The sequence below is a fragment of the Bradyrhizobium sp. Ai1a-2 genome (assembly GCF_000426245.1).
Classification (GTDB): Bacteria; Pseudomonadota; Alphaproteobacteria; order Rhizobiales; family Xanthobacteraceae; genus Bradyrhizobium.
This window is the reverse complement of record NZ_AUEZ01000052.1, coordinates 1-57,671: the sequence shown is the minus strand read 5'-3', so window position 1 is coordinate 57,671 and position 57,671 is coordinate 1. Positions and strand designations below refer to the sequence as shown.

Here is a 57,671-nt window from a genome sequence, read left to right as displayed (position 1 = left end):
ACCGCGATCAGGAGCACGCGGTTCATCTTCGGCAGCTGGATTGCGCGGAACACCGCCCAGCGTGAGGCGCCGTCGATCTGCGCCGCCTGATAGTACGCATCAGGGATCGACTTCAGGCCGGCATAGCACAGCAGCGCCACCAGGCTGGTCCAGTGCCAGACATCCATCACGATCACGGTCGCCCAGGCGTCGAATTCATTGGAGACGTAGTTGTAGGGGATACCCAGGCTGTTCAGCGTGTAGCCGAGCAAACCGATATCGGGACGGCCGAAGATCTGCCAGATGGTGCCGACCACGTTGAACGGGATCAGCAGCGGCAGCGCCAGGATCACGAGGCAGACCGCGACCGTCCAGCCCTCGCGCGGCATCGCCAGCGCGACGACAATGCCGAGTGGCACCTCGATGGCGAGGATGATGGCCGAGAACAGGAGATTGCGCCAGAGCGAGGCGAAGAAGCGCTCGCCTAGGTCGGTCGTGGGATCGAGCAATTCCTTGAACCAGCCGACGCCGTTCCAGAAGAACTGGTTGTTGCCGAACGTATCCTGCAGCGAATAGTTCACCACCGTCATCAGCGGCAGCACCGCCGAGAACGCCACCACCAGGAACACCGGCAGCACCAGGAACCAGGCTTTCTGGTTGACCGTCTTGTCCATCAGGCGACCCCCTCGACCAGGCGGCTGTCGGCATAGACGTGCACATGCGCGGGATCGAACACGAGCCCCGCCATGTTGTTGGGCACCGAAAATCCCGGCGGCACGCGCGCGGCGAACTTGGAATCGCCGACGCGGACGCGCGCAAACCGGATGCGGCCGAGATCGTCGATCCGCTCGATCGTCGCCGACAGCAGGCCGGACGCAGGCGGCGCGACGTCGACGAATTCCGGCCGCACCCCGATCTCGATCTTCGCGCCCGCGGGCAGCACGCCGTAATTGCGGTGCAGGCCGATGGTGTGGCCATCGATCCGCGCCTCGCGTCCATCGACATGCGCGGGCACGATGTTCATGCCGGGCGAGCCGATGAAATAGCCGACGAAGGTGTGCGCGGGCTTGTCGAACAGTTCGGCCGGCGTGCCACTCTGCACCACGCGTCCGTCATGCATGACGACGACGGTGTCGGCGAAGGTCAGCGCCTCCGTCTGGTCGTGGGTGACATAGATCATCGTCAGATCAAGCTCGCGGTGCAGCGCCTTCAGTTTCGAACGGAGCTGCCATTTCAATTCGGGATCGATGACGGTCAGCGGCTCGTCGAACAGGACCGCGGCGACATCGGATCGCACCAATCCGCGGCCGAGCGAGATCTTCTGCTTGGCATCGGCGGTAAGCCGCGTCGCCTTGCGATTGAGATACGGCGCAAGATCGAGCAGGTTGGCGATCCGCCTCACGCGGGCTGCTATCTCCGCCTTCGGCACGCCGCGGTTCTTCAGCGGGAAAGCCAGATTCTCGCCGACGGTCATGGTGTCGTAGATGACCGGAAACTGGAACACCTGCGCGATGTTGCGCTTCTGCGTCGACAGCGGCGTGATGTCCTTGCCGTCGAACAGGATCTTTCCGCGTGACGGCGTCACGATGCCCGAGATGAGATTGAGCAGCGTGGTCTTGCCGCAGCCGGAGGGGCCGAGCAGCGCATAGGCGCCGCCCTGCCGCCAGGTCATCGTCACCGGCTTCAATGCGAAGGATTCCGGCGGCGCGTCATTGCCGCTGTAGGAGTGGGCGAGATCGACGAGGTCAATGCGGGACATCAGGCATCTCCCTCAAGTGCGGCCAGGAGCTGCGACCAGGCGGTCGGCCAGATCGAACACGAAGACATTGTCGGGATCGAGCGCGACGTTAAGCGCCTGCCCGGGTTCATACTCATGCACGCCGTGCAGCACCGCGACCCAATTGGCGGAGTCGCGCTGCAAATGGATAAAACTCTCGGAGCCCGTGATCTCGGTGACGCTGACGGTGGCCGGAAACAGGTGACGGCCGGCGGCGCGTTTGGCGACTTCGAGCTGATGCGCGCGGAAGCCGACGCGATACGCGCCATCGGCAAGGTTTTCATAGAGACCGGTAGCGGGCGCGCGCGCGCCGCCGGCATAGTGCACGGTGCCGTGCCTCTTCTCGACATTGACGATGTTGAGCGGCGGATCGGAATAGACCTGGGCGACGCGCAGCGTTTCGGGCTGCCGATACACCCGCGAGCTGGCGCCAGCCTGCAGTACGCGGCCCTGCCACATGCAGATGGTGTCGCCGCCGAGCAGCAGCGCTTCCGAGGGCTCCGTGGTGGCGTAGACGAAGATCGCGCCTGACGCCTCGAAGATGCGCGGCAGTTCGGTGCGCAATTCTTCGCGCAGCTTGTAGTCGAGATTGGCGAGCGGCTCGTCGAGCAGCACGAGGTCGGCGCCCTTGACCAGCGCGCGCGCAATCGCGGTGCGCTGCTGCTGGCCGCCGGACAACTGCAGCGGCGTACGCTTCAGGAAGGGCTCAAGCCGCAACAGCTTTGCAGCATCGGCCACGCGCTTGTCGATCTCCTCGCGCGGCCGTCCCTGCACGCGCAACGGCGATGCAATGTTCTCATAGACCGAGAGCGAGGGATAGTTGATGAACTGCTGATAGACCATCGCGACCGAGCGCCGGCGCACGTCGATGCCGGTGACGTCCTTGCCGTCGACCAGCACGCGGCCGCTGGTCGGCTTGTCGAGCCCGGCGAGCAGGCGCATGATCGAGGTCTTGCCTGAAAGCGTCGGGCCGAGCAGCACGCTGAGCGTGCCGCGCTCGAGCGTCAGCGAGACATCGTGGATGGCCGGGATGCCGTCCACGGTGCGCGTGACGTGGTCGAGCGTGACGCTCATGGCCGTCCTCCCGCTTCGCGTAGCGGACGTTCGCCGGACAGGCGATGAGCGGCGATCCATTCGTCGAGCGCCGATATCTCGGCGGCCGACATCCTCAAACCCAATTTGGAGCGGCGCCAGACGACGTCTTCGGCGGTCAACGCCCATTCGTGTGCCATCAGGTACCTGACTTCGCTTTCCGTCAAGGTGGCGCCGAAGGACTTTCCGAGATCGCCGATCGATTTCGCGCTGCCGAGTACTTTTGTCGCACGCGTGCCGTAGGCGTGTGCGAGCCGGCTCGCATGCGTCTCCGTCAGGAACGGATAGTCGCGCACGAGTTCCGCAGTGAGCGCCTCGACCGCGGAGACATCCATGTCGCCACCTGGCAGCGGCGACTTGCCGGTCCAGCCCTCGCGGGCTTTTGCGCTGCGCAAATAGGGCGAGAGCCGCTCCAGCGCTTCCTCCGCCAATCGCCGGTAGGTCGTGATCTTGCCGCCATAGATCGAGAGCAGCGGCACGCCGCCGGCCGTATCGAGCTCGAACACGTAGTCGCGCGTGGCGGCCTTGGCTTCGCTCGCACCGTCATCATAGAGCGGACGCACGCCCGAATAAGTCCAGACCACATCCTCCGGCTTCACTCGATTCGCCAGATACTCGCTGACGGAGGCGCAGAGATAGCTGATCTCCTCCTCCGTCGCTTTCACCTTGGCGGGGTCGCCGTCATAGTCGCGATCGGTGGTGCCGATCAGCGAAAAGTCGTTCTGATACGGAATCACAAAGACGATGCGGCCATCCGCATTCTGGAAGATGTAAGCGCGGTCGTGATCGTAGAGCTTCTTCACCACGATATGCGAGCCCTGCACGAGCCGCACTTTTGCGCGCGCGTTGACGCCGGCGCCCGAGGTCAGCACCTCTTCGACCCATGGACCACCGGCATTGACCAACGCACGCGCATTCACCGTACGCCGCGCGCCGCTGCCGCCGTCCTCGACCGTGACGTTCCAGAGGCCGTCGGTCTGCCTGATCTCGACGGCGCGGGTGCGCGTGCATATCTCGGCGCCGCGATCGGCGGCATCGCGCGCGGTCAGCACGACCAGCCGCGCGTCGTCGACGAAGCAGTCGGAATATTCAAACCCTTTGACGTAGCGATTCTTGATCAGGGGCTTGCCGACCTCGTCGCGGGTCAGGTCCACCGAGCGGGTCGGCGGCAGCAGGTGCCGGCCGCCGATATGGTCGTAGAGAAACAGGCCGAGCCGCAGCAGCCAGGCCGGGCGCAGGCCGGCATGGTGCGGCAAGACGAAACGCAGGGGGCGGATGATGTGGGGCGCGATCTGCCAAAGGATTTCGCGCTCGATCAGGGCCTCCCTGACCAGGCGGAACTCGTAGTACTCGAGATAGCGCAGCCCGCCATGCACGAGCTTGGTTGACCAGGACGACGTCCCGCTAGCCAAATCGTTCATTTCGCAGAGAAAAACGGAATTACCCCGGCCCACCGCATCGCGCGCGATGCCACAGCCGTTGATGCCGCCCCCAATGATTGCGAGGTCGAAAATCCGATCCAACAGACGCTTCCCCGGCCGCTTGCGTTCGCTTTCGGCGATTTCGCTTTCGGATTGGATTAGATCACAACGTAAAACGAAAGCAAACCGAAAATGGGGAACCGGGGTCTACGAGTTGGTGATGGGGTGGTGATTGGCTAGTTCGACAGCGAGACCTCGCGCTCTTTGCGAGGAACGATAGCCACGAAGCAATCCATGGCTCCGCAAGCGGTGAAATGGATTGCTTCCGCCTACGCTTGTTGAGCTACGGCGGACAAGTCGCTTCGCTCGCAATGACGGGGAAAGAGCAACGCGCTCAGATCTATCCCCTCACCCTGAGGAGCCTGCGCGTCTCGAAGGGCGAGGCCGCCGGCGGTGCTAGACGCTCCGCAGCGTCACAGGTGCGGGCTCGGGTGTGGTGTCGTCGATATCGGCGGCCGGTTTGTCCATGGCTACGACGACCTCGATGCCGCGCGTGTGGCAGATGTTCGCCAGTCCTGCGGGGAGCGCAGTGTCGGTGATGAAGGTCTGGATCTGGCTGATATGGGCGATGCGGACCGGGGCGCTGCGGCGGAGTTTCGTTGAGTCCGCCACCAGAATCACGTTGCGGGCGTTGGCGATGATCGCCTGGGCGACCTGGACTTCGCGATAATCGAAGTCAAGCAGAGCGCCCTCCTCGTCGATCGCGGACGCACCGATGATCGCGTAGTCGACCTTGAACTGGCCGATCAGTTGCGTCGCGGTCGAGCCGACCACCGCGCCGTCGGCGCGCCGCACGGTGCCGCCTGCCACCACCACCTCGATGCGGGGATGACGGTAGAGCAGCATCGCGACATTGAGGTTGTTGGTGATGACGAGCAGACCCTCATGCGAGGTCAGCGCGCTCGCAACTTCTTCTGTCGTGGTGCCGATATTGATGAAGAGCGAGCAGCCGTTCGGAATGCGCGCCGCGGCTGCGGCCCCGATCGCCTTCTTCTCCTCGGCAGCGACGAAGCGCCGTGCCTCGTAGGCAAGATTTTCCACGCCGGAGGCAATGATCGCCCCGCCGTGGATGCGCGTTAACGAACGGCGGTCACAGAGATCGTTGAGGTCCTTGCGGATGGTCTGCGCGGAGACCTCGAAACGTTTGGCAAGGTCCTCCACCATCACGCGGCCAAAGGCACGCGCGAGGTTGAGGATTTCGGTCTGGCGATGAGTTAAGACGGGCACGGCGGCACCTTGGGCATGGAACGCCCTATCGTGCGGCGGTTTGGCGCCGTGGTCAACGCCGCCGCCTCACGTCCCCGCCTTGCGCGCCGCTGTGCTCCTTCCCCCTGAAAGGGGGAAGACGGGCCGCCGCTTTCGCAGGGGCGACGGAGAGGCCTTCCTGGAATCTACGATGCCAGCTTCAGCTCGCCGTCGGCGAGGCGGCGGGCGGCGCGTTCGGCTTCGCGTGCGTTGCGGAAGACGTGGCCTTCGAGCCGGTTGAACTGATGACTGGCTGCGAAGAAGCGATAGCCGCGCTCATCGCGTACGACGATCCCGGCCGGATTGGAGCCGACTTCGATTATGTAGGTATCAGACATTCCCAGTCCCGATTGAAGTGCGGGCCAATAACGGGAAGAGAGCCTGATTGTTCCTCAGGCCTCGCCGCCGAGTCATGCGAAAACCGATGCCCGGCGCCACGAAACGACCGCACTTTGCGCCGTTCTCCAGAGTGCCGAATCACCTGCTCCCGTGAGACGTGGGATACGAGCGGCTGATAACAATCATGTGTACGCGATGAGACGTCCTGGTTACGTCGCAAGCGTGGCGCCAGCGTGCTGGATCGGCTGCGGATTACCGTGGTCGTCGATCGAGACGTAGGTGAAATTGCCGTCGGTGACCAGGATCGATTGTCGTTCCTTGCGGCGCAGCACCCAGGCTTCAAGATGGACGGTGATCGAGGTGCGACCGATTCGCACAAGGTTGGCATGCACGGAGACGAGATCGCCGACATAGACAGCTTTACGAAAATTCATCGCCTCGATCGCGACAGTTACGGTGCGCGATCGCGCGACCTTGGAGGCGAACACGCCGCCGCCGAGATCCATCTGGCTCAGCAGCCAGCCGCCGAAGATATCGCCATTGGCGTTGGTATCCGCCGGCATCGCCAGCGTGCGGATGCAGAGATCGCCTTGCGGCTCGTTTTGCGCCATCGGAACGGTAGTGTCATTCACGTGAAATTCTCCCAGCCGGCATCGGGCGCGAAGCGGCCGCCGAACTTTTGCTCGAGTGCATGTAATGTCGACACCACGTTTTCGACGCCGCGCGTGCGCGCGTAATTCAGCGGACCGCCGCGGAACGGCGCATAGCCGGTTCCAAAGATCATCGCGCCGTCGACCACGTCGGCATTGCCAACGATGCCTTCGCGCAGGCAGGCGACGCAGACGTTCGACATCGGCAGCACCAGGCGATCGATCATTTCTTGAGTCGGTTCGATGGCCAACGCAGGAGCTGTTTTTTCCCGCTTGCCATCCTTCCAGAGATAGAACCCTTTGCCGGTCTTGCGGCCGAGCTCGCCCTTGGCGACCTTCTCGCGCAGCCAGGCCGGCGTCGGTGGCAACAGGTCGCCGAACTTCAAGCGCAGCATGTCGCCGACGTCGAGACAGATGTCGAGACCGACCTGATCGGCAAGCTCGATCGGCCCCATCGGCATGCCGAACTTCTTCGCCGCCGCATCGATCACCGATTTGTCGATCTTCTCGTCCAGCAGCAGCATCGCTTCCAGCATGTAGGGCGTCAGCGCGCGGTTGACCAGGAAGCCCGGCGAGCTCTTCACCGGCAGCGGCAGGCGGTCGATGGCGCCGACAAAGGCAAGCGCCTGTTTCAACAGTTCGGCGGCAGTGCCGTCGTGGCTGACGACCTCGACGAGCTGCAATCGCGAGACCGGATTGAAGAAGTGCAGGCCGAGCAAGCGCTCGGGCTTTTCGAGCGTCGCGCGCAGATCCTGCAGCGGGATGCTGGAGGTGTTGGTCGCAAGGATTGCGCCCGGTTTCATCTTCGGCTCGATGCCGGCGTAAATTTTCTGCTTCAGCTCGAGTTTTTCCGGCACCGCCTCGATGATGAGATCGGCGTTGCGCACGCCCTCGCCGTCCATGTCCGGGATCAGCCGATCGAGCGAGTCGCGCACATCCGTGCGCTTGCGGATGATCTTGCCGTAGAGATCGTCGGCGCGCCTGATCGCGCCCGCGATCGGCTCCGGCTTCATGTCCGATAGCGTGACGCGGAGATCCTGCCCGGCGCACCAGGCGGCGATATCGCCGCCCATCGCTCCGGCGCCGATGACGTGGACATGCGCGATCCTGTTGCCGCTGCCTGCGAGCTTCTTCATCTGCTCACGCAGGAAGAAGACGCGGATCAGGTTCTGCGCGGTCGGTGTCACCATCAATTCGGCGAAGGAACGCTTCTCGGCCGCGAGCATCGCGTGCTTCTCGCTGCCGTATTTCTCCCAGAGATCGATCAGCGCGTAAGGCGCGGGATAATGCGCCTGCGGCGCGGCCTTGGCGGCCTCGCTCCGCATGCGGGAGGCGAGAAAGCCACGTACCGGGCCGAAGTTCAGGAGCGTGTTGAGCGACCCGGGCCTGGCGCGCTTCAGGCGGCCGAATACCGCGTCCCTCACCGCGTTCTTGACATGTCGCTCCTGCGTCACCGCATCGACCAAGCCGAGCGCTTTGGCGCGCCGCGCATCGATGGTCTTGCCCGTCAGCATCAGGCTCATCGCCTGCATCGGATTCACGAGCCGCGTGAAGCGCACGGTGCCGCCGAGGCCGGGATGCAGGCCCAGCATCACCTCCGGAAAGCCGAAGCGCGCGCCATCAATGCCAATCCGCGACTGGCAGGCCAACGCGACTTCGAGACCGCCGCCGAGGCAGAAACCGTGGATCACGGCGACCGTCGGCACACGCAGCGCTTCGAGCCGGTCGATCACCGCATGCGCCCGGCCGATCTCGGCTTCGACCAGACGTGCATCGCTGGCGCCGCGGAATTCATTGACATCGGCGCCGGCGATGAAGCCGCTTGTCTTCGCCGAGCGGATGACGAGGCCGGTCGGACGCTGGCTTTCGAGCGAGGCCAGCACCGCATCGAATTCCTCGAGCACTTCGGCGTTCAGCGTGTTGGCGCTGGCGCCTTCGCGATCGAACAGCAGCCATGCGATGCCGTCACCGTCGCGCGTCAGCTTGAAATGCTTGTAGGGACCGGCTTCCGGCGCGGGCCCGAGTTCGAGCACGCGGTCGGCGAGGACGTTCATGATCGCAGAATCCATGATCACACCGTCTCTATCAGCATGGCGCCGCCTTGCCCGCCGCCGATGCATTCGGTGGCGATGCCGCGCCGCGTGCCGAGCCGCTTCATGGCGTTGACGAGGTGCAGCACGATGCGGTTGCCGCTGGTGCCGACGGGATGGCCGAGGCTGATCGCGCCGCCATCGACGTTGAGCTTCGCCCGATCGATTTCACCCGCCGCGCCGTCGAGACCGAGAATCTCGCGACAGAATTTTTCATCGTTCCAGGCGGCAAGGCAGCCGAGCACCTGCGTCGCAAAGGCCTCGTTCAACTCCCAGGTCTCGACGTCCTGCAAGCTCAATTCATTGCGCTTCAAGAGCGCGGTCGCCGACAGCACGGGGCCGAGCCCCATGATAGCAGGATCGAGCGCGGACCACTGGCTGTCGAGGATGACGGCCTTCGGCTTGAGCCCGTGCTTGGCCACCGCCTCTTCGGAAGCGAGGATCACCCAGGAGGCGCCATCGGTGATCTGCGAGGAATTGCCAGCGGTGACCTGGCCCCAGGGACGCTCGAACACCGGCTTCAGTTTCGCCAGGGTCTCTGGCGTCGAGTCCGGGCGGACGCCGTCATCGTGATCGTAGAACTTGCCGTCGCGCGAGAACGACGTCTCGACTTCGCCCTTCAGCCAGCCTTCGGCCTGCGCTTTCGCCAGACGCCGGTGGCTCTCGGCGGCGTAGACATCCGATTGCGCGCGGGTGATGCCGAAGAGATGGCCGACGACCTCGGCGGTCTGGCCCATGTTGAGCTCGGTGATGGGATCGGTGAGCCCGCGCTCCAGGCCGATGATCGGCTTGAAATAATTGGGCCGCAGCTTGAAGAACGCGGCGATCTTCGCACCCATGCTCTTGGCGCCGGCGAGGCCAGCGAACCAGCGCACGCCGGCATTGGGCCAGACCAATGGCGCGTGGCTCAGCGCCTCGGCGCCGCCGGCGAGGATAAGGTCGGCCTTGCCTTCGCGGATGTAGCGATAGCCGGTGTCGATCGACTGCATGCCGGAGCCGCAATTGATCTGCACGGTAAAGGCGACCATCTTCTCGCCCATGCCGAGCCGGAGCGCCGCGACCCGCGCCGGGTTCATCTCGTCGGCAATGACATTGACGCAGCCGAGGATCACCTGGTCGAAGCTATCGGGCGCAAACGGCTGCCGCGCCAGCAGCGGCCGGCCGCATTGCACGGCAAGGTCGACCGGCGTGAACGGCCCTGGGCCGGAGCGCGCCTTCAGGAACGGCGTACGGCTGCCGTCGACGATAAAGACCGGTCGCGCCATCAGCTCGCAGCCCTCTGCTCTCCCAACTCCTGGAAGAACTGATGCACATCGGCCGCCTTCCTGTAAATCGGCGACAGCGCCTCGGGCGCGAAATCATCGACCTCGATCACCGCAGCGACCGCCGCGCGGGCGGCTATGAGCTTGTCCGCATCGGATTGCGTGATGATGCCCTTCTTCACCGCCTCATCCGGATCGCGCAGGCGCACGGCGCGCATCTGCTTGGCGGTATCCTCGGTAGCGGTCACCAGGCGGAAGGCCTTTTCCAGCCGCGCCACGCCGCCGTCATCCTCGACGAAGGCGAGATCGGGCGTGACGCGATCGCGCGCGGCCGATGGCTCCAGCACCAGCGCGGCGCATTGATGCACGACGCGGTCGGACGGACCGAGCACGCGGGCGCCGAAGGGCTGAATCAGCAGCCCCAGGAATCCGGCCACGAAGCGGTTCGGCAGGTTGGCGAGAATCTCCGCAAAGCGGTTCTCGATGGTCTTGAAGCCGTTCGCCATGCACCATTCGAGCGCGGCAAAATCCTCCTTCTGCCGGCCCTCATCCTGCCAGCGCTTCAGCGCGGCCGAGAGCAGGTAGAGTTCGGAGAGGATGTCGCCGAAGCGAGCCGAGAGCATCTCCTTGCGCTTGAGCGCACCGCCGAGCGTGAGCAGCGCCATGTCGGCGCAAATCGCGAAGGCCGAGGAGTAGCGCGAGAGCTGGCGATAGAATTTGGTGGCGTCGCCCGCATCGGGCGCCGGCGCGAACAGGCCGAAGGTCCAGCTTCGGCCCACGGCGCGGAACATGGTCTTGAAGGTGTGGCCGACATGCTTCCACAACGCCTTGTCGAAGGCGTCCAGGCCCTTGGCGCTGTCGGCTTCCCCGAGCGCAGTCATCTCCTCCAGCAGATAGGGATGCGCGCGGATTGCGCCCTGGCCGAACACGATCAGATTGCGGGTAAGGATGTTGGCGCCTTCCACGGTGATGGCGACCGGTACCGCGCGATGCAGATTGGCGAGATAGTTCTGCGGGCCGTCGATCACGGCCTTGCCGCCGTGGATGTCCATGGCATCGTCGATCGCGGTCCGCATCCGCTCGGTGGCGTGCAGTTTCATGATGCCGGAGATGACAGCGGGATGTTGGCCCTCGTTCAGCGCGGCGCAGGTCAGCCGCCGCGCGGCGTCGAGCAGATAGGCGGTACCGACGATGCGCGCGAGCGGCTCCTCGACGCCTTCGAACTTGGAGATCGAAATGCCGAACTGTTCGCGAATCCGGGCATAGGCGCCGGTGGTGCTCGCGGCATAGGCGGCGCCGGCGGCCGACAATGACGGCAGCGAGATGCCGCGGCCGGCGGCGAGCGCCGTCATCAGCATCTTCCAGCCCTGCCCCAGCCGCTCCTTGCCGCCGATGATGTAGTCGAGCGGGATGAAGACGTCGCGGCCCCGGTTCGGACCGTTCTGGAACACCTGCATCGCCGGCAGATGGCGGTGGCCGATCTCGACGCCGGGCAGATGGGTCGGGATCAGCGCGACCGTGATGCCGAGTTCTTCCTGGTCACTGACGAGATGATCGGGATCGTAAGCTTTGAAGGCGAGGCCAAGCAGCGTCGCAACGGGCCCGAGCGTGATGTAGCGCTTGTGCCAGTTGAGGCGCAGGCCGATCACTTCGTTGCCCTCGAAATTGCCCTTGCAGATGATGCCGGTGTCGACCATCGAGGCCGCATCCGACCCCGCCTCGGGGCTGGTGAGGCCGAAGCACGGGATATCGCGGCCGGACGCCAGGCGCGGCAGCCATTTCTCCTGCTGCTCCCTGGTGCCGAAGCGCATCAGGAGCTCGCCGGGGCCGAGCGAGTTCGGCACCATCACGGTGACGGCGGCGGTCAGCGAGCGCGAGGAGAGCTTTCGCACCACCTCGGAATGTGCGTAGGGCGAGAAGCCGAGACCACCGAATTCCTTCGAGATGATCATGCCGAAGAATTTTTCGCGCTTGACGAAATCCCAGACCTCGCGCGGCAGGTCGCGCCATTCCCAGAAGATCTTCCATTCGTCGAGCATTTTGCAGAGCTCGTCGACGGGGCCGCTGAGGAACGCTTTTTCTTCTTCGGTCAATTCGGCTTGCGGATAGGCGAGCAGCTTCGACCAATCTGGATTGCCGGAAAAGAGGTCGGCGTCCCACCAGACGTCGCCGGCTTCCAGCGCTTCGCGCTCGGTGTCCGACATGGTCGGCATCACGCCGCGGGCGAACCCAAAGATCGGCTTGGTGATGAAATCGCGACGGAAACTCATGGCAGTATCCTCATGATCGACGGCGCGTTCCGGCATATTTTAGCGGAAAGTGGCCGACAGAAGTGAACACTTCGCTGGCAAATTGGCGCGAATTGACGCGGTCAAGATAACGACCGGACCGCGGTGTCAGTTCCGGATGAGAGATAGCGGAGGTTGCGAGGTGCACATCGCCCCGCTTGCGGGGGAGAGGTCGGATCGCATCCGAGATGCGATCCGGGTGAGGGGGAGCCTCCGCGAGTACATCTGCCAATCGTGTTCGCGGAAAGAGCCCCTCACCCCGGCCCTCTCCCCGCAAGAGCGGGGAGAGGGGGAGAGAGTCAATCCGGGCGGACCATCTCGAACATGTTCTCGGGCCGGATCTCGAAATAGTCGCCGCGGCGTCCGGCGCGGACGATCGGGCGGGCGGCGGCGGTCTGGTAGACGCCGTCCTTGATCATGGCCTTGTCGATATGGACGGCGACGACTTCGCCGAAGGTCACCCACGCCTGCGCCTTCTCGCCATTGGCGCCCTCAAGCTGGACGATCTGGGTCAACTTGCACTCGAAGGCGACAGGGCTCTCCGCCACCCGCGGCACGTTGACGAGCTTGCTCGGCGCCGCCGTCAAGCCCGCGATCGAAAACTCGCTGACGTCGTGGGCGACATGGGCGGCGGTCGCGTTCATCTGCTTCGCCAGGTCCATGGTGGCAAGATTCCAGACGAACTCCCTGGTCTCCTGGATATTGACGACGCTGTCCTTCCAGGAGGTGGAGGAGAAGCCGATGATCGGCGGAACGTAACAGAAGCCGTTGAAGAAGCTGTAGGGCGCGAGGTTGATGTTGCCCTTGGCGTCGCGCGAGGAGATCCAGCCGATCGGGCGCGGGGCGATGATGGCGTTGAAGGGATCGTGCTTGAGGCCGTGGCCGTTCTTCGGCTCGTAATAATGCAGGTCTTTCGCGGTCACGCTGGGCTCTCTCTTGTTGTCCGTAGCCGACGTTACTTATCACGCGGCGAGAGGCCAGCGATCACAAAATCGATCATCTGGTCGATGGTCGGCCCCGGCTTGGTGGCGCATTGGGCGATCATCTGGGGATGGAAGAAGCGCATCATCGCGGTGCAGGCGCAGAGCGATGCGAGCTGCACGTCCGGGGCGTCGAACTCGCCGGAGACCGCTCCCTGCCCGACCACCTGGCCGATGGTGGAGCAGATCATCTCCATATGGGCGGTGCAGACCTCCCAGTCCTCCTGCATCGCGATCTCGACCATCTCGTGCAGCTTGGAGTCGCCGACATAGCGCTCGGTGTTCATGCGGTTGATGGTCTTCATCAGGTCGCGCAGGCGGGTCGTCGCCGGGCCCGGCGACCCCGCAATCCGCTGCGCCTCGACCTCGACCTCGCCCATCAGCGTCCGCGCCACGCCCTCGTGGATCGCCTTCTTCGAATCGAAGAAGCGATACACGTTGGCGGGGCTCATCCGGAGCTCCTTGGCGATGTCGGCGACCGTCGTCTTCTGGTAGCCGATCTGGCGGAACAGCCGCTCAGCCACCACGAGAATCCGCTCCCGGGTGTCACTCTCGATATGTTCCGAAACCAGCGTCATTTGTCAGGACTCAATGATGTGTTCACTGTTCAACTATTCAGCGGCTTCAGCAAGCGGAATTGCCGGGCGTGCATTGCCGTCATGCTGCGCCGCCGAAGCGGCTGTCTCGCTTGCGCCGCTCTCGTCCAGGCTCTTGCGGAACCACAGGGCATAGAGGCCCGGCAGGTACAACAGCGTCAGGAAGGTCGCGACGAACAGGCCGCCCATGATGGTGATCGCCATCGGGCCCCAGAAGGCAGAGCGCGACAGCGGGATCATCGCCAGGATCGCGGCAAGCGCGGTCAGGACCACCGGGCGGGCGCGGCGGACGGTGGCCTCAACGATCGCCTCCTTGCGGGTCAGGCCGTGGGCGACATCGGTCTCGATCTGGTCGACCAGGATCACGGTGTTGCGCATGATCATGCCGGCAAGCGCGATCAGGCCGAGCAGCGCCACGAAGCCGAACGGCTGGTTGGCGACGTTGAGCCCGAGGGAGGCGCCGACGATGCCGAGCGGCGCCGTCAGGAAGACCAGCAACAGGCGCGAGAAGCTCTGCAGCTGGATCATCAGCAGCGTCAGCATCACCAGCACCATCATCGGAAAGAGCACGAAGATCGACGCATTGCCCTTGGCTGATTCCTCGAACGCGCCGCCCGGCTCGATCCGGTAGGCCGGCTCGAGATGGTTCTGGATGTCCTTGAGCTTGGGCGAGATCTGATTGGTCACGTCCGGGGCCTGCACGCCGTCGACGACGTCGGAGCGTACCGTGATCGCCATGTCGCGGTTGCGCCGCCACAGGATCGGCTCCTCATGCGCATACTCGATTTTCGCGATCTGCTGAAGCGGCACGGCGACACCGTTGCGTGAAGTGATCGTGAGATCGCCGACGCTTCCCAGATCCAGCCGCTCGGACGGCACGGCGCGGGCGACCACGCCGACCTTCTCGATGCCGTCGCGAATGGTCGTGACCGGCGCGCCCGAGATCAGCATCGACAGCGCCTGCGAGACCTCCTGCGGGGTCAGGCCGAGCGCGCGGGCGCGGTCCTGGTCGACGACCAGCTTCAGGTAGGGCGACTGCTCGTTCCAGTCGAGCTGCACGTCCTTGACGTTCGGGTTCTGCCGCATGATGTCGCGCACCTGGTAGGCGATGTCGCGCACCTTCTGGGCGTCGGGACCGATCACGCGAAACTGAACGGGGAAACCGACCGGCGGGCCGAAATTGAAGCGGTCGACGCGCACGCGTGCCTCGTTCAACGCGCCGTTCGCCACCGCATTCTCGATCTTGGCCTTGATGCGCTCGCGCGCCTCGACGTCCTTGGACAGGATCACGATCTCGGCAAAGGCCTCGTTCGGCAGTTGCGGGTTGAGGCCGAGCCAGAAGCGCGGCGAGCCCTGGCCGACATAGGCGGTGTAGGTCGCAATGTCCTTGTCGCCCTTCAGGAGGTCCTCCGCCTTCTTGACGGCCTTCTCGGTCACGTTGAACGCGGTGCCTTCCGGCAGGCGCAGCTGCAGGAACAGTTCGGGGCGCTCGGAGAGCGGGAAGAACTGCTGCTGGACGTGGCCGAAGGCGACGATCGAGGCGACGAACACGCCGACCGTGGACGCCACCACCGTGATGCGGTGATTGACGCACCACTGCACCACCGCACGCAGGCCGCGGTAAAGCCGGGTCTCGTAGATCGAGTGCGGATCGTGGTTGTGGTGCACCTTGATGTTCGGCAGGAGCTTCACGCCGATATAGGGCGTGAAGATCACCGCGACGAACCATGAAGCGACCAGCGCGATTGCGACGATCCAGAAGATGCCGCCGGCATATTCGCCGACCGCCGAATTGGCAAAGCCGATCGGCAGGAAGCCGGCTGCGGTGACCAGCGTGCCCGTCAGCATCGGAAACGCAGTGGATTCCCACGCGAACGATGCGGCGCGCATGCGGTCCCAGCCCTGCTCCATCTTCACCACCATCATCTCGACCGCGATGATGGCGTCGTCGACCAAGAGGCCGAGCGCGATGATCAGCGCGCCGAGCGTGATGCGATGCAGGTCGAGCGACATCGCGTTCATGACGATGAAGACGATCGCGAGCACCAGCGGCACCGACATCGCCACCACGATGCCAGTGCGCCAGCCGAGCGCGATGAAGGAGACGAACAGCACGATCGCGAGCGCTTCGATGAAGGAATGCACGAACTCGCCGACCGCATGCTCGACCACCTTGGGCTGGTCGGCGATCTGCTCGACATCGATACCCTGCGGCACCGCCTTCATGAATTCGGCGGTCGCCTTCTCGACGTCCTTGCCGAGCTCGAGGATATTGGCGCCCTTGGCCGTCACCACGCCGATGCCGATCGCGGGCTTGCCTTCCTGGCGCACGGTGAAGCTCGGCGGATCGACGAAGCCGTGAGTGACGGTCGCGATATCGCCGAGGCGGAACACGCGGCCGTTGCTCTCGACGGGGGTCTCGGCCACCGCCTTGGCGCCGTCGAGCGCGCCGGTGACGCGCAGCGGCACGCGCTGAGAAGAGGTCTCGACCGTGCCGGCGGGGGTCACGTTGTTCTGCTTGGCGAGCGAGTCGAACAGCGCCTGCGGGGTGATCCCGAGCGTGGCGAGCTTGGCATGGGAGAACTCGACGAAGATGCGCTCGTCCTGGGTGCCGTAGAAGTCGACCTTGGTCACCCCCGGCACGCGCAGAAGCCGCTGGCGGAAGCCTTCGCCCGCCTTCTTCAGCTGCGCATAATCGGCGCCGTCGCCGGTCATCATGTAGAGGATGGAGTCGACGTCGGAGAATTCGTCATTGACAACCGGGCCGAGGATGCCTTGCGGCAACTGGCCCTGCACGTCGACCAGTTTCTTGCGCAGAAGATAGAAGAGATAAGGCACGTCCTTCGGCGGCGTCGAATCGCGGAACGTCACCTGCATCGCCACGAAGGCCGGCTTGGAATAGGTCTGTACCTTCTCGAAAAACGGCAATTCCTGCAGCTTCTTCTCGATGGGGTCGGCGACCTGGGTCTGCATTTCGTTTGCAGTCGCACCGGGCCATATCACGGAGACGTTGACCACCTTCACCGTGAAGAACGGATCCTCGGCGCGGCCGAGCTTCTGATAGGAGAAGAAGCCGGCGGCGCCCAGCGCGATCATCAGGAACAGGATCAGGGTCGGATGGCTCACCGCCCAGCCCGACAGGTTGAAGCGCTTCATGTCACCCTCCAATATCCAAAACCGTTTGCGGCCGACGGATCAGAACGACAGCGACGCGACGACGCGGACCTTCTGGGCCGGGTCGAGCTTCTGCACCCCGAGCGCAACCACCTTCGCGCCCTCATCGACGCCACCGGCGATCACGACGCAATCGCTCTCGTAGGCCTTCACCTTGACCGGCTTCAGCGAGATCTCGCCGGCATCGTTGACGACGTAGAGCGAGGGATCGCCGCCCTGGCTGTACAGCGCCGACAGCGGCAGCTTCGCCACGCGTTCGGTCTCGGCGTCGGCCAGCGTCAGCGTCGCGGTCATGCCGAGCGAGACGTCGTCGCCGGCTTCCGGCAGCGAGAACTTCGCGAGATAGGTGCGGGTGGCGGGATCGGCCGACGGCGCGACCTCGCGCAGCTTTGCGGCGTATTTCTTGCCGGCTTCCGACCACAGCGTCACGGTGGCGAGGCCGGTCTTGGCGCGGCCGAGCAAAGTCTCGGGGATCGCGACCACCGCCTCCTTCTCGCCGAGCCGCGCCACGCGGATCGAGGTCTGGCCGGCGGCCACGACCTGGCCCGGCTCGATCAGGGTTGCGGTCACGACACCGCGGGTGTCGGCAACGAGCGTTGCATAAGAAAGAGAGTTCTTGGTAAGTTCGACCGAGCGTTCGGCGCGATTGAGGCGGGCGCGGGCCTCGTCGGCAGCCGCATGCGCCTGGTCCAACTGCGCATCCGTGGCCCAGCCCTTGGCGCGCAAATCCTTGGCGCGTTGCTCGGCGGCGGCAGCCTGCGCCAGCACGCCGGTGGCGGCGCGAAGCTCGGCTTCGGCCTGCTCGGCCTGCAGCTTCAGGTCGACTTCATCGAGGGTGGCGAGCGGCTGGCCGATATCAACGGTCTGGCCGACTTCGACGAGGCGCTTTGCGACCTTGCCGGCAACCCGAAAGCCCATGTCGCTTTCGATCCGCGGCCTGATCGTGCCGACAAAGCTGCGCTCCGGGGTCTCGGCCTCATAATGCACTTTGGAGACCAAGACCGGACGCCCGGGATCGGCTTTCTCGGCGACCGTTTCGTTGCAGCCGGCCAGCGAAATCGCCACCAGCGCCAGCAGCGCACCGGCTAAAAGCTTGTAGTAATTAGCAAAAATTGAACGGGCGAACATCGGTCTCTCCATCGGGCTGATGTCTGATGAAGAGTATTGATTGATCACTGACGAATGTCAATAATCATCAGTAAACACCAATTCGTGAGCCATCGCAGAATCGATCGGCCAAATGGAGAGCCATGGCGCGCGGTCAGGATGGTGGTGGAGCACACTACCCGCATGGCCGGACCGGCCTCGGATTAGGCTTGCGCTTCATCCGGGCCACGGCGTGGCCGATGGCTGGTCCGTAGGATGGGTAGAGCGCAGCGAAACCCATCGACGCTTGCGGGAAAGATGATGGGTTTCGCTGCGCTCTACCCATCCTACGAAGCTGCGCTACTTCGCGCTCGCAAACTCGGTCTTGGTTTCGTGGCCGCCGAGGAAGACCAGCAGCCCCGCAGCCAGCGGCAACAGCGAGAGCACGAGCAGGCCGGTCGAGGTGTTGCCGGTGGCGTCCTTGACCCAGCCGATCAGATAGGGCCCGCCGAAGCCGGCAAGGTTGCCGATCGAGTTGATCAGCGCGATCGCGCCGGCGGCGGCGGTGCCGGAGAGCCAGGCAGTCGGCAAGGTCCAGAACACCGCGAAGGTGCAGAAGATGCCGATCGCCGCGACCGTCAGCACGACCATGGTGATGATGGGATCGGTGAGGTAGCTGGAGACGCCGAGCGCGAGCGCCGTGAGCAACAGCGGCCCGCCGACATGGGCGACGCGCTCGCGGGTGGCGTCGGAGTGCCGCGCCCACAGCACCATCGCGATGGTCCCGAACAGATAGGGGATCGCAGTGACGAAGCCGGTCTGCGCGTTGGTGAGGCCGAAAGCCTTCACGATCTGCGGCAGCCAGAACTGCATGCCATAGAGCGCGCCGACGAAGCCGAAATAGATCAGGCTCAGCGTGATCACCTTGGGCGAGGACAGCGCCTCGCCAAGCGTGAAGTGCCGCACCGCCTGCTTGGCCGCCGCCTCGGCGTCAAGCCTGGCCTTGAGCCACGCCTTCTGCTCCGAGGTCAGCCAGTTGGCCTTCTCCGGCCTGTCGGTGAGATAGAACCAGGTGACGATGCCGAGGAGAACCGAGGGAATGCCCTCGATGATGAACAGCCACTGCCAGCCCCTCAGGCCCATCACGCCGTCAAGCCCGAGCAGGAGCCCGGAGATCGGCGCGCCGATCACGGTCGACACGGGAACGGCGACCGCAAACGCAGCCATGAAGCGGGCGCGGTATTCGGCCGGATACCAATAGGTCAGATAGAGGATGATGCCGGGGAAGAAGCCGGCTTCCGCCACGCCGAGCAGGAAGCGCAGCACAAGAAAACTCCACTCGCCGCTGACGGTCGCCATCAGCGCCGAGATGATGCCCCAGGTCACCATGATGCGGGCGATCCAGCGGCTGGCGCCGAATTTCTCCAGCGCGAGGTTGCTCGGCACCTCGAAAATGAAATAGCCGATGAAGAAGATGCCGGCGCCCCAGGCAAAGACCAGCGGCGAGAACTTCAGCTCCGCATTCATGGTCAGCGCGGCAAAGCTGAGATTGACGCGGTCGAGATAGGAGAAGAAGTAAGCCAGCATCAGGAACGGGATCAGGCGCGCCGAGATGGCGCGGATGGTCGAGGTTTCGATCTCACTCTTCGCACTCGCGGCGGAAGCAAGTGTGGTGATCTGGCTCATGGGTGTCCCCCCGAGGGCTATTATTGCTGTTGCAAGGGGGTTTTCAGCATCAGGCGCACGGTGTCAATCGGAATTGTGACGAGAGCTTATTCGCAGACGGCGTGGCGCGCACCGCCTCGGTGCGAGCTTGCGCCCGCTGGCGGGTCGGGCTTTAGCTCCGTCTCCCACAAGGCTTTCCCGTTCATGATTGTCCGCACCCTAGTTTGCCTTTCGACCATCATCGCCGGGCTGGCGCTGCGCCGGTTCGGCTTCGGCATGGGGCTTCCGGCCTTCGTCGTGAAGTATGGCGGCTCACTGTTGTGGGGGACGATGGTGTTCTTCCTGGTCGCGATCGCCGCGGCCGGATGGTCACGGCGGACGGTGGCCTTGATCGCGCTTGCGGTCGCGGTGGGCGTGGAATTGTTTCGGCTGGTGCATACGCCGTGGCTCGACGCCTTCAGGCTGGCGACCGCCGGCGCGCTCCTGCTCGGCCGCATCTTCTCGCTATGGAACATCGTCGCCTATGCCGCGGGGATTTTGCTTGGCGTGGCGCTGGATCGTCGTGCGATGTCAATCAAGGTGCGTAGGGCGGATTAGCGAAAGCGCAATCCGCCGCCCCCCGCAACGCTGGAGCGGCGGATTACGCCTTGCAACTGTGCACGTTGAACGACCGTGCATGTGGGCGGCTAATCCGCCCTACGCACTGTTCGTTATCGGCGTGCCTTGCGGGTCTTCTTGGCGGCCCTGGTCTTCTTCGCCGTTTTCTTGGCCGCCTTGGCCGAGCGCTTCTTGGCGGATTTCTTGCCGGCCTTGCTGGCCGACCGTTTCCTCACGGCCTTCTTTGCCGCGGCCGCCGTCCGTCTTCCGCTCGCTGCCGTCCGCTTGGATGCGGCGCGCCGCTTGCGCGGCGGAGCCACTGCCATCGGGGGCACCATCGGATCGGAGACGAGGCCATCGGCGGCGAGCGGGACATAGGTCGCCGTACGCTCGTCGGCCTTCGCGTCATCCTCGTCCGGCTTCAATGCGTCGCGCGCGGTGCTGGCGACGCCCTTCACTGTGTCCGTGATCTTGTCGAGTATCGATTTGTCCTTGCCCATAACGCCTCCCTAAGATGAGTCGCAAGGAAACTAACCGGCCGGAAGGCCGCCGGTTCCCGAGACGAAACTCAGGGCCGTGGCCCAATCCGCCGACCAGCCCGCATCCGTCATTGCGAGCGAAGCAATCCATTCGCCACTTGCGGAGGCATGGATTGCTTCGTCGCTATCGCTCCTCGCAATGACGAGCGGCACGGCCGGTAGCTCGCAATGACGGCAGGATCTCACAGGTCGTTGGCGAGCTGGAAGCGCTCGAAGCGGTGCAGCTCTTCCTCGATGCGGGGCTTGAGCGCCTTGCGGGCGCCTCGCTTGGCGACGCTACCGACCCAGCTCCACTTCTGCATCAGCAGCTTCTTGTTAGGCCGGTCGGTCTTCAGGTCGACGGCGGCGACGATCTCGTCGCCGACCAGGACCGGCAGCGCAAAATAGCCGAACAGGCGCTTGTCCTTCGGCACATAGGCCTCGAAGCGGTGGCCGTAACCGAAGAACAGTTCGGTGCGCTTGCGCTGGATGATGAGGGGATCGAACGGCGAGAGGATGTGGACCAAGGCGGGATCGCCCTCACCCGCCGGCTGCAGTGCTTCCGGGCGCGCCCAATGCTCCTGCTTGCCGGCGCCTTCGAGCGCGACCGGCACCAGCTCCCCTCGCCGCAGGCGCGCATCGATCAGGCGCCGCACCGACTTCTTGCTGGGCGCATCGAGATGGCAGATCGAGTCCAGGCTGACGACGCCCTGTGCGCGCAGCGCGCGGTCGAGCAGATAGGCGGTGAGCTCGCGCGCCGAGGCCGGCTTCGGCGGCTTGTCCCAGCCGAAATGCCGCGCCGTCAAATCGTAGGTCTTCAGCATGCCGTTGCGCTCGCTGATCGTGAGCGCGCCGGTGTAAAAGGCGAGCTGCAGCGCACGGTTGGACGGCTTGCGGCTCTGCCAGAGATGCTCCTTTTCCACCAGAACGTCGTCGTCGATGTCGCGGATGGTGAGCGGACCCTGGCGGATCAGGCGCATCACCTTGCGCATGTCGGCGGGCGTGACCGAATTGAACCATTTGTGGCCCTCGCGCCTGTGCTGCCGCATCGCCGGCAGGAAGAAGCGCAGATCCCCGGCCGGCACGTAAGAGAGAGCATGCGTCCAGTACTCAAAGACGCTCCGGTCGACGCTCTGGGCATGGCGGAGATCGGCACGGCGATAGTCGGGAATGCGGCTGTAGAGGATGTGATGGTGGGCGCGCTCGATCACGTTGATGGTGTCGATCTGCACATAGCCGAGATGTTCAACCGCAGCAGCCACCGCGGCCGGCCCATCGCCGAACGGCACTGGCGTGTCGAGCCTTTGGGAGCGCAGCCAGATGCGGCGGGCGTCGGTCCTGCTCAGGGGATGGGATGGAATCGGGCGGGGCATCGCCCGCAATGTAGAGCATGATCCGGAAAAGTGGACACCGGTTTTTCCGAAGAGATCATGCTCAAACAAGGAGGTGAGATCATGATTCGATCTCCAGGATCGGATTATGATCTCATTGATTCTGTCGCAGAGCACAGAAAAGGCCGCGCCAGGTGGCGCGGCCAAATTCCGGTCGTCGGTCTGATTACTTGCCCGCCTGGGCCTCCAGGTAGTGCTTGCAGGCGCCGCGCATGTTGCCCTTGCTCATCTCGCTATTGGCCTTGCTTATGCTCTTGGCCATCGCCATCTTGCCGGGCCCTTCCGGCATCGTGTTCATCGAGGCCGTCGACTTGGCCATGTTCTCCGTGGTGCAGGCCATCGGCTTGGCTGAAGCAGGCGCAAAGGCCAGAGCCGAGAACGCAGCAACCAGGATCAATCGTCGCATCGGAAAAATCTCCCTAGGAATGAAACCGGCATGACACCGGCCAATTGCGGTATGCATTGGCTCGCAGCCGCGTTTCCGGCGGAAGGTTATTTTTCCTGTATTGCAACGCGATGAAGCAGAGACGAGCTGCGACCAGCGGTCGCGGCGGTCAGCCGATCTATTGTACATAACGCAAAGGCGGCCCTCTCAGGCCGCCCTTTCTATTTCCGCGCCTGCCGGCGCATGACCACCGCGGATGGCGTCGTCACTAGAGCATTTTCGGTTCTGATGGAATCAGAACCGATGCTCTAGATTCTAGTTTTGACGCGTTTTCTTCACGCGAACCGGTGTCCACTTCGCTCGAAAACGCTCTAGGCGGCGGCCGATTTGAAGATGATACGTCCTGGCGTGCCGGACTTGCGGCTTGGCTTCATGGTGATCTCAACATCCTGCTCGAACACCGTCAGCATTTTCATCAGACTTCCCGCGGAGTAGTCCTCGAAATCACCGCGCAGCAGGCAGGACAGATCCGGCTGATGGATACCGATGAGCTTGGCCGCTTTCACTTGAGTAAGCCCGCGCTCTTTGATCAGCCGATGCAGTTCGTTCACGATATTGGCCTTTAGAAGCCGTTCTTCCGCGTTCGGCAAGCCGAGGTCTGCGAACACGTTACCGCTGCTCTGATAGGCTTCCACCTTTCGCTTGCTCATCATTCTTGTCCTTTGCCGTAGTGCGTTCGGTAGTGCGCTTCAGCGTCACGCAAACGCCCTTTGATCAGCTCGACATCCCGTTGCGGCGTCGCGATCCCTTTTCTTGCCTTCTTCTGGAAAGCATGGAGCACATAAACGGCATCCGCGAACCGGACCGTGTAAACCGTCCGGTAGGTATCGGTGTCAAAATCGTCAACAAGCTCCAAAACGGTTCGGCCGCCGAAGCCCTTCAACGCCTTTGCAGCTAGCGGCTCATCTCCGTTCTGCACCTGGTGCAGCGCATAGCCAACCCGGTTTTGCACCTTTGCCGGAAATCGCTTCAGATCCTTCAAGCTAGAACCGAGAAAGATGCAGGGCTTTTGACTTGGCGTCTTTTTCACAGGAACCGAATATAGGGGTATCCCTATAGATCGTCAATGTGATCTACATCACATTCGTAGCTTTGAACCTGACCTATCGTGGAAGCATCGAAGCGCCAGGCGAGCCAATCCGGCTGGCGCATACTTGAAGAGGATTTAAGACGATGACCCGCTTTCATGGACTTTCGATCCTGACGATCAGCGCCGCGCTGTCGATGACGGCGGGTCTGGCATTCGCCGGCGACAGCGTCGTTCGTGCGGACCAGATCGTAAATGCCCTCAAATCCAAACCGCTGACGCGCGGCCTGTCGGCCGGCCCGCAGCAGGTCGACACCGCGGCGATCGCCAGGGAGACGAAGTTCGTCGACAGCCTGCGCGACCGTCCGACCCGCTCGCTCTCGCTCGGCGAGCGCCAGGAGATTGCCGAGCTCGCTGCGACCAAGCCGCAGATCAACCTCGAAATCCATTTCGACTTCAACTCGGCCGAGATCAGCAAGAGTTCGACTCAGGCGGTGCAGGAGCTTGGCAAGGCGCTGTCGAATCCAAGCCTGAAGGATTCGACCTTCGTGGTCGCCGGCCATACCGACGCGGTCGGCAGCGAAGCCTACAACCAGGAGCTCAGCGAGCGCCGCGCCGACACGATCAAGAAATACCTGGTCGAGCATTACGGCATCGCCGGCTCCAACCTGGTGGCCGTCGGCTATGGCGAGAGCAAGCCGAAGGATCCGAACGCGCCGCTCGATCCGACCAACCGCCGGGTGCAGGTCGTCAACATGGAAGCCAAGACGGCGTCGCAGTGATGCAGTCGCCGTAGCCCGGATGAAGCGCAGCGCAATCCGGGAATGTTCGAGACATGGCGAGATGGACTCGGATTAGGCTTCGCTTCATCCGGGCTACGGGGCTAGAGCATATTCGGTTCTGATTGAATCAGAACCGAAGCTCTAGATTCTTGTTTTGACGCGTTTTCTTCACGCGAACCGGTGTCCACTTCGCTCGAAAACGCTCTAGTGCTTGTCGAGCATTTCCCTGATCCTTGCCGCGAGCACGGTCTGCGTCAGCGGCTTCTGCAACAGCGATACGTCGTCGTCGGGCCGATCCTGATCGCCGACGGCGTTACCCGCGTAGCCGGTCATGAACAGCACCTTCAAATCGGGCTTAAGACGGTGGAGTTCGTCGGCCAGTTCGCGGCCGTTCAGGCCGGGCATGATGATGTCGGTCAGCAGCAGGTCGACATGGAACCGCCCGGTCTTGAACAGCGCCAGCGCGGCCGAACCGTCGGCAGCTTCACGGACTTTGTAATTGAGGTCCTGCAGGGTCTCCACGAGGAAGGACCGCACGGTGTCCTCATCCTCGACCACCAGGATCGTCTCATTGCCGGGACTGCCGACAACCGGCGCGGTGGCATCCCTGACGGGGACGGCGGTTGCGAGAGGCGCCTGGTAGGCGGGCTTGAGATCGGGCGGCTCGCCTCGCGCATGGGTGAGAAGCTGCTGGGTCAATACCGCGGCCCTCTGCGCGCTGCTTGAGGCATTGCCGATCACGCGCACCAGCCGCTCACGCCTGACGCCACTGTCCGATTGCACGCTGCGCGCGGCGATTTCGAGGTTGCCGCTGATGACCGTCAGGAGATTGTTGAAATCGTGCGCAACGCCCCCGGTCACCTGCTGCGACTGCCGCAGCATGTCCTCGGCCTCGCGGAGCTGCGACGGCGAAGGCAGCGCCAACAGCTTCGGCAGCAGCGGCCACAGCATAACGGCGGTGACGATCGAGGCGACGGCCGTCAACAATTTGACGATGCCCTCGATGCCGTAGATCGGCACCCAAAGCGTGACAATCGACAGCACGTGGGTAAAGCCGCAGAACAGGATGAAAAGCGCGAAAGCCCAGAAGACCCAGCCGAACGCGACGTCGCGCCGCTTCGACACGAAGATGGCCAGCGCCACCGGAATGGAGAAATAGGCCGCCGCGATCATCGCGTCGGAGATGACGTGGAGCCAGATCAGTCCCGGCTCCCACAACAGGCAAATCCCGTGCGGTGAAAGCGTTGACGAATCGAAGAGACGCTGAAGGGAAGCGAACATGCCGGTCGTTCCACTGCCTTAGAGCAAATCGATGGACCCATCTTTGCATACAAAAATCCATAACGGGTTACTGCCCGTCAAGCCTCGCGGCCGCAGCTCAGATCCAGTTCTGGAACAGCATCAGGCGGTTGAAGGTCGCTATCGAGGTACCGATGAAGGCCGCGGAGACCGGCAGCATGGCCGCAAAGCCCAGCGCGCCGATGGCGACGAAGGCCCATAGCAGCCAGCCGGGAGCCCGGCCGCGGGTCAGCGCGTAGACCAGGGCAAAGCTCGCGGTGGTCGCGGCCGGCAGGTAGTAATAGAGGAAGCCGAGCGTGCGGGGCAGCAATGCCCAGGCGAGATAGGGGCCAAAATAGAACGCCAGCACCAGGAACGCATCCGCCCGCCGCACGATGATCCAGTCGCGCAAGGCCACAGTGAGCGCGGCCAGCGCCGGCCACAGGATCAGGGGATTGCCGAGCAGGACCACCGCCGCGATGCGGTCGCTACCGAGCTTGTCGAAGAGATACCAGACCGGACGCACCAGGAACGGCCAGGACGGCCAGGAGCTCATATAGGTGTGGCCGGCGATTGCGGTGGTGGTGTTGTCGGCAAAGATGCGGCGCTGCGCCTCCAGGATGTCGGGAAACGAAAAACCGTAGAGCGGAACAAAGCTCGCGAGGTAGACGATCGCGGGCAGCAGCACGAAGCATGCGGCGAAGTGATGGGGACGAAAATCAGGCCAGAGGTCGGGCCGGTACCAGTCCTCCGCCCTCGCGTCTGCAAACTGCGCGCGCCAGCCTTGCATCAGCCGGATCGCGGCGACGATGGCGATGCAGGTCGCGAGTACGAACAGGCCGCTCCATTTGCAGGCGACCGCGAGGCCGGATGCGATCCCGGCAAGCGCAAAGTAAAGCTGTGGCCGTGCCTGCCGGAAGCCATGGGCGAACGCCGCGATCGCGAACAGGCTGAAGGCGAGCGCGAAAATATCGAGCATCGCGATCCGCGACTGCACGAACAGCATCTGGTTGAAGGCGGCGATCAGCATTGCGGCGATCGCCGACGACTGCCGGGCGAACAACGCCAGTCCGCCGAGATAGACCGCAACCAGCGCCAGCGCCCCGAACAATGCGGCGGGATAGCGCCAGCCAAAAGGATTGTCGCCGAACGCCCTGATCGACAGCGCGATGAGCTGCTTGGCGAGCGGCGGATGCATCGGGTTGAGCATCGGCTCTCGCATCACCGGCTGCAGCATCTGCCGTGCCGCCGGCACGTAGTGCACCTCGTCGAAGTAGAACTTCTCCGGCGCGCTCACGCCGATCAGGAGCAGGAGATGCGCGACGACGAAGATGATGGCCGCGGTGAGAACGATGCGTGCGGATGAAATGGAAGGTGATTCTGGCACGATGTCTTCGGCGATCGCGGTGCAGCAACGACGTCAATTGTGAGCGTCGCCGATTTTTCTGTCCATCGCCTTGAACGTGTTTTGCACCAGTCGTGACCAAGCGCCGATGCGTAGGGTGGGCAAAGCGGAGCGTGCCCACCCTACGAATTCCCGCAATGCTTACGCCGCCGACTTGCCCTCATAGGCGCGACGCAGGCCTTCGATGTCGAGCTTGACCATGCCGAGCATGGCCTGCATCGCGCGCGCTGCACCGGCCTTGTCGGGGCCGCCGATATATTTGGGCAACACGCTCGGCACGATCTGCCAGGAGACGCCGAAGCGGTCCCTCAACCACCCGCATTGCTCGGCCTTGCCGCCGTTGGCGAGCAGCGCATCCCAGAGCCGATCGACCTCCGCCTGGTCGGCGCAGTCGATCTTGAACGAGACCGCGTGCGTATATTCCATTTTCATCCCGCCATTCAGCGCCATGAAGCCCTGGCCGGCCAATGTAAACTCCACCACCAGCACCGTGCCGGCCTTGCCGGCGGGACCGTCGATGATGTTCTTCTGGACTGTGTCGATACGGGAATCCGGCACCAGCGAAACATAGAGCTTGGCAGCCTCCTCGGCCTTACCGTTGAACCACAGGCAAGGGGAAATCTTGGACATGAGAAACTCCTCTCCGTGTGATCGACAATCAGGCGTTAGCGGTTGCAGCCTTGGCGGCCGCCTCGACATCCATCCACATCACTTCCCAGATGTGACCATCCGGATCCTCGAAGCTGCGGCCGTACATAAAGCCGTAATCCTGTTTCGGGCCGGGATCGGCGATGCCGCCCGCGCCGGTGGCCTTGCCCACGATATCGTCGACGGCGTCGCGACTATCGGCGGAAAGGCAGATCAGGACCTCGCTCGAGCTTCTTGCGTCGGCGATCTTCTTTGGCGTGAACTGCCGGAACTTGTCATGCGTAAGCAGCATGGCGTGAATGGTGTCGGAAAACACCATGCAGGAGGCGGTATCGTCAGAGAAATGCGGGTTCTTGGCAGCGCCGATCGCCTGGTAGAAGGCGGTCGAGCGGGCAAGGTCAGTAACCGGCAGGTTCACGAAGATCAGTTTGGACATCAGGGGCTCCTTCATGGGGTTCGGCCCGAGGACGAATGGGCGGGCGGGAGTCCGACAGAGGGGTGAAAGATTTTTGCGAGTAACCACCGTCATTGCGAGCGGAGCGAAGCAATCCACGCCTCCCGGGGCCGAAAAATGGATTGCTTCGCTCCGCTCGCAACGACGACAGGGACAAAGCGACCTTATGTCGCGATCGGTGTCGGCATGGTCAGGAACGACCGGGTCACGTGCCAGAACAATTGCCGGTTGATCGCGAGCACCACCGAATGGGCGGTTCCGGGGAGGATCGCAAACTGGCGATCACCGTTCGGCAGCCGGTTGAAGAACTCCTCGAGATCGGCGACCGTCGCAATGCCGTCATGTTCGCCACGGATCAGGAGCACCGGCGCCAGCACCTTTTCCGGATGCACCACCGGCAGATTGGCGGTCATGTCGAGATAGGTGCCGGTCGGGATCTGGTCGCCGAACTGCAACTCCGCGTCCGCCAGCGCTTCCATGACGGCAGGGTCGGAAGTGCCGGCCTTGTCGCGGGTCGCAATCGAGCGGATCATGTCGCGGTCGCGCTTGCGCATGTTGTGCGAACGGTAATAGTCAACCTGCTCGGCGCGCTTTGCCAGCGTCGGCGATCCCTCGCCCTTGTAGGTGAATGCCGTAAACACGAGGCGATCGATCCGCTCAGGCGCGGCCATGGCGTAGGCGCCGGCGCGCAGCGCGCCCGAGGACTCACCGACGAAATGGTATTTCTGCCGTCCGGTCGCACCGGCGACGACCGCGACCGCGGCTTTCAGGTCCTCGACGCCGCTTGCGATATCGGAATTGCCGGAGGTGCGGCCCGACTTGCCGTAGTTCTCGTGGTCCATGGTCCAGCAGTCGAAGCCATAACGGGCGAATTCATTCATCACGGAATATTCGCCCTTGGCGGGCACGCTGACGTCGAACACCCGCGAGGTCACCGACGAGCCGTGGACGAAAAACACCACCGGCCGCGACGGCTCTCCGGCTTGCGGCGCGCCGACCCGCTTGCGGTACATCCAAAGCGGGACATCGCCCTTCTTCGCCCAATACTCGCTGCTCCAGATCTCCTCCCCTTGCGCCGGAACCGCAGTCTCGGCCTGCGCCCGCGGCGCGCCGATTGCGCCGGCGGCAACACCGGCGCCGATGCCCTTGATGATCGTGCGCCGTGGGATCGTATGTTCGGAACGCGCCATGGCTCGTCTCCCCGGTATTTTCGGTTTCTTCGTCCGATCGCAGGTCAGGAGATTAGCAGCGTTGGCGCGGCGTTGCGAGAGAGCCGGCAATGATCGCGCCGTCTGCGCGCATTGCAAAATTCGGCGCACGAGTTTGTGAACATTGCCGCGGGAAGAAGTCGCGGACGCTTCGCAAAACTGCGCCTAGTCTTCGGTCCCGCGAGACCGGAGGGGAATCCGGCGCGATCCAGGGAGTACTTCATGAGCAGCAATCTCACCGAAGAAGAACTTGCAGCTTTGATGCCGTCGGAACTGTGCCAATATCCGACACCGATCCCGACCCAGATCGTCTCCAGCGACGAATTCTATCCCGACCCGCAGAACGAACGGCAGCGCGAGGTCGAGGCGCGGCTGCTCGCGATGGCCGATGAGATCGGCGCCAAGCAAGGCATGGACCGCCGGAGATTCTTCCAGACCGCGGCCGGCATGGCCGCCTCCTTCGTGGCAATGAACGAGGTCTATGGGCCGCTGTTCGCGGTGAGCAAGGCCGAAGCCGCGACGCCCGCAATGGCACAGGAGCGCGCGGACGCGCTGAAAGACCAGTTCATCATGGACATGCACACGCATTTCCTGCGCGACGACACCCGCATCATGGGCTTTGTCGAGATGCGCAAGGCGGTCGGCAAGGCCGGCTGGAACAAGCAGCTCAGCGACCACGAGCAGACCATCGAGGATCTGAAGTTCAACAACTACAAGAAGGAGATGTTTCTCGACTCCGACACCAAGATCGCACTGATCTCGTCGGCGCCCTCGGACATCGAGCAGGACTGGTTCCTGACCAACGAGCAGATGGCGGACGCACGCAAGAAGATCAACGACGAGGCCGGCTCGCGCCGGGTGTTCTGTCACGCGATCTTCACGCCGGGCCAGCCGGGCTGGCTCGACAAGCTCGATGCGGCGCTGGCGCTGAAGCCAGAATCCTGCAAGGGCTACACGATCGGCGACAACACCCACAAGGAGATCAGCCGCTATCCGTGGCGGTTGGACGACGAGAAGGTCGCCTACAAGGGCTACGAGAAGATGGTGAAGGCGGGCATCAAGAATGTCTGCGTGCACAAGGGATTGTTCCCGCCGGGCATCGAGAAGCAATATCCGAACCTGCGTGGCTTCGCCGATGTCGCCGATGTCGGGCAAGCCGCGAAAGACTGGCCGCAGCTCAACTTCGTCATCTATCACTCCGCCTATCGCCATGTCGGCGGCGACCCCAAGGTGGCGCTCGCCGAGTTCGAGCGCACCGGCCGCATCGCCTGGACGAGCGACCTCGCCGACATCCCCGCGCAGTATGGCGTCAACAATGTCTATGGCGATGTCGGACAACTGTTCGCCACCACACTGGTCGCGGAGCCGAACGTCTGCGCCGCGCTGATGGGCACGCTGATCAAGGGGCTCGGCGTCGACCACGTCTGCTGGGGCACGGACGCACTCTGGACCGGCGCGCCGCAATGGCAGATCGAGGGATTGAGAAGGCTCGAGATCCCCGAGGCGATGCAGAAGAAGTTCGGCTATGCGCCGCTCGGGCCCGCGGACGGACCGGTGAAGCGCGCGATCTTCGGCGACAACAATGCGAGGCTCTACGACATCCAGCCCAAGCGCGCGATGCTGGAATTGAAGGGCGACCGCTTCGCGATGATGAGGGCCGAGTACGAGAAGGCCGGGCCCGAGCCGTCGAACATGCGCTACGGCTACGTGGTGCCGAACGGGACGATTGATCACCGCGTGTTTGCGTAAATTGTAGCCGTCATTGCGAGCGCAAGCGAAGCAATCCATCTCTCCGCTTGTGGAGGCATGGATTGTTTCGTCGCTACGCTCCTCGCAATGACGGAGGTTGCGGTGCGAGATTCCGGATTCTCGCTTCGCGAGCCCTGGAGTGACGAGACTTACTTCTTCTCGTCGGGATGCCGGTGCACCGGATCGACCCACAGCACCGTCTCCGGCTTCTCCACCGGCTCGATATCGAGATTGATCGCGACCGCCTCGCCGTCGCTGCGGACCAGCACACATTCGAGCACTTCGTCCGGGCTGGCGTTGATCTCCTGGTGCGGCACATAGGGCGGCACGAAGATGAAATCGCCGGGGCCGGCTTCCGCGGTGAACTGCAGATGCTCGCCCCAGCGCATCCGGGCCTTGCCCTTCACGACATAGATGATGCTTTCGAGATGGCCGTGATGGTGCGCGCCGGTCTTGGCGTCGGGCTTGATGGTCACGGTACCGGCCCACAGCTTCTGCGCGCCGACGCGGGCGAAGTTGATCGCGGCCTTGCGGTCCATGCCCGCCGTCGACGGCACGTTGGGATCGAGCTGGTTGCCGGGAATGACGCGAACACCGTCGTGCTTCCAGCGTTCGTCGTGGTCGTGAGAGTGGGGGTGATCGTGGGTGCCGCTCATCTCTGCTGCCTTCAAAAGACTGTCGCGGCAACGCTACAGAAGATCGTGGCCATAGGCCAGACGAAACAGACGCTCTACTCGCGTCTGCCTGTCATGCCCGGGATGAGCCCGGGCATGACAGAGCGATTTGGACGTTTACTTCACGGCCAGCAATTCGACGTCGAACATCAGCGTCGCATTCGGCGGGATCACGCCGCCGGCGCCGCGCGCGCCATAGCCCAGATTGGGCGGGATGATGAGGGTGCGCTTGCCGCCGACCTTCATCGTGGCGACGCCCTCGTCCCACCCGGTGATCACCTTGCGCTGGCCGATCGGAAATTCGAACGGCTCGTTGCGATCCACCGACGAGTCGAATTTCTTGCCCTTCTGGCCGTTCTCGTAGAGCCAGCCGGTGTAATGCATGACGCAGATCTGGCCGGGTTTCGGCGAAGCGCCGGTGCCGACCACGCTGTCGATGATTTGCAATCCTGAAGGTGTCGTCACGGTTTTTCCTGCTGCTTGGGCCGATGCCATCTTCGACATGGCCGGAACGGAGATCGCGGCCGTGGCGGCCGCGATGGTCTTGACGATGGTGCGTCGAGTGAAGTTCATGTTACCACCTTTCGGATTGGCGCCCAGCATCAATAGCCGAGCGCGCAGCCGTCCTTGCGCGGATCGGAACCGCCGGTCAGCGTGGCCTTGTCCCAATCGATCCAGATCGCCTGCCCGCCACCGAGCGGAGGAACCACTCTGGTGGTCTTGTGCCCGATCTTCTTCAGGCCCTCGACGATCGCGGCCGGCACGCTGTCCTCGAGCTGATAGACGCCCTCGTAGTGCAGGCCGCGCGGCATATCGATCGCTTCCTGCACGTCGCAGCCATAGTCGAGGATGTTGGTCAGCACATGGGTCTGACCGACCGGCTGGTACTGCCCGCCCATCACGCCAAACGGCATGATCGCGCGGCCGTTCTTCGTCACGAGGCTCGGGATGATCGTATGCAGCGGCCGCTTGCCTGGCGCAATGCAGTTCGGATGCCCCGGCTGGATGCGGAAGCCGCCGGCGCGGTTCTGCAGCAGGATGCCGGTGTTGTTGGACACGATCGCCGAGCCGAAGGAATGCGCGATCGAATTGATGAAGGAGCAGACGTTGCGGTCCTTGTCGACCACTGTGATGTAGACCGTGGACGGATTCATCGGCGGCGCGACGTTGGGCAGCTCGAGCAGCCGGTCCATCCGGATGTTCTTGATGTATTCGTCGGCGAATTCCTTGGCCAGGATGCCGGCGACGTCGACATGCGCGTGGCGGGGATCGCCGATGTGCTGCTCGCGCATCATGTAGGCGATGCGCGCGGCCTCTGCCTCCAGATGGAAGCGCTCGACACTGAGCGCGGGGAATTTTGTCAGATCGAAACGCGAGAGGATGTTGAGCATCACCAGCATCGTGATGCCCGGACCGTTCGGCGGGCACTGCCAGACATCGTAGCCCTTGTAGATGGTGCCGATCGGCGCGGTGACCTCGGTCGAATGGTCAGCAAAATCGTCCAGCGTGTGCAGGCCGCCGATGCTGCGCAGCGTCCTGACCATGTCCTCGGCGATCTCACCGGTGTAGAAAGCCTTCGGGCCATCCTTCGCGATCGCGCGCAGCGTCTTGCCGAGCTCGGGCTGGCGGATCACGTCGCCGGCGACCGCGGGCTTGCCGTGCGGCAGCAGATAGCGCTCGGTGTTGGTGCCGTTCTTCAGCTTCTCGAACTGGTTCTTCCAATCGAAGGCGATGCGGGGCGCGACGACATAGCCCTCTTCCGCGGCCTTGATCGCCGGCTGCAGCAGCTTGTCGAGGCCGAACTTGCCGTGATCGTTCAGGATCGTCTGCCAGGCGTCGACGGCGCCGGGAATGCTCACCGCATGCGCCGAGGTGAGCGGCACCGAATGGATCTTGCGCTCCAGATACCAATCGGCGGTGGCGGCCATCGGCGCGCGGCCCGAACCGTTATAGGCCGTGATTTTGCCCTCGCCTCTCGGCTGCACCAGCGCAAAGCAGTCCCCGCCGATGCCGGTCGACTGGGGCTCGATCACCGCAAGCAGCGCTGATGCGGCGATCGCCGCATCCACCGCCGTGCCGCCCTCGCGCATCACGTCGATCGCCGCCAGCGCGGCCTCCGGGTGCGAGGTCGCCACCATTCCGTTGAGGGAGTGGACGGTGGAGCGGCCGGCGAAATGGAAGTTTCTCATTAAAGGTAGCTCACTTGGTTGTTCTGCATGGAAGTTCCCGGCGGGGCGGGAGCTACATGACATATTCATGCCGTTCTCGGCAATGGCTGGCATGCCAAGGCTGCGTTGCGCAGCGAAATCCGCCCCGACAAAGGGTTTTCGCTCGGCGACCCGCCTGATAAACCCTCGCCATGCAGCTGAAAGTCGCCGCCCTGTACCAGTTCGCCAGCCTGCCAGATTACCGGGAGCTGCGCGATCCTCTACATGCAATCTGTGCGGGTCTCGGATTGAAAGGCAGCATCCTGCTGGCGAGCGAGGGCGTCAATGGCACGATCGCAGGACGCACCGGGGCGATCGACGCCTTTGTCGGGGAACTGCGGCACGGCGCGCTGTTCGGCGGCCGGCTCGACAGGCTCGAGCTGAAATTCTCGGAAGCCTCCGCAATGCCGTTCCAGCGGCTGAAGGTGCGGCTGAAGAAGGAGATCGTCACGCTCGGGGATGCCTCCGTCGATCCGACGCGGCAGGTCGGGATCTATGTCGATCCGGCCGAGTGGAATGCGCTGATCGCCGATCCTGACACGCTTGTGATCGACACCCGCAATGCCTTCGAGGTCGCCATGGGTACGTTCGAGGGCGCGCTCGATCCCGGCATCAAGAATTTCGGACAGTTCAAGGATTTTGCCGCGCGCGAGCTCGATCCCGCCAGGCACAAGAAGATCGCGATGTTCTGCACCGGCGGCATCCGCTGCGAGAAGGCGAGCAGCTTTTTGCTCTCGCGCGGGTTCGGCGAGGTCTACCACCTGAAGGGCGGCATCCTCAAATATCTGGAGGAGATGCCGAAGCAAGACAGCCGCTGGCGCGGCGAATGTTTCGTGTTCGACGAACGGGTCGCGCTCGGCCACGGTTTGCGCGAGCGCGGCAACGGAGCGGCGCATGACTGACGCGAAGACGACTGATGCCAAGGCGCTTGCCGAGCGCATCGATGCGCTGGAGACGCGGATCGCTTATCAGGACGATACGCTGGAGACGCTGAACGAGACCATCACCGCGCAATGGAAGCAGATCGATGCGCTGACGCGGCAGATGGAGGAATTGCGCGAGCGGCTGCAGGAGGCCGAAAGCAATACGGCCGCCCCGATCAACGAGCGGCCGCCGCATTATTGAACATTGTTGGATGCCGTCGTCCCGGCCTTGAGCCGGGACTCATAACCACTGACGTTCGAAGAAGGCTCAGAACGCCGTTCCGAGCGTAGCACTAATCCTGTGGTTATGGGTCCTCGCCTTCGCGAGGACGGCAGCGGTTAGCGGAACACCGCCTTCACCTTTTCCCAGAGCGACTGGTCTTCGCGCTCGCCGTCGTGCTTTGTCGGCGAGGGCTGGGCCGCGCTCACGGGATCGGAGGCCGGGAAGGTGTGCTCCAGGCCAGCCTCGAGCTTCTCGTGCGTCTCGCGGTCGGCGGCGAGCGCCTCGCGCGGGTCATCGGCATGCTTGTCATGCGGCGCCGGATTGAATTTCTCAGCCATATGCTCCCTCCATTTGCGCCCAATCAACGCACTGTGCTCTCCGGCAGTTCCAGATCTGCCTTGGCCGGGCGCGCCGCGCCGTGTATCAGAAGCGTCAAAATGTCAGCCGTTTCAGCAGGAACCTTTCTTGTCCCAAGAATCCCGAGATTCCTCCAAGCCGCTTCTTGATGTGCTTGCCGGCAAGCGCCAGCCGGTCCCGCCGATCTGGATGATGCGACAGGCCGGCCGCTATCTGCCGGAATACCGCGAACTGCGCACCAAGGCCGGCAGCTTCCTCGATCTGTGCTTCACGCCGGACTATGCCGCCGAAGTCACGCTGCAGCCGATCCGCCGCTTCAACTTCGATGCGGCCATCATCTTCTCCGACATCCTCGTCATTCCCTATGCGCTCGGCCGCTCGGTGCGGTTCGAGGCCGGCGAAGGTCCGCGGCTCGATCCGCTCGATACGCCCGAGAAAGTGAACACGCTTGCCGCGGATGCGGACTTCACAAAGCTCGAGCCGGTCTATGAAGCGCTGCGCCGCGTGCGGCGCGAGCTCGACGACAAAATCGCGCTGATCGGATTCTGCGGCGCGCCGTGGACGGTCGCGACCTATATGGTCGCAGGCCAGGGCACGCCCGACCAGGCGCCGGCGCGGATGATGGCCTATCGGCACCCGCAATCGTTCGCCGCCATTATCGATACGCTGGTGGAGAATTCGATCCACTATCTCGTCGGCCAGTTGAAAGCGGGCGCCGACTGCCTGCAGCTGTTCGACACCTGGGCCGGCGTGTTGCCGCCGCGCGAATTCGAACGCTGGTCGATCGAGCCCGCGCGCCGCATCGTCGAGGGCGTGCGCAAACAGGTGCCGGGCGCCAAGATCATCGGCTTCCCCCGTGGCGCAGCCGGCATGCTTCCCGCCTATGTGGAAGCAACCGGCGTCAACGCCGTCAGCATCGACTGGACCGCGGAGCCAGCGATGATCCGCGAGCGCGTGCAGAGCCGAGTCGCGATACAGGGCAATCTCGATCCGCTCGCGTTGATCACCGGTGGCGAGGCGCTCGATCGCGCGATCGACGATGTGCTCGAGACCTACGGCAAGGGCCGGCTGATCTTCAATCTCGGCCACGGCATCCAGCCGGAGACGCCGATCGCCCATGTCGAGCAGATGGTAAAGCGGGTGCGGGCGTATCGGGGTTGACGGTTCCACACTCCGTCATGCCCCGCGAAGGCGGGGCATCCAGTAACCACCAGCGCCCGTTAAACTAAGGCCGGCGTTTACTGGATCATCCGCCTTCGCGGATGATGACAGCGGTGTTTGCAGGCGCGGCAGCCCGTAGATTACCGCGCATCCTCCAAAATCATATCGGATGCCTTCTCCGCGATCATGATCGTCGGCGCGTTGGTGTTGCCCGACATCAGGTCGGGCATGATCGAGGCATCGACCACGCGCAAGCCTTCGATGCCGCGCACCTTGAGGCGCTGGTCGACGACGGCCAGCGCATCGTTGCCCATGCGGCAGGTCGAGGTCGGGTGATAGACCGTTGAGCCAGTGCGGCGGCAGAAATCGAGCAGGTCCTCATCGCTGACTGTCTTCGGACCTGGCTCGACCTCCCCCGCGCAATAGGCCTTCAGCGCCGGTGCCGCCAGGATCTTGCGCAGGATGCGGAGCCCGTCGATGAAGGCGCGGCGATCGGTTTCGGTCGAAAGATAATTGATGCGGATTTCCGGCGGCACCGACGGGTCCGCGCTCCTGATGCGAAGCGAGCCGCGGCTTTCCGGGCGGAGCTGGCAGACCGAGGCGGTGAAGCCCGAGAAGGTGTGCAGGTTCTCGCCCATCTTGTCGGTCGAGAACGGGATGAAGTGGATCTGGATGTCCGGCGTCGCCAGTCGCGGATCGGTCTTGAAGAATGCGCCCGAGGTGCCTGCGGCGATCGTCAGCGGTCCGCGCCGCAAGGCCGCATAATGCGCACCCGCCCAGATGCGGCGCAGCGGATGATTGACGACGTCGTTGAGCGTGACACGCTGCAGGCAGCGCGTGATCAGCCGCACCTGCAGATGATCCTGCAGATCATTGCCGACACCGGGCTGGTCGAGCACGATCTCGATGCCATGCTTCTTCAACAATTCCGCCGGACCGACGCCGGAGAGCTGCAGCAGTTGCGGTGAGTTGTAAGCGCCGCTGGAGACCAGTATCTCGCGCCGCGCACGCGCCGTGCGGACACGTCCCTCCTGCTTGAATTCGACGGCGCGCGCACGGCGGCCCTCGAAGACGATGCGCTGCGCCAGCGCCGAGGTCTCGACATGCAGATTGCCGCGCTTCATCGCCGGGCGCAGATAGGAGAATGCGCTGGAGGCGCGGCGGCCGCGCCGCGTCGTGGTCTGGAAGAAGCCGGCGCCTTCCTGCTTCGCACCATTGAAATCGGGATTGGTGGGAATGCCGACCTCGGCGGCCGCCTTCACGAAGGCTTCTGACAGCGCATCGTGATGCCGCCAATCGGAGACTGGCAGCGGACCACCCGTGCCGTGATAATTGTTCGCGCCGCGCTGCTGGTCTTCCGCTCGCTTGAAATACGGCAGCACGTCGTCATAGCCCCAGCCGGCATTGCCGCGCTGGCGCCAGCGATCATAATCCTCGTGCTGGCCGCGCACATAGAGGAGACCGTTGATCGAACTCGAACCGCCCAGCACTTTTCCGCGGGGCTGAAAGACCTGCCGCCCGTGCAGTTCCGGCTCGGGCTCGGTCTGGTACATCCAGTTGACGGTTTTTTCCTTGAACAGCTTTCCATAGCCGAGCGGCACATGGATCCAGATGTTGGTGTCCTTGGGCCCAGCCTCGAGCAGCAGAACCGAGCTCTTGCCGTCGGCGCTCAAGCGATTGGCGAGCACGCAACCGGCGGAACCGGCGCCCACGACAACGTAATCAAATTCCAAACTGTCGCTGTTATTGTTCATTTGTTTCCCCCAATATTTTTCTGTGGTCGTACAGACAAAGCTACAATTTGAAAAGACTTATGGCCATGCGCCTGGGCCCGAGGGCCCTGACTTCCACGCTCAATTGGCGGCTCCGCCGGCCGCGCCACCCGATCGCCGCCAAGCGCATTTGTATCGATTTGTTAGCGATGCATCCGGGCAAGGTCATCACAACGTGTTGTTGCGATGTCCGCCCGGCCCATAGTTCATAGTTTGTCAAAGCTTTGCGGCGAGGTTCCGCCATCGGCGCCCGCCTTGGGGCCAAGCCTGCAGGGCGAGGGATGCGGACGTATCTGGGCTCATATTTCTCGAAGCTGTTCGCCGGCGATCTCACCGCATTCGGCGGACCAGCAACGGACGAGACAGTCGCCGGCTACATCCGCTCCGAGCAGGTGTCGCTTGTGCTCGGCCATGCGGTCGGTTTCATGCTGGCCAATGCATGCAACGCGATCATACTTGCGATCGCGCTCTGGCGCTCGGCGGACTGGCTTGATGCCACCATCTGGACCGCGGCCGTGGCCGGCGGCACAGCATGGCTCGGATGGCAGTCACGCACGTCGCAACGAATCGCCAAGCCGCAGTTCGTCTCCCGCCGCACCATGTATCGATTGGTGCTGAACGCATTCATGCTGGGCTCCGCGTGGGCAATCGTTCCGGTGGCGTTCTTTGCCAACGCGTCCAACGGCGGCCAACTTGTGATTACCTGTCTTTGCGCCGGAATGCTTGCCGGCGGCGCGCTCGCCTTTTCCACCATCCCGATCGCCGCCATCGCCTTTACCGCGCCGATCTTTCTCGGCTGCACGATCTGCCTGTACAGGATAGGCGATTTGGCCTACCTGCTGGTCGCAATCCTGCTCGCGAGCTATGGCTTCGTACTGTTGCGCGCCGTGTTCGTCAATTCCTTCGAATTCACGCGGCGCATCATCACCCAGCTCGAAGCTGAGCGGACCGTGCGGCGGGATCCGCTGACGGGCCTGCCCAACCGTATTGCCTTCAACGAAACCCTGGAGGCTGCGCTTAACCGGCTGGCACGCACCGGCGAGGAGTTTACCATCCTGCTGCTCGATCTCGACCGCTTCAAGGAAGTGAACGACAAGTTCGGCCATCCTGCCGGCGACGAATTTCTGGTGCAGGCGGCTGCACGATTGCAGCGCTGCACTCGCGCGACCGAGAATGTTGCGCGCATCGGTGGCGACGAGTTCGCGCTGATCATGACCAATCTGACCAGGCCGAAAGAGGCCTTCGAGATCGCCGAGTGTTTCGTTGCCTCCTTCGACGATCCGTTCGTGATCGATGGGCGCGAAGCGGTCGGGGCGACCAGCGTCGGCATCGTGCTGGCGCCGCGCGACGGCAACACGCCCCATGACCTCATGAAACATGTCGACATCGCGCTGTATCGCGCCAAGAAGGCGGGACCCGGCACGATCTGCTTCTTCGAACCCGGCGACGACAAGTCGGCGCGCGATCGCCTGGCGTTGCGACGGGATCTGGAAGGGGCGATCGAGCGGGACGAGTTGTTCCTGGTCTATCAGCCATTCATCGAGATCGGGGAAGAACGCATCACCGGGTTCGAAGCGCTGCTGCGCTGGCAGCATCCCGAGCGTGGGCTGGTGTCGCCCAGCGACTTCATTCCGATCGCGGAAGAGACCGGGCTGATCCACCAGATCGGCGAATGGGTGGTCCTCCGCGCCTGTTTGACGCTTGCGGAATGGCCCGACGACATCCGTGTGGCCGTGAATTTCTCTGCGGTGCAATTCAACAATGCCGGCATCCTGCAGACGATCGTGCAGGCGCTTACGCAAGCCGGCGTGCGCCCCGATCGGCTCGAGATCGAGATCACGGAATCGATGCTGATCGCAAAATATGGATCAGCCTTGTCGATCCTGAACTCGCTGCTGGATTTGGGGGTGACGGTTGCGCTCGATGATTTCGGCACCGGCTTCTCGTCGCTGACGTATTTGCGCAAACTGCCCTTCAGCCGCATCAAGATCGACCAGTCTTTCATTCGTGACATGCTGGTACAGCCCGACTGCGCCGCGATCGTCAAATCCGTGATCGGGCTCGCGCAGGAGCTGCGCATCGGCGTGGTGGCGGAAGGCGTGGAGACAGCCGACCAGCTTGAATATCTGCGCCAAACGAATTGCGACGAAGCCCAAGGCTATTTCATCGGCCGGCCGGTTCCGGCCGAACAGATTCCCGCGCTTCTTGGCGAGAAGCCGCGCTCGACCCACGCCGCCTAGTTGGACTCTGCGCCGTTCCCGCTTGCTCCGGCCACATAAGTCCGGTCAGCCTGTCCACCGTGATGACGCAGCAGACCTTCGGCGTACGCTGCTCAGTGTTTCAAAGCAGTCAGATTTTTCGCGACTGCGAAATGGCATCCGCAATACCAGGGCTAGCTACCTCGACGTCGCGAGGCGCATGGTCGCATCGTGGAACTCGACATCACAAAAAATCGATTTTCGATTGACGGCAGTGATCGAGCTCGTCAATCTCCGCCGCCATGGACGAGATCCGGTTGAGTTTTCGTGAGGGATTTGGCGAGGAACGGCCGCGAAGCCTGACTTCGGCGGTGCAGGAGCGGCTGCGCGCGGACATTCTTGCGACCCGGCTGTTGCCCGGCCAGAAGCTCCACATCGCAGGTCTGGCAAAGCAGTTTTCCGTCAGCCTTGCCGCGGTGCGCGAGGCGCTGTCGCGGCTGGTGGCGGATGGATTGGTGCAGGCCTCCGACCAGCGCGGCTTTCGCGTCAGCCCGGTCTCGCTGGCCGATCTCGCCGACGTCACGCAGACACGGATCGATATCGAGGGATTGGCGCTACGGCGTTCGATCGAGCGCGGCGACGCGGCCTGGCTCGCGGCCGTCGAGGCCGCCTGGGAGGCCCTCAGGGCGGTTCCCTACCGCTATCCCGATCAGCCGGGCGTGCACTATGAGGAATGGGTGGTGCGCCACCGCGTCTTTCATCGCGCGCTCGTCAATGCTTGCGGCTCGCGATGGCTGCTCGGCTTTCGCGACGAATTGCACGAGCAGAGCGAGCGCTATCGCCGGCTGTCGATCCGGCGCGAGGTCGGCAAGCCGCGCGATGTCGAAGCCGAGCATGCCGCGATCGTCGAAGCCGTGCGCAGGCGCGACGCGGACGCCGCCGTCATCGCATTGTCCAAGCATTTCACGATAACCATGGAATTCGTCGAGCTCGCCGCGCCCCGGATCTCGGAGGTGAACGGCACGAACTGAAGGCCGGGAACAGTTCCCGAAAAACAAACAGCCATCCTGGAGGAAATAGAACCATGCCCATTTCCCGCCGCCATGCTTTGGCGTCGCTCGTCGCCGTCACCGTGCTCGCCGCGCCCTTCGCCGCGTCTGCGGCCGAGACGATCCGTGTCGGATTGCCGACCAAGACCTATTGGCCGACGACGATTGCCGAGACCGCCGTGCGGCAAAAACTGTTCGAGAAGGAAGGCATCAACGCCGAACTGACTGTCTATCGGGGTGGGGCCGAGACCTTCGAGGCGATGGCGGCGGGTGCCGCCGACATCATCCTCGATCCGCCCTCGCTGGTATCAGCCGGGCGCAAGAAAGGCGTGATGTCCAAGATCGTCGCCAACGCGGCGATGGGCGCCTTCGGCTGGCAGTTGATGGTCCCGGTAAAGTCGACGCTCGACGTCAAGGATCTGAACGGCAAGAAGGTCGCGATCACCTCGGCCGGCTCCGGCTCCGACCTGCTCGCGCTGTGGACCATCCAGGATCGCAAGATCGATTTCACCCGTGTGCCGGTCGGCGGCGGCGGATTGGTGCCGAACCTGCTCGCCGGCAATGTCGAGGCTGCCGTGGTGTATTCGCCGCTCAGCTTCCAGATCACGAAATCCGGCGAAGCCCGGCCGATCCTTGATTTCGCCAAGGAAGTGCCGGCCAATCTGAACGGCGGCTGGATCGTGCTCGACAAGTATGCGGACTCCAAGCCGGAGGTTGTGCAGAAGGCGTTGAACGCGCTTTACGGTGCGCTTCAATTCATGCGGGCCAACCGCGACGTGACGGTCAAGCTCATCGCCGAACTCTATGACATGCCGCCCGAGATCGCGGCGCTGGAATATGAGAATACGATCATGAAGCTCGAAACCAGCGGCGACATGAGTGCGCCCAATATCCCCGGCGCCGTGCAGAAGTCGCTTGATCTCGCCAAGCTCGGCGGGCTGAAGGATATCGTGCCGGTGGAAGAGGTGATCTCCACCAAGTTCAAGCCGGTGCCGACGAAGTTCTGAGATGCAAGGCACGCTTGCCATAAAGCTGGCGCGGATCGCGATCGTGGTCGCGATCTTTGCGCTGTGGGAATTGTTGTCGCGCGCCGGCATCATCAATCCCCGGCTGCTGCCGTCGGCATCCGACACGCTGGTGACGCTCGGCGATCTCCTGCAGCGCGCCGCCGTGCGCAAGGATCTGATGGTGACGGCGAGCGAAGTGCTGGCAGCTTTCGCGCTCGCCGTCCCCTTCGGCGCGCTGATCGGATTCCTGATCGCGGAAAACCGCTACTTTGCGGAAGTGGCAAAGCCGCTATTGTTCTTCGCCTTCAGCATCCCGAAATCGATCTTCCTGCCGATGTTCATCCTGGTGTTCGGCGTCGGCTTTTCGCAGAAGGTCGGGTTCGGCTTCTTCTCGACCATCTTCATCGTGATCATGTCGACCACGACGGCGGTGGAGTCGGTGAAGGTGGAGCATTTGACGGTCGCCCGCTCCTATGGCGCAACGCCGGCGCAGACCGCGTTCCGGGTCTATCTGCCGAGCATGCTGCCGGTGCTGCTGGAGGCGTTGCGGATCTCCATGATCTTCAACCTCACCGGCGTGATCCTCGCCGAGATGTACGCCTCGCGCGACGGCATCGGCCACCAGATCGCGACCTGGGGCGAGAACTTCCAGATGAAGCAATTGCTGGCAGGCGTGGTGATGGTCGCGGCCATCGCGATGACCTTCAACGAACTGATCAGATGGGTGGAAACGCGATGCAGCCATTGGCGAACGTAACACCGCTAAAGCCTCCGCCTCGCGCCGGCGCGATCGAGGTCAAGAATGTCGGCCAGGTCTTCAAGACCTCGACGCAGGACGTGGTCGCGCTCGACAGCGTTTCGCTCGAGATCAAGCCGGGTCGTTTCGTCGTGCTGGTCGGCCCGAGCGGCTGCGGCAAGTCGACTCTTCTGATGATGATGGCGGGCCTGCGCCAGCAGACCACTGGCACCATCACCATCAATGGCGCGCCGATCCCCAAGCCCGACCCGGACCGCGTCGGCGTGGTGTTCCAGGAAGCAAGCCTGTTCCCCTGGCTCACCGCTGAGGAGAATGTCGAGTTTCCACTGGCGTTGCGCGGCGTGGCGAGAGCTGAGCGCCGCACCAAGGCGCAGGAGGCGCTTAAGCTGGTCGGGCTCGACGGTTTCGGCAAGCGTCATCCGCATGAATTGTCCGGCGGCATGAAACAGCGCGTCTCGATCGCGCGCGGCCTGGTGCAGGATCCGCCGGTGCTGTTGATGGACGAGCCGTTCGCCGCGCTCGACGAGCAGACACGGATGACGATGGGCGACGAATTGCTGCGCATCTGGTCGGCGACCGGCAAGACCGTCGTGTTCGTCACCCACAGCCTGACCGAGGCGGTCTACCTCGCCGACGAAGTGATCGTGATGTCGGCCCGGCCCGGCCGCATCGTCGACCATCTGCAGGTGCCGCTGCCGCGGCCGCGCACCTACGAGATGCTGAGCGGCGATGCCTTCGGCACGCTGCGCGACCGCATCTGGCGGCATATCCGCAAATCCGCGTGAGGCAAGAAGCCCATGAGGCAAGGATGAGCGCGAAGACGCTGCGACATCTGATCGTGATCGGCCTGATCGCGCTGTGGGAAATCCTGCCGCGTACCGGCCTCATTCCGGAACTGTTCCTGCCGTCGCTGTCCTCGACGCTGAGGGCCGGATGGAACGAGGCGCCGGAATACGGTCACGCGCTGGCGGTGACGCTGTATGAGGTCGCGATCTCGATGGCGTTCGCCTGCGGCGGCGGCATCCTGCTCGGCGCCATCGTCGGCAGCCTGCCGAAACCGCGCGTGCTGATCATGCCGATGGTCTCGAGCCTCTATGCGGTGCCGCTCGTGATCCTCTATCCCGTATTCACGGTGTGGCTCGGCATCGGCACGGAATCCAAGATCGCTTTCGCCTCGATCTACGGCTTCCTGCCGACGATGCTCGCCACCGCAGCCGGGATCCAGACCATCGACCCGCAGCTCATACTTGCCGCGCGCAGCATGGGCGCAACGATGAGCCAGCGCCTCGTCCGCGTCATCATTCCCGCCGCGATCCCGACCGTGCTGTCGGGCCTGCGCGTCGGCGGCGCGCTGGTCATCGTCGGCGTGGTGGTGTCGGAGATGCTGATCTCGTCCGCTGGCATCGGCTATCTGATCTCGCGTTACCGCACCATCCTGGACAGCCCGCATGTCTTTGCCGGCGTGCTGCTGGTGCTGTTCATGGCGATGGCCTTCAACGCCGCGATCAAGTGGATCGAACGCAAGGCCGCGATCTGGCAGACCGGCACCCGCGCCGGCCAAACCGCCGCCGACGACATCGGGTCCGGCGCCGTGCAGCCGGCGACGTAAGGAATGCCAGCGTGTTCGACCTGACATTGAGTTTCGACAATGGCCCCGAGCCGGAGGTCACGCCGCGCGTGCTCGACATCCTGCGCGAGCGCGATATCAAGACGACATTCTTCGTGATCGGCGAGAAGCTCGGCGATCCCGCGCGACGCAGCCTTGCGGCCCGCGCCCATGACGACGGCCACTGGATCGGCAACCACACCTTCACCCACAGCATTCCGCTCGGCGTGCAGCCTGATGCGAATACGGCGGAGAACGAGATCGGCCGCACGCAGGCCGCGATCGGCGCCCTCGCCCATCCGCAGCGCTGGTTCCGGCCGTTCGGCGGCGGCGGCAATCTCGACAACCGGCTGCTCAAGCCATCCGTGGTCGATTACCTCACCCGCAACAAGCATAGTTGCGTGCTCTGGAATGCGATCCCGCGCGACTGGGACGATCCGGAAGGCTGGGTCGAGCGCGCGCTCGATCAATGCCGTTCGCAGCCCTGGACGTTGATGGTGGTGCACGACCTGCCGACCGGCGCGATGGACCATCTCGAAGATTTCCTCGATCGCGCGGAGGCGCTCGGTGCCCGCTTCCGCCAGGACTTTCCGCCCGACTGCGTCCCGATCCGCGCGGGCGAGATCGTGTTGCCTCTCGACGCCTACGTTTCCTCCATCGAAGAAAGAGTCAAATCATGAAGATCGCAAGTTTCAAGGCGGCCAATGTCGCAAGCTACGGCATCGTCACCGACGCCGGCGTGATCGACGCCGGCAAGCGGCTGAAGGACTTTCCCACGCTGAAGGCGCTGCTTGCGAAAGGTTCGCTCGACGAGCTGAAGAAGCTGCAGGGCGAGCGCGCGGATTACGCGCTCAAGGATGTCGAACTGCTGCCGACCGTACCGGATCCCGACAAGATCCTTTGCATCGGCGTCAACTACGCCACGCATCTCGCCGAGAGCGGCCATCCGACCCCGCCGCATCCCATGATCTTCACCCGCTTCGCCAACAGCCAGGTCGGCGCCGGCCAGCCCATGATCCGGCCGCTGGAGTCCGAGCGTTTCGACTATGAAGGCGAGATGGCCGTCATCATCGGCAAGGCCGGCCGGCGGATTTCGCGCGAGGCCGCGCTCGGGCATGTGGCGGGCTATGCTTGCTACAATGACGGCAGCATCCGCGACTGGCAGCGCCACACCTCGCAATTCGCCCCGGGCAAGAATTTCGTCGGCACCGGTGCCTTCGGCCCGTGGATGGTGACGACGGACGAAATCCCCGACATCAGCAAGCAGAGCATCGCCACCCGCCTCAACGGCGTCGAGGTGCAGGCCGCGCCGATCTCGGACCTCGTGTTCGACGTTCCTGCCCTGATCGCCTATTGCTCCACCTTCACCGAGCTTGCACCGGGCGACGTCATCGTCACGGGCACCACCGGCGGCGTCGGCGCTTATCGCAATCCTCCGCTCTGGATGAAGGAAGGCGACGTGGTCGAGGTCGAGATTTCCGGCGTCGGCGTCTTGCGCAATCCCGTGAAGGACGAAGTCGCCGCCGCGGCAACGCGCGCAGCCTGAAGCCAAGAACAACAAGGAGAAATTCCGTGAACCTCCCGACGCACCTTTTGCCGACCACCGTGGTCGGCAGCTACCCGCAGCCGGAATGGCTGGTCGATCGAGCCATGCTGTCGAAGGTCGTGCCGCGCACGCGCCTGCACGCGATGTGGCGGCTGCCGGCCGAGCACCTGGAAGAGGCGCAGGACGACGCGACCATCGTCGCCATCAGAGACATGGAACGCGCCGGCATCGATATCCTGACCGATGGCGAGATCCGCCGCGAAAGCTATTCCAACCGCTTCGCGACCGCGCTCGAAGGCATCGATGACGAAAAGCCCGCCATCATCACCGCCCGCACCGGCAGTACGCCGACGCCAGTGCCGCGCGTGGTCGGCCCGGTGAAGCGCACGCGCGCCGTCGAGCTGCATGACATGCAGTTCCTACGAGAGAACACCGACCGCGCGGCCAAGATCACCCTGCCCGGCCCGTTCACCATGAGCCAGCAGGCCAAGAACGAATTCTACAAGGACGACGAGGAACTCGCGATGGCGTTCGCCGAAGCCGTCAACGCCGAGGCGCTCGAGCTGCAGAAGGCCGGCGCCGACGTGATCCAGCTCGACGAGCCCTGGGTTCGCAACAATCCGGACCTCGCCAAGCGCTATGCCGTGAAGGCGATCAACCGCGCCCTTCAAGGCATCACGGTGCCGACCGTCGTCCATCTCTGCTTCGGCTATGCGGCGGTCGTGCCGGGCTCGAACAAGCCCGCCGGCTATTCCTTCCTCGGCGAGCTGAACGACACCACGGCGGACCAGATCTCGATCGAGGCCGCGCAGCCGAAGCTCGATCTCGGCGTGCTCAAGGAGCTGTCGTCGAAGAAAATCATGCTTGGTGTGCTCGACCTCGGCAATCCCGAGATCGAGTCCGTCGAGACGGTCGCCGGACGCATCCGCAATGGCCTGAAGCAGGTGCCTGCCGAACGCCTCGTGGTCGCACCCGACTGCGGCATGAAATACATGCCGCGCCACGTCGCATTCGGAAAGCTGAAGGCGATGTGCGACGCCGCCGCGCTGGTGCGGCAAGAGATCGGCGGTTAGCTCGAATTGCATCCGCAGTGGATGCTGTGCTCCCTCTCCCGCTTGCTTGCGGGGGAGGGCTGGGGTGGGGGTATCTCCGCGATTGACACTCTTTGAGTGGAGAGAGCCCTCACCCGGCGCTCACGCGCCGACCTCTCCCGCAAGCGGGAGAGGTGAAACCAACCCGCGGCGGCTTCTACGACTGCGACGCCGAGCGCGTGACTGCGGCCTGCGGCGGGCGGTCGTTGAGCCGGACCACGACGACGATACGCTTGATCTCGCCGTTGCGGTAGGCCTTCAGGAAATGGTCGTAGTTCTTGATCGAGACGCAGCCGTTGGAATCGCCGTTCGGGCCGAGCATGTAGGGGTGGGCAAGGAGGCCGGCGCGGCCGAACGTGTCCGTGCCATCGACCGGGGTCATGCGCAGCGCCGGCACGCCGTGAAACAGCTTCTCGCGCGGCTTCATCTCGTAGATGCCGGGCGGCGTCGCGCCGGCGTTGCGGGCAGTCACCCGGGAAGGATCATCCATCAGGCTGCCAAGCCCCGAATGCGCCTCCAGCTTGGTGCCATCGGGCATGTAAACGACCCGCCCCGTGATGTCGTAGACGGCGGTGGTGCTGTCATAGCCCAGCGTCGTCAGGCTCGGCCCGGTGCCGGGAAGAATTCCGCCATTCGGCTCGAGGGACGCCAGTTGAACCCGCCCCGGCACCCAGTCGGTGATCTTCTGCCAAATGGAGCGTTCCTCCACCTGCGCGACGGGTGCCGGCGCGGGGGGCGGATCGTTCTTTGCCAGCAGGCTGGCCTCGACCGGACGGGACCGCGGCAGTGGAATCGCGGCGACCGTGGGAGATTGCGACGGGCTGGGCGAGCTGGATTCTTCGGGCTCGTCAATCTGGCTATCACGCAGCTGCTCGCCCAGCGAACCCTGGATATGGGCGAATTCCGCGTTGAAATCAGTCCGCCCGCGAAGCACCGGTCGCGAGGGGTAGTAGATGAAGGCGGAATCGAGCGTGGAGCGCGCGCCGAACCGATCGTTGAAGGAAATCGCTGCGGTCGTGTTCGCCAAGGCCGAACTCCGCAGCAAATCCAAGGGGTTGATCTCTGCGATCCAGGCGGCAAGGGCAGACGCCAACGCAAACGAGGCGACACAAAACGTCGCCTTGCCCACCCATCGAGCGCCACCCCGCGGGCGCTCGCCTGCAGTTGTCCCACTATGACCCATCTAACCCCGTTCGGCGTATCGGAGCCTCTGACGGGCCCCGGATTGGATTCACCGAATTGACTTAGGGATATCACGGAACAAGACTTGGGCACAATCGAGACCAAATCCCCGGTCACCCCCTAAAAGTGATACCGGAAAGGCCTCTGCAAGCCTCGGTTTAGGGAGCCAGATACCGCAGCAGCTCCGGGTCATCCCTGACGTCGGCGGCCGGGCCCTGGAGCGCGACGCGGCCGCGGTCGAGGACATAGGCGTAATCCGCCACCCGCAGCGCAAGGTCGAGATGCTGCTCGACGATGACGACCGCGATGTCCTTTGCCAGCTCGATCAGCCGCTCGGTGATCTCCTCGATCACGCCGATCCAGACGCCCTCGGTCGGCTCATCCAACAGCAGCAGCTTCGGGTCGCCGAGCATCGCGCGGCCGATCGCCAGCATCTTGCGCTCACCGCCCGACAGCGTCCCGGCAGGCTGGTCGAGTCGCTGGGCCAGCTTCGGGAAGATCGCCAGCACGCGGTCGATGGCGGCGGTGTCGCGATTATAGAGTGCGCCGACCGCGAGATTGTCGCGCACCGACAATCGCGCGAACACCGAATGCTCCTGCGGCACATAACCGATGCCGAGCCGCACGCGCTCCTCGGTCGGGCGGCGGCCGATATCCTTGCCATCGAACTTGAGCTCGCCCCTGGACAGGCCGAGTTCGCCGACGATGGTCTTCATCAGCGTGGTCTTGCCGGCGCCGTTGCGGCCGAGCACGGCGACGCCGCCGCGCCAGGGAATGCCGATATTGACGTCGAACAGGACCTGGCTGCGGCCATAGCCGGCGTCGAGATTGATGATATCGAGGAACTGGCTGTCAGGCACGGCGCAGATAGATCTCCTGTACGTCCGGGCTCGCCTGGATCTCGGCCACCGTGCCGCTCTCCAGCACGCGGCCCTGGTCGAGCACGGTGAGCCGATCGCAGATGTCGCGGATGAAATCGAGGTCGTGCTCGACGATCACGAGCGAGCAATGCGACTTGATCGGCTGCAACAATTCGCCGGTGACCCGCCGCTCCTCCAGGCTCATGCCGCCGGTCGGCTCGTCGAGCAGCAACAGCCGCGGCTTGCCGGCCAGCGCCATCGCGATCTCCAGCCATTGCTGTTGGCCATGCGACAGCGTCGCCGCCGCATCATGGGCACGATCGGCGAGCCGGAATTGCGTGAGCATCGCCATCACCTGATCGTGCAGTATCCCGCGGGTACGCGACAGCACGAGATCGAGCAGCGAGCATTGCGCCTGCAGCGCGAGCAGGATGTTGTCGTAAAGCGTCAGCGACGGCAGCACGCTGGTGATCTGGAATTTCAGGCTCATGCCGGCGCGGGCGCGCTCGGTCGGCGACAGCGTGGTGATGTCGCTGCCCGCAAAGTGCACGGTGCCTTCGGTCGGCGTTTCGGCGCCGGCGACGCATTTCATCAGCGTGCTCTTCCCCGAGCCGTTCGGACCGATCAGGCCATGAAACTCGTTCTCGGAGACCGTCAGCCCGGCGCCGTCAAGCGCGGTCAGCTTGCCGAACACCTTCTTGATGCCGGTGGCTTCAAGGAGCGGCATGGCTGCTCCCCTTTGCTTTTCCGCCAAAGCTGCCGACGCGCTCGCGTTCGCCGAGCACGAAGCTGATCAGGCCGAGCGGACGGAACAGGATCACCAGCAGCAGCAACACGCCGAGGATGATCGGCCAGATGTCCCGGTAATTGTCCGACAGCCAGAAGCTGACGCCCTCGATGATCACGGTGCCGATGACGGCGCCGATCAGCGTGCCCGATCCGCCGAACAGGACATAGAGCACCACTTGCGTCGAGATCACGACGCCCAGCATGTTGGGCCAGACGAAACCCTCGTGAAACGCATATAGCCCACCGGCAAGGCCCGCGATGGCGCCGCCGACGGCAAACACGATCGCCTTCAGATGCTGCGCCTTGTAGCCGAAGAAGGCGATACGCTGCTCGTTCTCGCGCAGACCCGCGAGCGCAAGACCGAATTGCGAGCGCACCAGGAAGCGGCACAGGAGATAGACGACCAGCAGAATGCCGAGCACGAGGTAGTAGTAGACCGGGCCTTCCGTAATATCGGTGCTGCCGAGCGACATCGGCGGGATCGACGGAATGCCGTTCTGCCCGCCGAGATAGTACCAGCCGCGCGCCAGCCGATCGGCGGCATAGGATCCGGTGAGCGTGCCGAGCGCGACGAAGATCATGCTCGACGGATTCTTGCCGAGCAACAGGAAGCCGCCGAGCAGGAGCGAGAATATCAACCCGATCAGCATCGCCGCCGGCAGCACCAGAAAGATCGAGGTAACGTTGAGATCGCGTGCCAGCAGCGCCACGCCGTAGCCAGCCGAGCCGAAGAACAGGGCCTGGCCAAAGCTCATGATGCCGGCATAACCCCAGACGAGGTCGAACGACAGCGCGAACAGCGCGAGGATGATGACGCGAGTGGCGAAGACGGTCAGGTAATCCTGCAGCACCAGCGGCAGGAACACCGCGACCAGCAGCGCCAGGATTTCCACGATCGGCAGGACCCTGCGCGGCGTCGCGGCCTGTGACGCCGGCGCGGCGGCCGCGCCGCGTTCAGCCTTTGAGATGTCCGGCTGTTCGTCGATCCCCCGACGAACAGCCTGCTCGGTTGCGCCCATTCCTGACTCAGCATTCCTTGGGGTCGACGAGCCCGCTGCTGCGGGCCACGATATCGTACACGCCGCCCTTGGCGACAGCGGTGTACATGTTCATCTTGCAGTGCCGCTTGCCCGGCACCATCTCGGCGGGACCGCCCGGCCCTTCCGCGATCTTGGCGTGATCGAGCGCAGCCGCGACGGAATCGCGATCGATCTTGCCGGCCTCCTTCACGGCGGCTGCCCACAGCTTCAACCCGCGATAGGTGCCGGTCGCCGCGCTGCCGGCAGCGAACAGGAAATTGCCCGGGAAGTCCTTCTCATAGGTCGCCTGGATCTTGGCGCTGATCGGATCGTCCTTGGTCAGCACCTTGAAATAGTCGAGGCAGCTCGCAAGGCCCTCGATCTCGTTGGCCTGGTTGATGTTGAGCGTGTTCTCGTCATAGTAGACGCAGGACAGCCGGCCGCCATTCTTCAGGAAGCCAGCTTCATAGAGCTGCTTGAAGAAGGGACCGACGCCGGGCGGAATCACCGTGTTGAAGACGACGTCGACCTTGTTGGAGATGATGCGGTTGACGGTGGCGCTGAAATCGACCTGATCGAGCGGGTAATATTCCTCGAAGATCACCTCGCCGCCATTGGCCTCGATCACTTTGCGCGCATAGACGTTCAGCGTGTGCGGCCAGACATAGTTGGCGCTCGGCAGCGCGAAGCGCTTGCCGCCGTTCTTGATCAGCCAGGGGATGAACTCGTCGCATTGCTGCGCCGGCGTGGGCCCGGTGCAGAACAGATAGGGTGTACACTCCTTGCCCTCATAGAGCTGCGGATAGATGTAGAGCGTCTTGCCGCGGGCGACGATCGGGTCCTTGATTGCGTTGCGCATCGAGCTCGTGATGCCGCCGAGCACGAGATCCACCTTGTCGCGCTGGATCAGTTTGCGGACGTTGCCGACCGCGACCGATTCATTCGATGCGGTATCTTCGATGAAGAGCTCGATCGGACGGCCGAGCAGGCCGCCGGCATCGTTGATCTCCTTGACCACCATCTTGGCGGTGTTGGCGTCGGCATTGCCGGCATAGGCGATCGGCCCCGTCAGGTCGGTGGCGATGCCAACCTTGATCGGGCCTTCGGCCGCATTGGCCCATTCGGGACGGATCACCCAGCTTCCCACGCCGGTCGCGATCGCGGTGGAGGCAAAGGCAAAGTTTTGCAGGAACCGACGCCGGCTCAATTTCAAATGATCGCTGAGCATGAGACTAAACCCCTTTTCCCGAAAGCAGGCCTTGCGGCCGGAATTTGATGAAGACGATGGCAAGCACAAAGACGAGGATGTCGGCGATCACGGGCGCCATCACCCATGGCAATGCCGCGCTCAGCGTGCCGATCACGGCCGCGCCTGCCACCGGGCCAATGAACGAACCGACACCGCCGACCATGACCGCGACAAAGCCCTGGATCAGGAAGCGGATGCCGAGATCGGCGAACAGGCTGAACACGGGAACCAGCAGCGCCCCGGCCAGCCCTGCAAGCGCCGCGCCAAAAGCAAACGTGGTGCCGTACATCGCGGCGGTGGAAATGCCGGACGCCCGCGCCAGCGCCGGATTCTCCAGCGTGGCCCGTACCCGCAGGCCGAAAGTGGTGCGCGACAGCAGGAGATAGCACCCGATCATCACCAGGACCGTCACCACGATGATGGTGAAGCGCCATGCCGAGATGTGGACGGTGCCGAGATCGATCGAGCCGCCGATCGGCTCCGGCACCGAGAGATAGAGCCCGCCGATCAGACCGCGGACGCATTCGCGGATGATCAGGCCGAGCGCATAGGTGCCGAGCATCGCGACGATCGGGGCTGCGTAGAAGCGCCTGATGATCAGCGCCTCGAGCACGAAGCCGAGCGCACCGACCAGGAACGGCGCGGCCGCCATGCCGACCCAGACCGGGATGCCGTGGCTATAGGCGAGATAGGTGATGTAGGCACCCAGCAGGACGAACTCGCCCTGCGCAAAATTGAAGATGCCCATCATGCTGGCGATGATCCCGAGCCCCAGCACGACCAGGACGATGATCGCGCCGAAGCTCAGGATTTCGAAAGCGGCGACGAATGCACTACCCATGCATCGCGATCCGGCCGAAGTGCAACGATAGCTCCCTCACATCTTCTTCCAGTCGCCGGACTGCTCGAAGGCATGTGCGGCGCGGTAGATGGTGGATTCCTCGAAGTGGCGGCCGACCAGCATCAGCCCGACCGGTAGGCCATCAACCATGCCGCACGGCAGCGACATCGCCGGATGATGGGAGATGTCGAACGGCGCGGTGTTGGAGATCATCTCGAATGCGCGCGCGACATATTCCTCGCGGCTGACATTCGCAGGCGGCAGCGCCGTCGCCTTCATCGGTGTGGTCGGCAACAGCAAGAGGTCATAGTCCTTGAACATCGCGTCATAGGCGGCCGTCAGCCGGCGCGAAATATTGACTGCCTTGCCGTAATAGCGTGGGCCGAAGGTGTTGCTGACGTAGGTGCCGAACATCAGCAGCATTTTCGTGGTCTCGGAGAGCGAATCCGCCTGGCGCCGCCAGCCGCGGTGGAAATCCATCAGCGAGGTCGAATAGAGGTCGGAACGGCTCAGGCCATAGCCGTCGCCGTACATCATGGTCTGCGTCATGCCCTCGGTTCCGATCGGCATCCAGATCGCGGGACCGAGCAGATGCATCGGAATGGAGATGTCGCTGATGGATGCGCCGAGGTCCTTGAAGCGCTTCGCCGCCTCGCGAACGCTTTCGTTCACCGCGGGCTCCGCTCCGGCCTGCTCAAACCCTTCCTTGAGCACGCCGATCTTGAGCCCCTTCACGCCCTGGCCGAGCGCCTTGGTATATTCATCGACCTTCGGCGCCTTGATGCGAGGATCGTAGCCGTCGTCGCCGGCGAGCACCTCGAGCAGTAGCGCATTGTCCTCCACCGTCGCCGTCATCGGCCCGGTGTGATCGACGAAGATCTCGATCGGCATCACGCCCGTATAGGGCACGAGCCCCCAGGTCGGCTTCATGCCATAGGTGCCGCAGAACGAGGACGGCATGCGGATCGAGCCGCCCTGGTCGCCGCCCATCGCCATGTCGACTTCACCGAGCGCCACCACGACACCGCTGCCCGACGACGAGCCGCCGGCCGAATAGCCCATCTTGTACGGATTATGTACCGGCCCGGTCGAATTGGTGTGGCTGCCGCCGGAGATGCAGAAGGATTCACAGTGCGTCTTGCCGACGATCTCGCCGCCGGCATCCAGTATGCGCGTGACGACCGTCGCGTCGAAATCCGGGACATAACCTTCGAGCGTCGCCGAACCGTTCATCATGGGCACGCCGGCCAGCATGATATTGTCCTTCAGCGCGACCTTCTTGCCCTTCAGCTTGCCGCTGTCTGCGCCCTTCACCGTCGCCTTGCGGTACCAGGCGTTGCGCGGATTCTCCTCCGGGCTCGGCCGGTAGCCAGGCGTGCGCGGATATTTCACAGGCGGCACCTCGTCGGGCATCGCGGCGACGAGGTTGTAGGCGTCGACCGAGCTTTGCATCAGCCCGCGGAACGAAGCGACGTCTTCGTCGGAAAGCGCGAGGCCGCATTGCGCGGCGACCGCGCGAAGTTGCGTTGGGGTCGGAAGCACGACGGACAAGACACTCTCCCTGGAAGCTTGATGTTGCGCGCGACTGCGAAATGCATGCGAAGAGCATGCGGGTCCCACCCGAAGCCGCGGGCAGTATTACAGACGGAAATATTTTCCTTTTCAAGGATTATTTTAGACGGCTGCGCGCGGACGCAAGTTCTCTGGTGCGTCAGATCGTCTTGATCAGTCTGAAGTCGAGGCCGTCGGCTTCGGCGAGATACATCGGCATCTCGGCGCGGCCGTTGCGAATGGTCACCGGCCCGCGCGCGCCGCTATAGACGATGTTGCGACCCGCGGTGAGCAGCGGCTTGAACGCGAGCGAGCCCGCGCGCTCGGCCGCGGCCTGCAGGAAGCGCAGGCCCTCGTAGTTGGATTGCGCAACCGAACCGATTGGCGGCGCCGTGGGTCCGAAGGTAGCGTGATATTGGCTGAGGAAGTCGTCGTTGGCGCGCGAGCCGACGCCGATGAAGTAGCCGGAAGCGCAGAACAGGTTCTCGGTGTTGTTGGCGCCGATGCCGAGCAACACGGTCTCATCCATTGCGCCGGCCAGCCTGAGCGTCGTTGCCGCAAGGCCGCTCTCGGCAAAGGCGCGGTTGAAAGTGATGCTGTCGGTGCCGATCAGCGAGATCAGCACGACATCCGGACGCGCGGCACGGATACGGGCGAGATGAGCGGAATGATTGTCCTCGCCGACGGGGACGAACTCCTCGCCGACCACCTGCCCGCCGGACTCAGCGATATATTTCTTCACCGCGCGATGCGATTGCCACGGCCAGACATAGTCGCTGCCGATCAGATACCAGCGCGAGGCCTTCTTGACGTCGGCGAGCCAGTGGATCGCCGGTCGGCTCTGCCAACGCGGCGTCTCGCCGATCGCCATCACGCCCGGCGTGCGCTCGCCGCCTTCATAGACCGGCGTGTAGATATAGGGCACCCGGCCACCGGTGACCTTGCGCAACGCGACGCGGACCGCGCTGATATGCGAGCCCATGATCACGTCGACCTCGTCGAAGGCGACCGCCTCCGAGGCGCGGCGCACGACATCCTCGATCGGGCCGCCGGCATCCAGCATGGTCAATTCGATTTCGCGGCCCAGAATGCCGCCGCGGCGATTGATCTCGGAGACCGCGAGCAACACCGCGTTGGTCGTAGCCGGCCCCCAGATTCCCGGCGAACCGGAGAAGGTGAGGAAGTTCGCGACCCTCAACTTGTTGTGGGCGCCGCCGCGCTTGCTGGAGCCGACGTCAGCGGGGTGCCAGGACGGATCGGTGGTCGGCGCCGACAGGCCTCTGAACACGAAGGGCGGCATGGGGGCGCCGCCGCTGTTGACGCTGACTGTTGAGAGCACGCCCACTCCTGTCCGACACTTCGCCCATCTTTTGTTCAAACATGATCTTCGCGCAAACGCTCCGCGTTTGTCGCGAGGAAAACCGGTACCCATCTTTCCCGATCATGCTTCGAGCGCGACGCTTCGCTGCGCCCGCCGCCGGTTTCCACCCGTTCGACAAATATCCTAGGCGAAAATATTGAAACTTCAACAATTGCCATGCATATAGAACGGGCAATCAGCGCCGTTCATTCGCTCATCAGGGTCAAAACAAAGTCTTCAATCGTGGCCAAACCGCCAAGCCAAAATACCCCTCTCACGGAACATCTTGCTTACCTGCTCGCGCAAGCCAACCGGGAAATCAACCGGCAGCTCGAATCGCGGCTGGCCAAGGAGGGTGTGCCGGTCGAGCAGTGGCGAATCCTGAAGGTTCTCTTCGATGGCAACGGACGTTCGATGGGCGAGCTCGCCGACGCCGTGCTGCTCAACCACCCGACGCTGACCAAGATCGTCGACCGCATGGTGTCCGACGCCCTCGTCTACCGCGTTCAGGACCCCAAGGACCGCCGCAAGGTGCTGATGTTCTGCTCCGAGCGCGGAAAAATCCTGTGCCAGCGATTGAACTCGCTGGCGATGAGCCAGGAAGCGCACATCGTCGAGAACTACGGCAACAAGTCCACCAACGAATTGAAGCGGCTGCTGGAAAGCCTGATCGACAGCGCGAATTGATGCGCGAACTTGTAGAGCCGTAGGGCGGGTTAGTCTTACTGCGTCATGGGTTTTCTTCGTCCCTTTGAAGCAGCGACGCCGCCGCAACAAGGACATCGCGGTAAGGTTTTGATGAGCGCCTGGATCAGGCGCATGCGCATGGTTGCGATCGAGTTTGGGATGTGGCGCTCAGGCCGCGCGGGCGGAGCCTCTGGGTCGATAATTGTCGGGTAAGGGAGGTACCTGGACCGGCGCGGCGGAACGAGGTCGTGAGGGGGGAATCGTCGCCCGTTCGGCGATCAGAAAGCCGTAAGCTGCGATGCACAGGGTTGCGTGATGATGGAAGCCACGCCAACCGCGTCCTTCGTAGTGACCGA

General features: G+C 63.6%; 54 protein-coding genes and 1 pseudogene (1 of these 55 running past the window's edge). 16 read left to right on the top strand and 39 right to left on the bottom strand.

Annotated features, from left to right (window positions below):
- The 15 genes from K288_RS0128305 to K288_RS0128235 all read right to left on the bottom strand — a co-directional run.
- Positions 1–653 carry the 5' portion of a sugar ABC transporter permease gene (locus K288_RS0128305; protein ID WP_027582595.1) on the bottom strand. 250 nt of this gene lie to the left of the window's left edge, so the window shows 653 of its 903 coding nt (coding positions 1–653); it begins with the start codon at positions 651–653; its stop codon lies beyond the left edge, outside the window.
- Positions 653–1,738, bottom strand: a complete 1,086-nt coding sequence (locus K288_RS0128300) for an ABC transporter ATP-binding protein (RefSeq protein ID WP_027582594.1) — start codon at positions 1,736–1,738, stop codon at positions 653–655. The genes K288_RS0128305 and K288_RS0128300 overlap by 1 nt, the downstream gene beginning before the upstream one ends.
- A gap of 12 nt (positions 1,739–1,750) precedes the next feature.
- Positions 1,751–2,830, bottom strand: coding sequence for an ABC transporter ATP-binding protein (locus K288_RS0128295; protein WP_027582593.1), 1,080 nt, complete (start codon positions 2,828–2,830; stop codon positions 1,751–1,753).
- Entirely contained in the window at positions 2,827–4,371 is a 1,545-nt protein-coding gene (glpD, locus tag K288_RS0128290; protein ID WP_027582592.1) for a glycerol-3-phosphate dehydrogenase, read from the bottom strand. The genes K288_RS0128295 and glpD overlap by 4 nt, the downstream gene beginning before the upstream one ends.
- A gap of 354 nt (positions 4,372–4,725) precedes the next feature.
- Entirely contained in the window at positions 4,726–5,556 is an 831-nt protein-coding gene (locus K288_RS0128285; RefSeq protein WP_027582591.1) for a DeoR/GlpR family DNA-binding transcription regulator, read from the bottom strand.
- Positions 5,557–5,720: 164 nt separating this feature from the next.
- Complete coding sequence (locus K288_RS0128280; protein WP_027582590.1) at positions 5,721–5,912, bottom strand: hypothetical protein; 192 nt, start codon at positions 5,910–5,912, stop codon at positions 5,721–5,723.
- Positions 5,913–6,122: 210 nt separating this feature from the next.
- Entirely contained in the window at positions 6,123–6,524 is a 402-nt protein-coding gene (locus tag K288_RS0128275; protein WP_043160927.1) for an acyl-CoA thioesterase, read from the bottom strand.
- A 17-nt stretch (positions 6,525–6,541) separates the two neighbouring features.
- Complete coding sequence (locus tag K288_RS0128270; protein ID WP_027582588.1) at positions 6,542–8,632, bottom strand: 3-hydroxyacyl-CoA dehydrogenase NAD-binding domain-containing protein; 2,091 nt, start codon at positions 8,630–8,632, stop codon at positions 6,542–6,544.
- A 2-nt stretch (positions 8,633–8,634) separates the two neighbouring features.
- Positions 8,635–9,918: an acetyl-CoA C-acetyltransferase gene (locus tag K288_RS0128265; protein WP_027582587.1), complete on the bottom strand. Its 1,284-nt coding sequence runs from the start codon at positions 9,916–9,918 to the stop codon at positions 8,635–8,637.
- Positions 9,918–12,185 (bottom strand): acyl-CoA dehydrogenase, encoded by a 2,268-nt coding sequence (locus K288_RS0128260; protein WP_027582586.1) that lies wholly within the window; start codon positions 12,183–12,185, stop codon positions 9,918–9,920. Before K288_RS0128260 ends, K288_RS0128265 begins: the two co-directional genes overlap by 1 nt.
- A 317-nt stretch (positions 12,186–12,502) precedes the next feature.
- Positions 12,503–13,126 (bottom strand): flavin reductase family protein, encoded by a 624-nt coding sequence (locus K288_RS0128255; RefSeq protein ID WP_027582585.1) that lies wholly within the window; start codon positions 13,124–13,126, stop codon positions 12,503–12,505.
- A 32-nt stretch (positions 13,127–13,158) separates the two neighbouring features.
- A complete protein-coding gene (locus tag K288_RS0128250) occupies positions 13,159–13,761 on the bottom strand; it encodes a TetR/AcrR family transcriptional regulator (RefSeq protein WP_027582584.1) in 603 nt (200 codons plus the stop codon).
- A 33-nt stretch (positions 13,762–13,794) separates the two neighbouring features.
- The gene (locus tag K288_RS0128245; protein WP_027582583.1) at positions 13,795–16,935 is read right to left on the bottom strand and encodes an efflux RND transporter permease subunit; all 3,141 of its coding nucleotides are present in this window, start codon (positions 16,933–16,935) and stop codon (positions 13,795–13,797) included.
- A 39-nt stretch (positions 16,936–16,974) separates the two neighbouring features.
- On the bottom strand, positions 16,975–18,081 hold the full coding sequence (locus K288_RS0128240; protein WP_027582582.1) for an efflux RND transporter periplasmic adaptor subunit: 1,107 nt from the start codon (positions 18,079–18,081) through the stop codon (positions 16,975–16,977).
- A 318-nt stretch (positions 18,082–18,399) separates the two neighbouring features.
- On the bottom strand, positions 18,400–19,725 hold the full coding sequence (locus tag K288_RS0128235; RefSeq protein ID WP_027582581.1) for an MFS transporter: 1,326 nt from the start codon (positions 19,723–19,725) through the stop codon (positions 18,400–18,402).
- 183 nt (positions 19,726–19,908) lie between these two features.
- On the opposite strand from K288_RS0128235, the gene K288_RS46795 reads away from it, so the two are divergent.
- Positions 19,909–20,301 (top strand): DUF2809 domain-containing protein, encoded by a 393-nt coding sequence (locus K288_RS46795; RefSeq protein ID WP_043160923.1) that lies wholly within the window; start codon positions 19,909–19,911, stop codon positions 20,299–20,301.
- A gap of 113 nt (positions 20,302–20,414) precedes the next feature.
- Here the strand turns inward: K288_RS46795 and K288_RS54245 are convergent, their stop codons facing one another.
- The 5 genes from K288_RS54245 to K288_RS0128200 all read right to left on the bottom strand — a co-directional run bounded on the left by K288_RS54245 (position 20,415) and on the right by K288_RS0128200 (position 23,637).
- Positions 20,415–20,801, bottom strand: coding sequence for a hypothetical protein (locus tag K288_RS54245; protein WP_201449736.1), 387 nt, complete (start codon positions 20,799–20,801; stop codon positions 20,415–20,417).
- 221 nt (positions 20,802–21,022) lie between these two features.
- A complete protein-coding gene (locus K288_RS0128215; RefSeq protein ID WP_027582579.1) occupies positions 21,023–22,192 on the bottom strand; it encodes a crosslink repair DNA glycosylase YcaQ family protein in 1,170 nt (389 codons plus the stop codon).
- A gap of 184 nt (positions 22,193–22,376) precedes the next feature.
- A complete protein-coding gene (locus tag K288_RS0128210; RefSeq protein WP_027582578.1) occupies positions 22,377–22,616 on the bottom strand; it encodes a hypothetical protein in 240 nt (79 codons plus the stop codon).
- 350 nt (positions 22,617–22,966) lie between these two features.
- The gene (locus K288_RS0128205; protein WP_244443283.1) at positions 22,967–23,290 is read right to left on the bottom strand and encodes a helix-turn-helix transcriptional regulator; all 324 of its coding nucleotides are present in this window, start codon (positions 23,288–23,290) and stop codon (positions 22,967–22,969) included.
- A 14-nt stretch (positions 23,291–23,304) separates the two neighbouring features.
- Positions 23,305–23,637 carry a type II toxin-antitoxin system RelE/ParE family toxin gene (locus tag K288_RS0128200; protein WP_244443281.1) on the bottom strand — a complete coding sequence of 111 codons (333 nt, stop codon included), beginning with the start codon at positions 23,635–23,637 and terminating at the stop codon, positions 23,305–23,307.
- Positions 23,638–23,828: 191 nt separating this feature from the next.
- Between K288_RS0128200 and K288_RS0128195 the strand changes: the two genes are divergently transcribed.
- On the top strand, positions 23,829–24,464 hold the full coding sequence (locus K288_RS0128195; protein ID WP_027582575.1) for an OmpA family protein: 636 nt from the start codon (positions 23,829–23,831) through the stop codon (positions 24,462–24,464).
- Between the two features lie 204 nt (positions 24,465–24,668).
- Here the strand turns inward: K288_RS0128195 and K288_RS0128190 are convergent, their stop codons facing one another.
- The 5 genes from K288_RS0128190 to K288_RS0128170 all read right to left on the bottom strand — a co-directional run bounded on the left by K288_RS0128190 (position 24,669) and on the right by K288_RS0128170 (position 29,439).
- On the bottom strand, positions 24,669–25,745 hold the full coding sequence (locus K288_RS0128190; protein WP_027582574.1) for a response regulator: 1,077 nt from the start codon (positions 25,743–25,745) through the stop codon (positions 24,669–24,671).
- A gap of 97 nt (positions 25,746–25,842) precedes the next feature.
- A complete protein-coding gene (locus tag K288_RS0128185; protein WP_027582573.1) occupies positions 25,843–27,129 on the bottom strand; it encodes a phospholipid carrier-dependent glycosyltransferase in 1,287 nt (428 codons plus the stop codon).
- Positions 27,130–27,288: 159 nt separating this feature from the next.
- Positions 27,289–27,777 (bottom strand): VOC family protein, encoded by a 489-nt coding sequence (locus K288_RS0128180; protein WP_027582572.1) that lies wholly within the window; start codon positions 27,775–27,777, stop codon positions 27,289–27,291.
- A 28-nt stretch (positions 27,778–27,805) separates the two neighbouring features.
- Entirely contained in the window at positions 27,806–28,231 is a 426-nt protein-coding gene (locus K288_RS0128175) for a VOC family protein (RefSeq protein ID WP_027582571.1), read from the bottom strand.
- 182 nt (positions 28,232–28,413) lie between these two features.
- Positions 28,414–29,439, bottom strand: a complete 1,026-nt coding sequence (locus K288_RS0128170) for an alpha/beta fold hydrolase (protein WP_027582570.1) — start codon at positions 29,437–29,439, stop codon at positions 28,414–28,416.
- Positions 29,440–29,679: 240 nt separating this feature from the next.
- On the opposite strand from K288_RS0128170, the gene K288_RS0128165 reads away from it, so the two are divergent.
- Complete coding sequence (locus K288_RS0128165; protein WP_027582569.1) at positions 29,680–31,206, top strand: amidohydrolase family protein; 1,527 nt, start codon at positions 29,680–29,682, stop codon at positions 31,204–31,206.
- Positions 31,207–31,355: 149 nt separating this feature from the next.
- Here K288_RS0128165 and K288_RS0128160 read toward each other — a convergent pair whose 3' ends face one another.
- The 3 genes from K288_RS0128160 to ggt all read right to left on the bottom strand — a co-directional run bounded on the left by K288_RS0128160 (position 31,356) and on the right by ggt (position 34,069).
- Entirely contained in the window at positions 31,356–31,862 is a 507-nt protein-coding gene (locus K288_RS0128160; protein ID WP_027582568.1) for a cupin domain-containing protein, read from the bottom strand.
- A 135-nt stretch (positions 31,863–31,997) separates the two neighbouring features.
- Positions 31,998–32,453, bottom strand: a complete 456-nt coding sequence (locus K288_RS0128155) for an FKBP-type peptidyl-prolyl cis-trans isomerase (RefSeq protein WP_027582567.1) — start codon at positions 32,451–32,453, stop codon at positions 31,998–32,000.
- A 29-nt stretch (positions 32,454–32,482) separates the two neighbouring features.
- Positions 32,483–34,069, bottom strand: a complete 1,587-nt coding sequence (gene ggt / locus K288_RS0128150; RefSeq protein WP_027582566.1) for a gamma-glutamyltransferase — start codon at positions 34,067–34,069, stop codon at positions 32,483–32,485.
- A 170-nt stretch (positions 34,070–34,239) separates the two neighbouring features.
- Here ggt and K288_RS46785 point away from each other — a divergent pair, with 170 nt between their 5' ends.
- Positions 34,240–34,989, top strand: a complete 750-nt coding sequence (locus K288_RS46785) for a rhodanese-related sulfurtransferase (protein ID WP_043160916.1) — start codon at positions 34,240–34,242, stop codon at positions 34,987–34,989.
- Entirely contained in the window at positions 34,982–35,212 is a 231-nt protein-coding gene (locus K288_RS0128140; protein WP_027582565.1) for a SlyX family protein, read from the top strand. Before K288_RS46785 ends, K288_RS0128140 begins: the two co-directional genes overlap by 8 nt.
- A 137-nt stretch (positions 35,213–35,349) precedes the next feature.
- On the opposite strand, the gene K288_RS0128135 is transcribed toward K288_RS0128140, so the two are convergent.
- A complete protein-coding gene (locus tag K288_RS0128135) occupies positions 35,350–35,571 on the bottom strand; it encodes a hypothetical protein (RefSeq protein WP_027582564.1) in 222 nt (73 codons plus the stop codon).
- A gap of 127 nt (positions 35,572–35,698) precedes the next feature.
- Between K288_RS0128135 and hemE the strand changes: the two genes are divergently transcribed.
- Complete coding sequence (gene hemE / locus K288_RS0128130) at positions 35,699–36,751, top strand: uroporphyrinogen decarboxylase (protein ID WP_027582563.1); 1,053 nt, start codon at positions 35,699–35,701, stop codon at positions 36,749–36,751.
- Between the two features lie 140 nt (positions 36,752–36,891).
- On the opposite strand, the gene K288_RS0128125 is transcribed toward hemE, so the two are convergent.
- Positions 36,892–38,505 carry a choline dehydrogenase gene (locus K288_RS0128125; protein ID WP_027582562.1) on the bottom strand — a complete coding sequence of 538 codons (1,614 nt, stop codon included), beginning with the start codon at positions 38,503–38,505 and terminating at the stop codon, positions 36,892–36,894.
- Between the two features lie 299 nt (positions 38,506–38,804).
- Between K288_RS0128125 and K288_RS0128120 the strand changes: the two genes are divergently transcribed.
- The 9 genes from K288_RS0128120 (at position 38,805) to K288_RS0128080 (ending at position 47,759) form a co-directional block, all read left to right on the top strand.
- Positions 38,805–40,763, top strand: coding sequence for an EAL domain-containing protein (locus K288_RS0128120; RefSeq protein ID WP_027582561.1), 1,959 nt, complete (start codon positions 38,805–38,807; stop codon positions 40,761–40,763).
- A 275-nt stretch (positions 40,764–41,038) separates the two neighbouring features.
- Positions 41,039–41,752: a GntR family transcriptional regulator gene (locus tag K288_RS0128115; protein ID WP_244443279.1), complete on the top strand. Its 714-nt coding sequence runs from the start codon at positions 41,039–41,041 to the stop codon at positions 41,750–41,752.
- Between the two features lie 53 nt (positions 41,753–41,805).
- Positions 41,806–42,777, top strand: a complete 972-nt coding sequence (locus K288_RS0128110; RefSeq protein ID WP_027582559.1) for an ABC transporter substrate-binding protein — start codon at positions 41,806–41,808, stop codon at positions 42,775–42,777.
- Between the two features lies 1 nt (position 42,778).
- Positions 42,779–43,534 carry an ABC transporter permease gene (locus tag K288_RS0128105; protein ID WP_027582558.1) on the top strand — a complete coding sequence of 252 codons (756 nt, stop codon included), beginning with the start codon at positions 42,779–42,781 and terminating at the stop codon, positions 43,532–43,534.
- Positions 43,513–44,319: an ABC transporter ATP-binding protein gene (locus K288_RS0128100; protein WP_051334774.1), complete on the top strand. Its 807-nt coding sequence runs from the start codon at positions 43,513–43,515 to the stop codon at positions 44,317–44,319. The genes K288_RS0128105 and K288_RS0128100 overlap by 22 nt, the downstream gene beginning before the upstream one ends.
- A gap of 23 nt (positions 44,320–44,342) precedes the next feature.
- Entirely contained in the window at positions 44,343–45,143 is an 801-nt protein-coding gene (locus K288_RS0128095; protein WP_027582556.1) for an ABC transporter permease, read from the top strand.
- Between the two features lie 11 nt (positions 45,144–45,154).
- Positions 45,155–45,820, top strand: a complete 666-nt coding sequence (locus K288_RS0128090; RefSeq protein ID WP_027582555.1) for a polysaccharide deacetylase family protein — start codon at positions 45,155–45,157, stop codon at positions 45,818–45,820.
- A complete protein-coding gene (locus K288_RS0128085; RefSeq protein WP_027582554.1) occupies positions 45,817–46,686 on the top strand; it encodes a fumarylacetoacetate hydrolase family protein in 870 nt (289 codons plus the stop codon). The genes K288_RS0128090 and K288_RS0128085 overlap by 4 nt, the downstream gene beginning before the upstream one ends.
- A 26-nt stretch (positions 46,687–46,712) precedes the next feature.
- On the top strand, positions 46,713–47,759 hold the full coding sequence (locus K288_RS0128080; RefSeq protein ID WP_027582553.1) for a uroporphyrinogen decarboxylase family protein: 1,047 nt from the start codon (positions 46,713–46,715) through the stop codon (positions 47,757–47,759).
- Between the two features lie 175 nt (positions 47,760–47,934).
- Here K288_RS0128080 and K288_RS0128075 read toward each other — a convergent pair whose 3' ends face one another.
- From K288_RS0128075 to K288_RS0128040, 8 genes are all read right to left on the bottom strand, one after another.
- Positions 47,935–48,804, bottom strand: a complete 870-nt coding sequence (locus K288_RS0128075) for a DUF2778 domain-containing protein (protein WP_244443278.1) — start codon at positions 48,802–48,804, stop codon at positions 47,935–47,937.
- Between the two features lie 313 nt (positions 48,805–49,117).
- A complete protein-coding gene (locus K288_RS0128070) occupies positions 49,118–49,819 on the bottom strand; it encodes an ABC transporter ATP-binding protein (RefSeq protein ID WP_027582551.1) in 702 nt (233 codons plus the stop codon).
- Positions 49,812–50,546, bottom strand: a complete 735-nt coding sequence (locus tag K288_RS0128065) for an ABC transporter ATP-binding protein (protein ID WP_027582550.1) — start codon at positions 50,544–50,546, stop codon at positions 49,812–49,814. The genes K288_RS0128070 and K288_RS0128065 overlap by 8 nt, the downstream gene beginning before the upstream one ends.
- Positions 50,533–51,627, bottom strand: coding sequence for a branched-chain amino acid ABC transporter permease (locus K288_RS0128060; protein ID WP_027582549.1), 1,095 nt, complete (start codon positions 51,625–51,627; stop codon positions 50,533–50,535). Before K288_RS0128060 ends, K288_RS0128065 begins: the two co-directional genes overlap by 14 nt.
- 7 nt (positions 51,628–51,634) lie before the next feature.
- Entirely contained in the window at positions 51,635–52,855 is a 1,221-nt protein-coding gene (locus K288_RS0128055) for a substrate-binding protein (protein ID WP_027582548.1), read from the bottom strand.
- A 4-nt stretch (positions 52,856–52,859) separates the two neighbouring features.
- Positions 52,860–53,717: a branched-chain amino acid ABC transporter permease gene (locus tag K288_RS0128050; protein WP_027582547.1), complete on the bottom strand. Its 858-nt coding sequence runs from the start codon at positions 53,715–53,717 to the stop codon at positions 52,860–52,862.
- Positions 53,718–53,753: 36 nt separating this feature from the next.
- Positions 53,754–55,268, bottom strand: a complete 1,515-nt coding sequence (locus tag K288_RS0128045; protein ID WP_027582546.1) for an amidase — start codon at positions 55,266–55,268, stop codon at positions 53,754–53,756.
- A gap of 160 nt (positions 55,269–55,428) precedes the next feature.
- Positions 55,429–56,607, bottom strand: coding sequence for a substrate-binding domain-containing protein (locus K288_RS0128040; protein WP_027582545.1), 1,179 nt, complete (start codon positions 56,605–56,607; stop codon positions 55,429–55,431).
- Between the two features lie 264 nt (positions 56,608–56,871).
- On the opposite strand from K288_RS0128040, the gene K288_RS0128035 reads away from it, so the two are divergent.
- Positions 56,872–57,315: a MarR family transcriptional regulator gene (locus K288_RS0128035; protein WP_027582544.1), complete on the top strand. Its 444-nt coding sequence runs from the start codon at positions 56,872–56,874 to the stop codon at positions 57,313–57,315.
- Positions 57,316–57,483: 168 nt separating this feature from the next.
- Here K288_RS0128035 and K288_RS50910 read toward each other — a convergent pair.
- A pseudogene (locus K288_RS50910) lies at positions 57,484–57,671 on the bottom strand (IS701 family transposase); the annotation flags it as partial.

Coding starts and splice junctions, on each gene's coding strand:
- K288_RS46795 (WP_043160923.1), top strand. CDS start 19,909: ATGATTGTCCGCACCCTAGTTTGCCTTTCGACCATCATCGCCGGGCTG.
- K288_RS0128195 (WP_027582575.1), top strand. CDS start 23,829: ATGACCCGCTTTCATGGACTTTCGATCCTGACGATCAGCGCCGCGCTG.
- K288_RS0128270 (WP_027582588.1), bottom strand. CDS start 8,632: ATGGATTCTGCGATCATGAACGTCCTCGCCGACCGCGTGCTCGAACTC.
- K288_RS0128190 (WP_027582574.1), bottom strand. CDS start 25,745: ATGTTCGCTTCCCTTCAGCGTCTCTTCGATTCGTCAACGCTTTCACCG.
- K288_RS0128060 (WP_027582549.1), bottom strand. CDS start 51,627: ATGGGCGCAACCGAGCAGGCTGTTCGTCGGGGGATCGACGAACAGCCG.
- K288_RS0128155 (WP_027582567.1), bottom strand. CDS start 32,453: ATGAACTTCACTCGACGCACCATCGTCAAGACCATCGCGGCCGCCACG.
- K288_RS0128180 (WP_027582572.1), bottom strand. CDS start 27,777: ATGTCCAAGATTTCCCCTTGCCTGTGGTTCAACGGTAAGGCCGAGGAG.
- K288_RS0128275 (WP_043160927.1), bottom strand. CDS start 6,524: ATGGCGCAAAACGAGCCGCAAGGCGATCTCTGCATCCGCACGCTGGCG.
- K288_RS0128125 (WP_027582562.1), bottom strand. CDS start 38,505: ATGAACAATAACAGCGACAGTTTGGAATTTGATTACGTTGTCGTGGGC.
- K288_RS0128165 (WP_027582569.1), top strand. CDS start 29,680: ATGAGCAGCAATCTCACCGAAGAAGAACTTGCAGCTTTGATGCCGTCG.
- K288_RS0128235 (WP_027582581.1), bottom strand. CDS start 19,725: ATGAGCCAGATCACCACACTTGCTTCCGCCGCGAGTGCGAAGAGTGAG.
- K288_RS0128160 (WP_027582568.1), bottom strand. CDS start 31,862: ATGAGCGGCACCCACGATCACCCCCACTCTCACGACCACGACGAACGC.
- K288_RS0128110 (WP_027582559.1), top strand. CDS start 41,806: ATGCCCATTTCCCGCCGCCATGCTTTGGCGTCGCTCGTCGCCGTCACC.
- ggt (WP_027582566.1), bottom strand. CDS start 34,069: ATGAGAAACTTCCATTTCGCCGGCCGCTCCACCGTCCACTCCCTCAAC.
- K288_RS0128095 (WP_027582556.1), top strand. CDS start 44,343: ATGAGCGCGAAGACGCTGCGACATCTGATCGTGATCGGCCTGATCGCG.
- K288_RS0128245 (WP_027582583.1), bottom strand. CDS start 16,935: ATGAAGCGCTTCAACCTGTCGGGCTGGGCGGTGAGCCATCCGACCCTG.
- K288_RS0128240 (WP_027582582.1), bottom strand. CDS start 18,081: ATGTTCGCCCGTTCAATTTTTGCTAATTACTACAAGCTTTTAGCCGGT.
- K288_RS0128175 (WP_027582571.1), bottom strand. CDS start 28,231: ATGTCCAAACTGATCTTCGTGAACCTGCCGGTTACTGACCTTGCCCGC.
- K288_RS0128085 (WP_027582554.1), top strand. CDS start 45,817: ATGAAGATCGCAAGTTTCAAGGCGGCCAATGTCGCAAGCTACGGCATC.
- K288_RS0128295 (WP_027582593.1), bottom strand. CDS start 2,830: ATGAGCGTCACGCTCGACCACGTCACGCGCACCGTGGACGGCATCCCG.
- K288_RS0128210 (WP_027582578.1), bottom strand. CDS start 22,616: ATGCGACGATTGATCCTGGTTGCTGCGTTCTCGGCTCTGGCCTTTGCG.
- K288_RS46785 (WP_043160916.1), top strand. CDS start 34,240: ATGCAGCTGAAAGTCGCCGCCCTGTACCAGTTCGCCAGCCTGCCAGAT.
- K288_RS0128055 (WP_027582548.1), bottom strand. CDS start 52,855: ATGCTCAGCGATCATTTGAAATTGAGCCGGCGTCGGTTCCTGCAAAAC.
- K288_RS0128300 (WP_027582594.1), bottom strand. CDS start 1,738: ATGTCCCGCATTGACCTCGTCGATCTCGCCCACTCCTACAGCGGCAAT.
- K288_RS0128260 (WP_027582586.1), bottom strand. CDS start 12,185: ATGAGTTTCCGTCGCGATTTCATCACCAAGCCGATCTTTGGGTTCGCC.
- K288_RS0128105 (WP_027582558.1), top strand. CDS start 42,779: ATGCAAGGCACGCTTGCCATAAAGCTGGCGCGGATCGCGATCGTGGTC.
- K288_RS0128170 (WP_027582570.1), bottom strand. CDS start 29,439: ATGGCGCGTTCCGAACATACGATCCCACGGCGCACGATCATCAAGGGC.
- K288_RS0128120 (WP_027582561.1), top strand. CDS start 38,805: ATGCGGACGTATCTGGGCTCATATTTCTCGAAGCTGTTCGCCGGCGAT.
- K288_RS0128065 (WP_027582550.1), bottom strand. CDS start 50,546: ATGCCGCTCCTTGAAGCCACCGGCATCAAGAAGGTGTTCGGCAAGCTG.
- K288_RS0128265 (WP_027582587.1), bottom strand. CDS start 9,918: ATGGCGCGACCGGTCTTTATCGTCGACGGCAGCCGTACGCCGTTCCTG.
- K288_RS0128280 (WP_027582590.1), bottom strand. CDS start 5,912: ATGTCTGATACCTACATAATCGAAGTCGGCTCCAATCCGGCCGGGATC.
- K288_RS0128215 (WP_027582579.1), bottom strand. CDS start 22,192: ATGCCCCGCCCGATTCCATCCCATCCCCTGAGCAGGACCGACGCCCGC.
- K288_RS54245 (WP_201449736.1), bottom strand. CDS start 20,801: ATGGGCAAGGACAAATCGATACTCGACAAGATCACGGACACAGTGAAG.
- K288_RS0128100 (WP_051334774.1), top strand. CDS start 43,513: ATGCAGCCATTGGCGAACGTAACACCGCTAAAGCCTCCGCCTCGCGCC.
- K288_RS0128250 (WP_027582584.1), bottom strand. CDS start 13,761: ATGACGCTGGTTTCGGAACATATCGAGAGTGACACCCGGGAGCGGATT.
- K288_RS0128140 (WP_027582565.1), top strand. CDS start 34,982: ATGACTGACGCGAAGACGACTGATGCCAAGGCGCTTGCCGAGCGCATC.
- K288_RS0128050 (WP_027582547.1), bottom strand. CDS start 53,717: ATGGGTAGTGCATTCGTCGCCGCTTTCGAAATCCTGAGCTTCGGCGCG.
- K288_RS0128135 (WP_027582564.1), bottom strand. CDS start 35,571: ATGGCTGAGAAATTCAATCCGGCGCCGCATGACAAGCATGCCGATGAC.